We start from the raw sequence: 46,776 nt of genomic DNA, 5'->3' as shown, positions 1-46,776 counted from the left end.
TGTCATTACTACCATCGACGCGGCGATCATTAGTATCACTGTTCGTTTCAATACTTTTTTCATTACATTTATCTCCATATCAATAGATTATCAATTCAGTCTCCAGTTTACACACTCATTTAAACACAATATTTTTCTCTAATAAATCTCGCTATATGCCAAATGCTTATTCCTATTCCCCAAGCTATACAAATTAGTAGAATCGAGTAGGCTGACTCCTACTCGATTTCGCACACGAACATTCCGCATTTCATGCTCCATGTTCTTACGACCGGCAAATGAATTTGTATGCAAGCATCCATTCGCTTGCCGGTCTTGTGCTGCAAAAAGAGCCTAACCCCATTTGGATTAGGCTCTCTGATAATATTCAGTTAATGTTTATTCAAATGTAATCAATGTTCCGGCCTTGCCTCTAAGGGCATCAGCTACCGATGAAAGTGATGTTATAAGAACGGAGCCTTCGTGGTTGGCATTGAGGAACTCGATTGCTGCTTCAATCTTGGGAAGCATATCTACCTCGCCGAATTCTCCGGCTTCTATGTATTTCTGTGCATCGGCCACGGTCATCTTCTCGATAGGTGCCTGGTCCTCTTTTCCGAAGTTCTTGTATACACAAGGAACAGAGGTGAGGATGATGAGTCTGTCGGACTTAAGATCTGCGGCAAGCTTGCCTGCGATCGCGTCCTTCTCGATTACTGCAGAGGCGCCCTTCAGATTATGTCCCTGCTGGATTACGGGGATTCCGCCACCGCCGCAGGCGATAACTTCCTGGCCGGCATCTACAAGGGCCTTGATGGCGTCAATCTCAACTATGTCGATGGGCTTGGGAGCGGCAATGATTCTTCTGTATCCGTTGCCGGGTTCTTCCTTGACGAAGTTGCCCTTCTTGATCTCTACATCAGCGTCCTCTTTGGACATGTTACGTCCGATGGCCTTGGTGGGTTCATAAAAAGCTTCGTCGTAAGGGTCAACAGTAACCTGTGTAAGAATGGTGCTGACAGGCTTGGAAATACCGCGGCTTGTAAGCTCAGCCTTGAGAGAATTCTGAATATCGTAGCCTACATATCCCTGGCTCATGGCGCTGCAAACGCACATGGGAGCTGCCGTGTAATCGATATATATTCTGTGAAGCTCAGTCATGGCCTTGTGGATCATGCTGACCTGTGGGCCGTTACTATGAGTGATAACCAGCTGATATCCTGCCTCAACCAGATCTGCCAACGCCTTGGCTGTGATCTTGGTGGCATCCTTCTGCTCATTGGTGGTTACGCCAAGTGCTTCGTGTCCAAGAGAAACTACCGCCTTAATATTTTCCATTTCGCCCTCCGAATTCAAAAAAGATAAGGTAATTGTACCCCATTTCGCCCTGTATTAAAACATAATTCGTAAAAAAGCCCAACTGGCATTCACTGCCAATTGGGCTAATATCATTTTTAAAGCATTGTTGCCTGCTCTGTATTGAACTTGGGAAGCTTGGGCTGGGCTGCCTCTCCTCGGATCTCGATAAGGGGAGAAGCCTTGCCTTCAATATATTCACGGGTTATGGTCACACGGCCGATATTCTCGTCCTTGGGAATCTCATACATGATATCCAGCATGAATTCCTCGATGATGGCACGAAGGGCACGGGCTCCGGTATCTTTTTCCATGGCCTTCTCTGCGATGGCTTCAAGGGCGCCGTCGTCAAACTGAAGGTCGACCTCGTCGAGAGCCAGGAGCTTCTGGTACTGTTTGAGAATAGCGTTCTTGGGCTCCTTGAGGATCTTGATCAGCATCTCCTTGGTAAGGGCCTGCAGTGTGCAGATAATGGGAAGACGACCAAGGAACTCGGGGATCATACCGAACTTCTTAAGGTCGTCAACGGTAACGTTGGTAAGAAGATTAGGGTCATCCTCGTATTTATCCTTCAGGTCTGCATCAAAACCGATGGAAGTCTGCTTGTTAAGCCTCTGGGTGATGATCTCCTCCAGATCCGGAAATGCTCCGCCGCAGATAAAGAGGATATTTCTTGTATTAACTGTCGCAAGAGGAACCATGGCGTTCTTGCTGCCTGCGCCTACGGGAACCTCAACGTTGGAACCCTCCAGGAGCTTCAGCATTCCCTGCTGAACGGACTCGCCGCTAACGTCTCTGGAAGTGGTGTTCTTTTTCTTGGCAATCTTGTCTATCTCGTCGATGAAGATGATACCGTGCTCGGTCTTCTCCACATCGTTGCCTGCTGCAGCCAAGAGCTTACTTACAACGCTCTCGATATCGTCGCCAATATAGCCTGCCTCTGTAAGTGAGGTAGCATCTGCAATAGCCAGCGGTACATCAAGGAGCTTAGCCAGCGTCTTAACCAGATAGGTCTTACCGCTACCTGTGGGTCCCAGCAGGAGAATATTGGACTTCTCGATCTCGATATCATCCATAGTATCTGTGGCAACTCTCTTGTAATGGTTGTAAACCGCAACGGACATGACCTTCTTGGCCTGATCCTGACCGATTACGAACTCATCAAGCTTAGCCTTGATCTTGTGAGGCGCAGGGATATTTTTAATGTCAAAAGCGGGCTTGGCTGCGGTCTCACTCTTTTTCTTGATCTTCTGAGAATTGGGAATGCCTCCGCCCATGTTAAAGCCACCGGGGATACCCATATCAAAAAAGCCCATTCCGGGGAATCCACCGCTGTTCTTGTTGAGCTCATTCATGAGATTGGGGTTGTTCAGCATGTTCTGATAATCAAACTGGCTGACAGTATCCATGGTCTTGTGCATGCAGTCATCGCAAATGCAGATATTATTGGGAAGATGGAACATCTTGCCCGCCTTGCTCTCTGGCCTTCTGCAGACAAAGCACACATCCTCATATTCGTTTTCCTTCGGTCCATAAGTATTATCACTTCTGGTGCCACTTCCGCCATTCTGACCATTGCCGGAACCATTACCACCGTTTCCTGAATTATCCGCACTATTTCTCAGAACATCCTTCTTGCTATCATATTCAACTGTGTAGGGAGTCTCCTCAATATCCACTCTCTCATCATCAGTCACTTCTCTGAAGTCAAAATCGTCATTTCTCTTATCTGTCATCTATATCTCCAATCTAAATCCTGTATTCCTTACTCTCTCAATCCATTCAAATTGCCGAAACTTACGCAATTTAAACACATTATAATATCCGCCCTACCGCTAATCAAGTGAACTTTCTCTAAAATCCCCCTCCCCTCACATGATTGCCGCCTACTTCCTCCCTCATATGATTGATGTATTATGCATCTAAGATTCAATGGCTTTAGGCACAAATCCGGTGCTGCTGCTTTATATATAGTAATAGTTTTGGCCTTACAAAGACAGGGGGAGCGGGTAAGGTGTCGGGGACGATGGCTTGCAGGAATGAAAATTACTTCTTATAATGTTGAGGAGGATTTAGGAGCGCCTCAGACAGACAATCATGTGAGTGTTCCGAACAGCGTGAGATGAGCATGATTGGCTGGATGAGGTGCCCTAAATCCCCGATAGGTTATGAAGGAATTTTCATTTCTGCAAGCCATTGGCACCGGCGCATTACCTGCCCCCCCGTCATGTATCCAAACCATCACCATATAGAAAAAGGCACCGGATTGTGTTCCGGTGCCTTGAATTTAGTGGCCGCCTCTTTGTTGGTTGGAACCTGAGTTTCTATCCTCCGGCTTCCCCGGCTGCGTCTGCCCATCATAGTGATCACCCTCACCATTACTCTGGTCCTGTCCTGAACCGGATGTGCTATCCGCGCCTCCAAGTACCACATCAAAGGTCTTCTCAACATATTCGTTGCCTTCCAGCCTCATTACAGTTATGGAAACAGTACTTCCTGCTGCATAGTACTGAAGCCTGTTCTGAAGGTCCTCTCTTGATGCGACCTCCTCACCGTCAAGGGCTACAATAACATCTTTTTTCTCAATTCCTGCTGCCTCAGCGCCGCTTCCCTGCTGAACCTTGTCAATGTAGATTCCCTCAGGAATGCCATAAACTTCTGAAACATCTGCAGTAACACTTACGCAGACAACTCCGAGATAACCTCTCTGGCTCTCTGCAACCTTGAGCCTGGTCTGCTCATTCATGAGCTTCTCAATGATAGGCTGTGCTGCAGAAATAGGAATTGCATAGCCCATACCCTCGATGGTATCACCGCCAAGCTTGTTGGAGTTGATTCCGATTACCTCACCCTGAAGGTTAAGAAGAGCTCCGCCTGAGTTACCGGGGTTGATAGCTGCATCTGTCTGAATAAAGCTACGGGTTACGCCCTCTGAAATCTCAAGTTCACGGTTAAGAGCAGAAACAACACCGGTTGTAACTGACTGTCCATAACCAAGAGCATTTCCGATAGCTACAACGGGCTCGCCAAGAGCAAGTGCATCGCTGTCACCAAGGGTTGCAATCTTAATAGTTGAAAGTGTGTCTGATGAAATGGAATCAAGGGTTACCGCGATAACCGCAAGGTCCATGTCTGAAGCTGTACCTTTTACCACTGCCTCAATTGCAGTATCATCGGAAAAAATTACTTCAAGGGTGTCAGCTCCCTCAATTACGTGGTAGTTAGTAGCGATAAGAAGTTCTGTATCGTTCTGTCCCACTATGATTCCGCTACCGGAAGCCTGCTGCTCGTCCTGATAGGTATATCCGAAATAGTTGCCTGATACAGTGTAGTTGTTGTGGATAATAACAAGGGCAGGCATAACCTCTTGTACAACCTGTGTAACATCGGTAACTACCGCCATTGTCTGACCTGTAACTGTGGTTGTCTGGATGTTGTTTGAATCAGTCTTGGAAACAGTAGTCTTCTCTTTAGTCTGTTCCTGTGTATCCTCAGAAGCTACCAGGGTTGTATCTTCCTTCTCTTCAACCTGTGCCTGCTGATTGTGACCTGTGATCTTGCTATAAGTGTAATAGGCTGATCCGATGCTGACTCCGATAAGTGCGATTGCTGCGAGAGATGCTGCAACTATCTTGATCACATTGTTCTTTTTCTTAGGAGTCTGTTCTACTGTATTGGTAGTTGTAGTATTAGCGTACTGATATGTACCGTAGGTCTGACCGCTTGACATGTCACTTGAAGGAATCTGTGACTGACTTGTGCTGCGCTCGTGGCTATAGGGGCTGTATCTGTCGCCGTAGGGATCATGCACCGCATTGGCATCGGTATAGCCACCAAAAGCGGGCTTGGGTTCCTCTAATGAAGATACATTCTCTTTAGCATTTGTAGATTCGTGGTCGTTGGAAACTACTCTGCTGTAGCCGCCGTAGGTTCTTGAAGGCTGCTCGTCATAGCTGCCCATCTGGTGACCGGCGTAGCCGCCTGTCTGTGCACCGCCATAAGTAGTTGTCTGCTGTCCGCCATATGCCCCACCTGCATATGTCTGACGGTTCTGTCCGTAGTCATAACCCCTGTAGTCAGGAGTACTATAGGATCCGGTACTGTACGGATTGTTGCTGCTTGCAGAAGAATTGGAGCGTCCAAGTTCCTCTGTTGAAGAAGTTTTGTCGTTTCCCACACCATTGTTTTTCAGTTCATTGTCGTTCTGTTCATACATGGTATATCACCTCTTCCTTTCGATTATGATTTTTAGTATAGAGGCAGTTTGTGAAGGAATTGTGTTTATTTTCTTATACAATTATTAATAAATTGAATGATAATGGGGCTAATTATGAGGACGGGCAGAATCGGCAGGGGCCGGGGAGATGGCTTGCGGCAATAATAATTTCGTCAGAACCCCATGGGTATTTATGGCACCCCATCCAGCCAGCTATGCTCATTTCACCCTTCCTCGAAAATTTACTTATCGAAATACTCTACCACTTCATCAAGGCTGGCAAGGACCGTCTCCGCAAGGTGCTTCATCTCTTCGTTGGCGGGGAGAAGATCCGGCACCATGATGGGGCGGAGTCCTCCGGCGGCGGCTGATCTTATTCCGTTGTAGGAATCCTCGATAGCGTAGGCATTTTCGGGCTTCACACCAACCTTTTCACAGGCAAGAAGGAAAATCTCAGGATGAGGCTTACTGTGGGTGACCATGTCTCCGGTGACGATCTCATCAAAATAATCGATAATACCTGCATCTCTAAGCTCATTAACTACGGTCTGCTTTCTGGTTGAGGATGCAAGAGCGATTTTTTTTCCCTGATCACGAAGATACTCAAGAAGCGCCTTCACTCCGCTCTTCATGGGGAGTTTGCCGCCATCATATTTTTCGTGAAACATTACGGAAGCTTCCTTAGCAAAGGTATCATAAGGAAAATCCTCGCCATAAGCTTCCAGCATTATTTCCCTTGTTCTCTGATTGGTGGTTCCGGTGCAGGCAAGAAAGTGTTCTTCAAGATTTTCAATGTTATACTTCCGGGCCAGCTCCAGCCAGCAGTACATGGTTGCTCTCTCGGAATCGAAGATAACTCCGTCCATATCAAAGATTACCGCATCAAATTTTTTCATGCTTCCCCCTCATTTCGCAAAATTTTTTTCTATACTTTCTTAATATGCCAATTACTTAATAATCTTCCTCCAGGACCTGGATTTCCATGTAGTCAAAGGAGATCTGCTCGATAAAAGCGTCCTTGGTGAAGCGGCATTTGTTGTGAAGTTGGAAATCTTTGACGATATTGTCAAGCCAGATGGGCTTGGAAAGGTCCAGCTCGTAGCAGGCCTTTTCGATGGAATTCATTACTTTGTGGGTTCGGGTATCTAGGGTGTCATCGCAGATGACGGTGTCTTTGATGAGGTGGTTATCATCGATGAGTTTTACCCAAAGTCTAAACATTTTTTCATTTCTCCCGGATAGTATAGTATTTGACTAATTATAGCAGAAAATAAATAAAGGAGGCTAATAAAGAATGTGAGTGCTACTGCATCATAGTAAAAATGAAATAACGGCTGCGCCGTAATGAAATGCACTGCGTGCATGAAATTCCCTGCAGGGAATTTCATTCCGCGAAGCGGTATTTCATTCATCTACGATGATTTTCATTCAAAGTGTTTCAGCACTCCACTTGCACTGAGCCCACTAATAAAGCTCTCCCTGGAATGATTAATAATCAGCTCCTCAGGGAAGTGCAAGGTCTCCAATGCCTTCAGTGCCCTGTCAAATCTTCCGATATCGTATGAAACATGGGCATCCGTATTGACGCAGATCTTAACTCCCAGCTCTGCGCAGCGCTCGGCGATCCTGACGCAGTGCTCCTGATGGTCTCCGGGCCACATGAAGCTGTGTTCATTGATCTCGATAGCCTTGTGGAGCTCTTTTACCCGCTTCAGGACTGTATCCATATCGAAGGCGACACCTGCGCGGCCGATATGGCCTATGAAATAAACCTTTGGGTTCTCCAATATCTTGAGATACATCTCTGTGGTCTTGGCGATTCCTGCACCTTCCGCAAAGCGCTTGGCGTGGACGCTGGCGATGACGAAGTCCATCTTTTTGAAGACCAGCTCCTGCAGTGTGGGCTCGCCCTTATAGGGATCTCCGATTATAGACTCAGGGCAGATGATGTCGTGACCGAACAGGTGACCCTCAAGGTCCACCACATCTGCTTCGCAGCCACGAAGAAGGGTGACCTTGTGCCACTCTCTGGGCCACTGATCCACGCCGAAGAAGTACTGATAATTCTTGATGTTTTTGTAGTCGGCATACAGCATGTCGCTGAAATGGTCTGTGCTGGCAAGGAGCTTGAGTCCCGCCTTCTTGGCCGCCTTGACATTCTCCTCTATGGTTGAGTAAGCATGCCTTGAATAAAAAGTATGAGTATGGGTATCACATTCGATTCGATACATATTAACCTCTTCCGGAAGTATTTTTTTATTAAACACAAAAAATGATATGAGGACCTATGTCCCCATATCATTTATATCGTCCAAAAATTTAGTTTAGTTAACCCTTAGTCTTCGTAGCCGTTAGGATTCTGGCTCTGCCATCTCCAGGAATCTTCGCACATTTCCCTGATGCCGTTCTGTGCGGTCCAGCCAAGTTCAGCCTTAGCCTTGTCTGCATTGGAGTAGCAGGTTGCGATATCACCGGGACGTCTGTCCTTGATCACGTAAGGAACCTTAACTCCTGTGGCTTCCTCGAAGTTCTTGACGATATCAAGAACGCTGTAGCCTACGCCTGTTCCAAGGTTGTAGATGTTAAGTCCGCTGCCGGGCTCAAGCTTCTTAAGAGCCTTGACATGGCCCTGTGCCAGGTCAACAACGTGGATGTAATCACGAACGCCGGTTCCGTCCGGAGTATCATAATCGTTACCGAAAACAGACAGCTCAGGGAGCTTGCCTACAGCAACCTGTGTGATGAAAGGCATCAGGTTGTTGGGGATTCCGTTGGGATTCTCGCCGATGGTGCCTGACTTATGGGCTCCGATAGGATTGAAGTATCTAAGGAGAACCACGTTCCACTCGGGATCAGCCTTCTGAATATCTGTAAGCACCTGCTCAAGCATGGACTTGGTCCAGCCATAAGGGTTGGTGCAGGTTCCCTTGGGGCATTCCTCAGTGATCGGGATAAATGCAGGATTGCCGTATACTGTAGCAGATGAAGAGAAGATGATGTTCTTGCAGCCATGCTTTCTCATAACATCAACCAGTGTAAGGGTTCCTGTGATATTGTTATCGTAGTACTCCCAGGGCTTGGCAACAGATTCGCCAACTGCCTTAAGTCCTGCAAAGTGAATAACGCTGTCGATCTTCTCATTGGAAAAAATCTTCTCGAGACCCTCTCTGTCTCTTATATCAGTCTCGTAGAAAGGAACTTTTTTGCCGGTGAGAGCTTCTACTCTTCCGAGTACCTTCCTGCTTGCGTTGACAAGGTTGTCCATAACAACAACGTCGTAGCCTGCGTTCTGAAGTTCAACAACTGTATGGGATCCGATGTAGCCTGCGCCACCTGTTACTAGAATTGCCATAATCAACCTCTTTTCTTCTGTAAAAAAATCTTGTCTTTTGTTTACTATGGTTTCATTTTAGAGCCGTATTCCGCTTATTACAACTGTCTTATGTTACAAAGAGCAGTCAAAATGTTATACACAAGCAATGCAGTAACTTACAGCTCGATTCCGTTAAGTTTGCAAAGTTCTCTTGCGGACTCAACTGAGTCGATGCCTGTCTTGTTCTTAATAGGAGCGAACTCGTGCTCTCTTACTACCTCATAGGGAAGGCAGGTCTTGAGCTCGTGGATCATATCAAGAACCAGCTGCTCGAACTTGCAGCCGTTGGGAGCCTCGGGCTTAACAAGCTGTGCGTTCTCATCGATATAAGGAATCTTCTTCTCAACAACGTGAAGAGGAAGTGTGTTCTTGGAAATCTCGTTAAGTGCCTTCTCGTTAAAGAGATAGTTAAGGATAACGCCGAAGTTGTAAGCAGGATCGCCGTTCTCATCCTTGGCATCAGCCATCTCCTGTGACAGCTCGTAGTACTCAACGATTGAAGGTCTGCCGTCCTCAAGACACATAACACCTACCTTCTCATCGGGAGCGTTCTTTCTTACAACCTTGGCACCGCAGTCAACGCCTGTGCTTACGGTAGCTCCTACGAAGCAAGGATCTGCGATTCTCTGAAGTACGTTGTCAACAGCGAAGATATCGATCCATTCAATGCCCTCCTTGAGGATCAGGTCGCGAAGGCCTGCCTTGAGCATTGATGAATACCAGCCGGCATTACCGTTGGGAGAGGTAGAGATTCTACCCTTGCCCTCCATGTATACCTTTCCTTCGTAATCTGATGCAGGAGCCATATCCTGCTTGAAGAAGGTAATCTTCTCCTCGGGATATCCGAAGAAGTTGTGCTCCTTGAGGAAGTTAATGGTAGCATCATTGTTCTTTTCACTGGTCATGATGAAAAGGCGGATGTAGGTTCCGTCAGCTGCCTTAACTGTATCAAGAAGGTTCTCAATGATTCTCTGGAAAATATAAACGGGCTTGGTAAGACCGATATCATACATTCCCTTAGGGTTGTCTGAGCCAAGTCTTGTACCCATTCCACCTGCGAGAAGACATGCTGCAACCTTGCCGGCCTTGATGGTCTCGATACCAACCTTTGCAAACTCCTCTTTTCTCTTCTCAATCTCATCTACCTGCATAGCTGCAAGAGGCTCAAATACTCCTCTCTCTCCGCCTTTACCCAGGTTCTTGCAGTTCTCAAGAACTGCGAAATCTGTCTCATCGATCTGCTGAAGAAGGTCTGCCTTTTCAGCCTCTGTGAGTTCGTCGTAATATTTAAGGACATGCTCCTGTCCAAACTGTTCAAGTTTTGCTTTTGCTTCCCCGTAATTCATAACTCTTTCCTTTCGATATAAATTCGTTGCTTTTTCAACCGATTTATTCTATCACAAATAGACTATAAGTCAAAGAGAACCGTTTAAGTTGATGACATCCATCACAAAAAAAGAGTCAGGTACTATAGCTATCTACAGTAACCTGACTCAGGTTCTATGTTATTTCTGTCCGGGTGTCCATCCGGCGGGATCTATGAGTACACCATTTTTATCGAAGGTGCAATTTACATTATCAAGAAGAGCCGATACACCGGCCAGCATGCGGCCGTTGTTGGCATCGTAGTAGTGCCAGCCGTCGGGCTGCTGTACCCAGCCTACAACCTGATGACCATCGGCGGGATCGAGATAGTAAACACCCTCGGGAAGTCCCAGCTGTCCGAGAGCCATTCTTCCGTCTGCAGCGAAGTAGTAAGACTTGCCGTCGATTGCATTCCAGCCGGTAACCATTTTGCCGTCAGGTCCGAAGTAGTATCTTGCGGCCACTTCGCCTGACCAGCCTGTGCTCATAACGCCGTCTGCTCCGAAGAGGTAGTTGGCGCCGTCAACAGCCTGCAGGCCAACCTTGGCGGTATGTGTGGCAGGATCAAAATAGAATCTCTGTCCCTGCTCGTTGGAGTACCAGCCTGCGATGGCAATTCCGTCGGGGCCAAACATGTATTTTCCGGTCTCAAGGGCCACCATTCCGGTAACCATGACACCTTTTTCATTGAAGTAGTAGAGCTTGTCGCCAATCTGTGTAAGGCCTGCGTGCATCACGTAGTTCTCGTCAAAATAGTGAATGCCGTCTTCAAGTGTAACAAAGCCTCTCTGGCAGACACCGTCAGCGTTTGCATAGTACACGGGGCCGCCCACATTGAGAAGTCCGGTGCATCTTACACCATTTTCATTAAAGTAGTAACGGGCGCCGTCGATATCGGCAAATCCGGTCTTGGCCCTTCCGCCCTCAGCGGGGTCAAGGTAAAAGATTCCGCTCTCATCCTGGAACCATCCGGTCTGAACCCAGCCGTTGGCTTCGGTGTGGTATCTGCCCTGGGCAAGATTGAGCCAGCCGTACATCTTGCGGAAATTGCTGTAGTAATAGGTATGTCCGCCCCAGCTGTTGAAGCCCTCGGGAATAATCCTTGAGAAATAATCGGAATACAGGTGGTTAACGTCTACCCTTCCTGCGATTCCTGCAAAAGAGCCGTGGCTGGAAGACTGCCACATTGCATAGTCTCCGCCGTACTCACAGGCACTGCCGTACTGAGCAACCCATTTTGCAGAAGAAACATTGGGCATTCTGCCCTGGAACCAGTTCTTGCTTGCGTATACCATGGGTTCGTAGCCGTTGGCATTGATAATGCCGCAGAAGGTATCTGCGATTGCCTGAAGCTGCGCCGCATTAAGGCTCTTCTGGCAGGAGTCCTCAATGTCTATGGCAATGGGGAAAGAAACGCTGTAGGGCGCTATCCATGCCAGGACCTGATTGGCCTCAGCTGCTGCCTGCTCAGGAGTTGTGGCATAGGAATAGATATAGACTCCGGTCCTGACGCCCGCTGCGTTTGCTCCATTGATATTGTTGACGAACTGCTCATCCAGTCCTTTTTTGGTGGTTCCGACTCTGATCATGGCGAAACGAACGCCTGAATTTCTGACCTGCTGCCAGTTGATGCCTCCCTGATACTTGGAAACATCGATTCCTAAGGCAACTTCCGGTCCTACTGCCTGTGACTTAACAGAAGCAACCGGTGATAAAGACATAAGTGCAACGATGGACATGATAAGTCCTGCACTAACAAGACTCTTCTTAATTCTTCCCAACATAAAAACTCCCCCGTATAATGTTTGTTAAACTTTTCTTAACAAATATTATACGGGAGGGGACGGTTGTGAGTCAATGGGGACGGTTGTGAGTCAATTGGGGACGGTTCTCTGTGACTCGCTTCGTGAGTCACAGAGAACCGTCCCCATTGACTCACAACCGTCCCTTAGCCTTAGTTAACCAGGTTTCTAGGATTTCCGTTTATCCACGCCTGCGCATTCTTCTTAACTTCCTCAAGGCACCTGGTCCTTGCCTCAGTGCTGGCCCAGGCAAGATGAGGAGTCACTATGAGTTTGCCGCTGTCCTGAATCTGAAGAAGCGGTGAATCCTTGGCCATAGGCTCAGGATTAAGTACATCCAGACCTGCTGCCCTGATCTTACCCTGCAAAAGAGCATCTGCCAGGTCCTGTTCGCTGACCACCGCACCTCTTGCTACATTGATAAGGATCGCAGTGGGCTTCATTTTGTCAAAAGCCTCTTTATTAAAGAGGTTCCTGGTTCTGTCGCTCAAAGGACAGTGAAGAGATATGACGTCAGAGCGCTTAAGGAGCTCATCGAAGCTCACCTGCTCATAGTCTGTGCAGTCACTGCTACCTGATGATGCGTAGAAAATAACCTTAGCGCCATAGGCGGTTGCGATCTGGGCAACCTTTTTTCCTATATTGCCCATTCCCACGATGCCGTAGGTCTTACCGTCCAGTTCTTCGAAGGGAATGTCGAGGCAACAGAAATGGCTCTGGGCCGCATAGTCACCTCTTTTAACAAACTCATCGTAGTGACGAAGTTTCTCCATCAGGTAAAAGAGCATAGCGAAGGTATGCTGAGCAACGGATGCCGTGGAGTAGTTCACCACGTTGGCAACCTTAACTCCATGTCTGTCGCAGGCAGGGATATTGGCATTGTCAAAGCCTGTGGCAAATTCGCAGATAAGCTCAAGGTCAGGGGCGTCATCCAGGAGTTTGTCGGTGATCTGACTCTTGTTGATCATCAGGATCTTGGCTCCTGCCATCCTCTCTTTTGCATTGTCCTCGGTTATCTTATCCTCGTAATAAACCACTTCGCCCAGCTCATCGTAGATGCTGTAATCCATGTCCTGTCCAATACTGTCGGTATCCGCTACTACTATTCTCATATCAAACCTCTCGTTTTTTATATGTATGATACCACATTATGATCTTTTCTTCTTTCTGCGGATCATAAATCCTGCTCCGCCTGCAGCTGCTACACATGCAAGAGCTGCAACTACGACGCCAACGGTCTTGTAAGGGAACTCATCATTGGTGAGTTCGCCGCCAATTCCGGTTGTAGATATATCTGAACCGGTTTCGTCCTGCTCAGAAGATCCGGTAGAAGCTTCGTCCGCTTCTTCTACTCCGGGCTTACCACCCTGACTATAGCTGGGTTTGTTGCCGGTTGTGGATGAAGTCTTATTCGATGTTGACACCCTTACATCCTTGAACACAACGGTCTGCTTGTTGCCCGCAACGTCCTTGGCAATAAGTGTGATGTTCTGAAGTTCGTTACTCTCATTAATAGTTATTGTCTCAACGTTATCATCTGCAGCCAGCTCTTTGCCGGTAAAGTTACCAATCTCTTTGCCGTTACTGTATACAGTGAAGCTTACAAGTCCCATATTATCGGTTACGTCAACGTTGAAGCTGTGACTCTTTTCCCTGTAAACGCCCTTGTCTTCGATGTCGGCAACAACGATACTGGGTGCTGTTCTGTCAACGGCGAACTCAATCTCAGCATCTCTGCTCTTGTTGTCCATCTCGTTGGTAGCTCTGTCCTTGGTGTAAAGAGTTACAGAATATACGCCGTCTTTGGCAAAATTGGTCTTGTTAACATTGTAGGTAAAGGTCTTCCAGGTTGTATCATCGCCCTGTCTGCTAACCAGGTAATCAGACTCGCTGTTAAGCTGTCTGATAGCGCCGTCTCTGGTCACTGAGATGTTACGCTCAACAAGGTCATCGACGTTGATCTCGGTGACAACAACGTCCTGAGGGTCATTTACGTAATACTTGTTGTTCATCGCCTTGGTTCCTTCGCCAAGTACGAAGACAGAACCAAAACGGTTAACTGAGAATACAAGTGTCTGGATTGCTTCATTTCCGGCAAGATCCATTACTTTGGCTTCAAGAGTATAGAGGTCATCATTTGCCTTGACTCTGGAGAAATCAGCGCAAGAGATTACAAGTCCGTCCAAAGACTCGGAGACACTACTATTAATATCCATCTCGCCGTTATTGGAACCGGTGAGCCTTATCTCTGATACCTGCTTGTCCATATTGAGGTCGTAGCAGTTGATAACAGGAGCTACTTTGCCGTTATTGGCAGAGAAATTCTCAACTTCTGCAAAAGAGATCACAGGATTGGTTCTGTCAATTACGTAGGTTCCGAAGTCTATATCAAGGGTCTTTTCCCAGTCATATCTCTTATAGCAGATTCTGAAGGAATATCTTCCGTCTTCGTCCATGATTGCTTTGGCAATTGTCTTATTACCCTCGGTCGCAAACTCAAGTCTGGGAGTCTTGGTAGGAAGACCGGCTTCATTGTTTTCGATATATACGTACTTATCTACATTTCTTTTGTCAAAAACAACGCTCTCAATTACTGCTTCGTTATAATAAAAGCCGTTTCTGGCATCGCTCTTTTTAATAGTGTTCTTAGTGGCATTAGGAATATCAGATGCGATTACGAACCTATCACCTTGGGCTTCGGATGTATCAATTGACCAGCCCACACTATCTTTTGCCCCATTTGAACTTACAGAAACACTGTATTCACCACTTCCGGAGAAGTTAAGTCTTGCTGAATAAGTAGCATCTCCATATTTATAATCACTGATAGTATATGTGTAATCCTGCGCACCATTTCCGTTATCAGCTTTCCTGGTTGCTGTAACCATGCATCTGATAGCGTTATCAAGATCTTCTGTAGTAAAAAATACACCGCCACTTATCATAACATCCATATATACTTCAGAGCCAAATGGATATGTCTTTACACCATTATCAACATACGGATCAGGCATGCAGCTTCCAAGACTCAGCTGGGGAGCTCCCGGCATATATATAACAGTAATTGGCTCATCAAACGCTTCACTTTTGTTATTGGCGTAATCTGAAGCGATTACCCTCTTAATTGTATATTTACCCGGACACTGAAATTCTATTGTGGCATGAGCCTCGCGTTTTCCTTCGCCATTAACAAAAATTTCTCCATCTACAGAAAGAGGTCTGGTATATGTGGGGCCGTTATCATTCATACTATCATCATCTGTACCAATTAGTGAAAGCCCTTCGTATGAGAACTCGTATCCTTCAATATCCTTAAGATAATCATCAGTCACACAAACATCTAAATATTTATCTGAACCAACGATACCAATGGCAGATGTTACTTTCCCGGAAAATTCATCTGTGTCGTTATCTTCTTGTTTCTCTCTCGTTGCAACTGTTACACTAGCTTTCGGTGCAACATTATCAATATATACATCACTTGTTATTGAAGAAATATCCGATCCGACACTCATTTTTCCGGCAGGGCCATTTGCTACTATAGTGCAATGCAGACTAGCAGTCTTTGCACCGGATAGAAATACTGCGGTCTTTGCATTTTCATCTTTGGATGTGATTGTATAGTAGCGTTTTTGAGGAGTCATTGGCATAAAATTATTACGATTGTCATTGTCTCCATCCATCATAACTTTGCCATGCATATCCTCAATACGACTCGGTGTAAGAGCAACAACAGAGCCATTATCATGCGTCACGCTAATACTAAGTCCGTCACCTTCATACACATTTTCCACACAGTAAACAAGCGTAAAGCCGTCAACATCAGGATTAACATAGTAGACTTTATCAGATGTCTTCTCATCAGAAGAATCCTTTTTCTCTACAGGATATGGCGCAAAGTCTTCGTAACCACCATCAGAAGAGCCTTTAAGCAATTTCATGTTATAAGGTTTATTATTATGATAATCTTTGCGCTGAAGAACATAATTACGACAAACACTAAATAGAACGTTTTTCTTCTCGGTAACAACAAAAATATCTGACGCTTCTATTTCTCCCTCAGCTTCACAAGTATAATAATTTGAATTACCGGCAGTAGTAACCGGTTTAATTTTGGGATCATCACTACCGCTGGCATCCCCGAGAAAACTTACCCCCCTCAGTTCATAATTTCTATCATGGCTCCAATCTGTAGGGAAATATACAATGGTAGATTTAACTTCATCACCCTCATATTTGTAAATTACTGACAACTCAGAGCTGCTATACCCACGCATTACAATATCTTCAAACTCAGCCTCATCCTCTGCATCATTATCACTAACATCCCCTGCAGAGTTCTCAGATACCTCATCATCCTTCCAGTCATCCTCATCAGAAGCACTTGAGGATGCAGCAGCGGACTCCTCGGATGACGCACTGCTTGCAGCATCAGCGGAGTCCTCGGAGGATGCATCTGTGGAACTGTCTGATGCGCCTTCCCCATCAGTTGAGGTTGCATCTGTAGAGCTGTCTAATCCTGCGCCCTCAGAGCTTGCGCCTGTTGATGCGCCTTCTCCGGAGCCGGAATTATCACCTTCTACAGGAGTAGCACCTGTTGATGATGCGTCTTCTTCATCTGATGTATCATCGCCTTCAGAGTCACCACCTTCAGAGTCTCCACCTTCGGAATCTCCACCTTCGGAATCTCCTCCCTCGGAGTCTCCGCCCTCGTAGTCTCCTCCTTCAGAGCCTTCTCCCTCGGAGTTGTTATCCCCATTCTCACTGTCTTCACTGCTTTCGGGAGCACTATCCTGCTCTTCGACTTCAGGCTTTTCCTCATTCTCAGCTTCAGCCATTGCAGCTACAGTCTCATCGGCTGATGCATGAATAGATGCGAAATTACACCCCATAATAGCGGGAACCAATAGCGCAACAAGAAGTCGTCTGCCCAGCATAGACTTTACTTTCTCAAAATTCATAATTCCTCCTAATGCACTACCCCATTGAGGCCCCTCAACCAGAATGAGATTAGTAAAAAATAAATAAATTTTGTGTAACTTTTTTGTAAACCAGGAGCCGATTATATATTATTTATTTCAGTAAAAGCAATGAATTTTGTGTGAAAAATATATTCGTAATTTAGTTAAAATCGACATTCAATTCTATTTTTTATCGATTATATTTGCTCTTTTTTTGACTAATTTTCTTTGATTCCATAGTTATCAGATAAAATCTCTATTTGTATAAATGTTTAAAAATACACAAAAAAAAGAGGCATCTGCCTCTTTTTATCAATTGTATGAAATATTTTGTATTCTTACGCTATCAGCCTCCCTGGGACCTGGCCATCTCTATAGCTTTTTTGGCCTGCTCAACGTTACTTTTGGTTTCGACGATCAGCGATTGTACATGGTCGCTCTGTCCTTCCAGGGACTCAATGTCGTTCTTGATGTGGAAGCTGACTGTCTCAAGTTCCTGCTCCATGGTGTCGTAGCTGACACCTGCCATGGCAAACTTGCTGTAATGGGCAAAAACCTGGGATGCTATCTCGTTATAGATCATTAGCGCCGTGGTTGGATTGTCTATCTCGGCAATATTACCGTCAGCAATCTCAACAAGGTTCTCCCAGTACACATTGTAGGGCATTCCCGGATCACCGGTCTTGTCATCTCCGCCAATGGAGTTGTAGTATTCAGCGATGGTGCAAAGTCTCTGGGCTCTGGCCTTCTGTGACTCCTCAAGATAGTCTGAAGCAAAGGCCGCCTTCAGCCATTTCAGCGAGAGCTGCTTGTTGCCATCATCCTCATAGCAGTAATAATATGCCATACCAAGCTTATAAGCGAACTCATCATAAGCCTCGCGGTTAGCCATAAATGCCTTCTCTATCGTAGTTCCGTCGCAGCTTGAAATAAGGAGCTTACGAAGGTTCTCATCCTCTGAAGCGGTAAAACAGTCATCTGCAAGAATCCTGTTATCAAGCATCTCCGTAAACGCTCTGGGATTGGTGGGCTGCAGTCTGATCGCCTCTGCAAACTTGCCTGTTGCAGCTAAATCATCCTCTTCTCCAAGCGCATCAAGAAGCAGATCCTCGTAGCTGGTAGTCGCAGTCACAGTTGCTGCATTGTGGAAATAATATGACATGGAGCCGCAGATAACAGCCCCTGCCGTCAAAAGAGCAACCAGCGCCACGCTCATTTTGGCCGTCTTCTTGTAGTCTCTGTCCAACTGCTTGTAATGCTGAAGATCGTACATCAGCTCAGCACAGGACTGATATCTGTCCGCAGGATTATTCTGAACGCACTTGGCAATGATCTTCTCAAGTCCCGCAGAAAGAGAAGGGTTCCAGTACCTGATGGGATAGAACTCGTAGGGCGGCTCGTTGGAGGTATGCCCTGTCAAAAGATTGTACATAGTAGCGCCAAGGCAGTATACATCTGTCCTCGGATCAGTCTGTCCCATTCCGCCAAACTGCTCGGGAGCCGCATAGCCTCTGGTTCCAAGATACTGCGTATCTCCTGTGCGGTTCATCTTGTATTCCCTTGCAGTTCCGAAGTCGATAAGGCAGACACGTCCGTTGGGGCGCAGCATTATATTTGCAGGCTTCAGATCCCTATAAATGATTGCCGGAGTTCTGCTGTGAAGGTATTCAAACACATCGCAGAGCTGTATTCCCCACTCGATAACATATTCCTGGGGCTGCGGACCCATGGTCGCCAGCGCCTTGTCCAGCGTATTACCCTCTATGTAATCCATAACGATAAGGAACCTGCCCTCATCATCGATAACGTCTACAATACTGGGTAAATATGGGTGCGAGAGGTTCTTCAAAAGATTGGTCTCAGTAATTAGACTCTGACGCACCACCTGATAGTTGGCAACAGCGTCCTTACGGACCTCCTTGATAGCCCAGGGCTTATTGGCCTTCTCGTTCATAACAAGATAGACGGTACTCATACCGCCCTGTCCTATGACGCTAAGGACCTTGTATTTTCCATCAACTAAACTTCCGATCTGTAACATTGTTTTATTTCTATTAGTTCTCCACTGTAATACTTTTTCACGATATTATCCCGACAATAATAACATCAATACGTCAGATTAACTACCACATTCTGCAAAAAACACAGAATGTTCAGAATTGCTTCGAACCAAATCAAATTACCTTTATAGTTACTTTTACACTTAGTCCGCTTCCATCCATTGCTTTAATGGTTACAGTCGTAGTTCCTTTTTTCTTCCCGTGAATATGAACATAGTCCTTTTCATTAACAGTTAATGTTGCAATATCTTCATTTTTATTGACTATGTACAACTTATTCTGACGATTCTCGCTAAGTAGCATACATGTGTAAGGATAATCTTTTCCTACCAGTACCTCGTATGTATTACCACGGCTAAGCTTCATATATGTGTTACAATCCACACGCTTCACCAATTTGGTTTCACTATGCAGATTTGAGCCGTCTGTTGTATAAGCAGTAACTTTAATACCATAGTTGTTACACTCACAGTCAAAACGTAGATCCACCGCCTGTTTATCATATTTTTTCTGAGAAACTGCTGTAATCTTTCCGTTTGAAAAGGTAAAGAGATATTTCTTCTTTAAGATTTTCGCCATTGTGGCATCGCTAATTACTCCAACACTTGTCTGCCCCTTGTCTTTGTATCCAACAATCTCATACTCCCACCTTATCTTGCTGTTACTTGGTTTGCCGTATTTATTTCCTATCACTGGAGTAAACTTGAGCGATCCTCCTGACGCAAGCTTGTCATCCTGCCTGTCTATCGGAACCGAAAGGGATAGGTCAGACACCGGAATTACCATTTTAATCTTAGCTGTGGCCTTCTTGCCTGAACCGTCATTGGCAAAAGCTGTAACAGTAACATTACCTGCAGCAAGCGCTGTAAGTGTGGCCTTATTTCCTTTGATACTAAGGTTTGCTATTTTGTCATTTGACACCTTCCAGGATACTGTCTCATCGTTATCTGTTGAAGCTTCAAAAGATACACTGTCCTTCAAATCTCCAACTGCATGCGTTGCTATGGTCGTAGTAGATGGCGTAGAAAGAGTCACCTTCGTTGCCCTTTCTCTTACTGTTATTTCCTTCTCCGTATACACACCACTACAATCCTTGGCAGTTGCAATTATTACTACTTTTGTCTCCTTTGCAACATCTTTGGTAACTGATACTTTACCACTGGAAGGGTTTACTGATACTCCGGGGATATCCTTTTTTAGTGACCATGTCACTTTCTTATTGCTTGCTTTTTTCGGATAGGCGATTGTTTTGTAACTTGCATTTTTCCCTGCTGCAATATATGTCTGACCTGTTATTTCAAGATCTGTCACTCCCTGCTTTACAGTTATGACTACCTTCGCTGTTTTCTTGGATCCGTCTCCTGCAGTACAAATGATTGTAGCCTTACCCACACCTACTGCCTTGATGGTCGCATTCAGACCACTCGCAGAAACTGCTACTACTTTTTCATTGCTGCTCTTCCAGGTAGGTGTAACTTTTATTTCACTACCGTCTTTACTTCGTTGGATCGCATTAAGCTTCATACTTGTATAGGCAGTATTAAGGGTAACGACTCCCGACTTGATGATCTCATTTTTGCCATATTTAATGCCGTATATCTTTGATTTATCCGAGGATTTGTCGATATTGGAATGCAGCTCTATTGAATTTATCTTTTTTTCGGATCCTGCTTGTACATCCATTTCGCTCAAAGCATAGCTGTCACCGGTTACATCATTTCCCGATATATCTTCTGCAGAATCATTAGCGAATATATCTTCCTGAGTCAGATCGTTTCCTGAAATATCTTCAGTTTCCTCATAAGTCAGTTCTTCCTGCTCATCATATACTTCGTCATCTCCGATGACGTATTCCTCTGATTCCGGATCATTCCATTCTTCATCTTCACAGATCTGTTCATCATTATTTTCATAACTTGAATCCACCGCATAATTTTCCGAACCAAGTTCTTCACTATCCGGTTCATTAGTCTCATCGATGATGATTTCATCATCTTCTGCTACAGAGATATTCTCTTGGGTTCCATCAGATGCTTCTTCTGATGCATCCTCGCTGATGTCCTCAATCTCCCAATAATCCTGACTATCTGTAAGATCATAACCGGTGCATTCTCCTGCGGCCGCAGCTCCAACTGACTGTGTCAGAAAAGCTGTTGCCAAAACAAATGCTGCTATCGTATTCTTAAGTTTTCTCAGGCTCATACTTCCCCCTTAATACAGGTACAAATATACAGGTTACTATAACAAAATGCGCATCGGCGAAACACTGCCGATGCGCATCTCACACTATGATACTAACGTTTATTACTTACTAACTTTTCTTCTGCGGATCATTATTCCCGCTGCTGCGGCTGCCAGGACGCAGGTTACTCCTCCTGCTGCTGCGGCTGCCTTTTTGTAAGGAAACTCTTTCTTAACAGGCTCCTCTGCAACTACAGGTGCTACGACCTCTTCAGTAGTTTCAGGCATAACTGCTTCTTCCGGCTCTTTGGTTACTCCAAGAGTCTCAGGAATATCAATCTGCTCTGCTACCTCTTCTATTTCTTCTGTCTCCTCAAGCTCTTCTTCAACGAGCTTGTCGGCATCCTTGGCTGAAACAACCACGTTTTTGTAGACAACAGTCTGCTTGTTACCGGCTACGTCTACAGCGATAAGGGTAATGTTCTGAGCTTTCTTACTCTCTTTAAGAGTGATGGTCTCTACATTGCCATCAGCCTTAAGCTGCTCTCCGGTAAACTTCCCGATTTCCTTGCCGTTGTTGTATACAGTAAGGTCAACTACTCCCATGTTATCTGTTACATCTACGTTGAAGTCATGGGTCTTTGTTTTGTATACACCCTTATCTTCGATATCGGCGGCAACAATACTGGGAGCTGTCTTATCTACAGCGAACTCAATCTCGGCATTTCTGCTCTTGTTGTCCATCTCATTGGTAGCTCTGTCTTTGGTGTACAGAGTTACGGAGTATACACCATCTTTGTCAAAATTGGCTCTTCCTACGTTGTAGGTATATGTCTTCCAGCTGGTGTCACTGCCCTGCTTGTTTACTCTGTAGTCAGTTTCATTGTTGAGCTTCTTGATAGTTCCGTCTCTTGTAAGTGAGACATCTCTGGTAACAAGATCGTCAACGTTAATCTCAGTGATCGTTACATCCTGAGGATCATTGGTGTAATACTTCTCATTCATGGCCTTGGTGCCATTACCAAGAACGAATACCGAGCCATATCGGTTAACAGAGAATACCAGTTTCTCTGTGCTCCTTCTTCCGGCAAGATCTTCAACGGTTGCTTCAAGTACATACAGATCATCAACGTCCTTATTACGTTCAAAATCAGGACATACAGCCTTGACGAAGCCCTTTCCGTCAGAAATTGTATGGCTGATAGGCACTTCACCGCGATTAGCACCTGTGAGCTTGAGATCTACTATAGTCTTGCTCTTATCAAAGTTCTCATCGCTGCAGTTGATCACCGGTGCTACTGCTCCGTTATTGGCTGAATAATTCTCTACCCCTTCAAAAGTAACCTTGGGATTCTGTAAATCAATTACATAGGTAAAAAAATTCTCCTCAATGACATCGCTGCCTCTTTTATATCTGATAACAAATGCATATCTGCCTTCTTCCGCCATAATAGCACGAACAACGGTATTGCCCTTAGAATTCTTCTCGCATTTGATGGTCGGAAGCTTGGTAGCTCCTGCTGGAGCATAATAATCCACATCAATGTACTTCTCCTGCACATACTGATCAAACTCAACTCTCTCAGTTACTGCTGAAGTATAGTAAATTGTATTCTTGGGTGACGGGTTATTTGTTGTTAACCTGGTCATCTTGGGCACTGAAGACTTAATGACAAAAGTAATTGAACTCTCATTTACAATAAGATTTCTCTTTCCGGCATCCAGATTGTCCAGTTTGCCCTCAATTGATACTGTGTATGTTCCGGGCTCAGAAAAAGAGAGCTTGGCAGTATGTCCATCTGTGGTATATCCGGTGTAGCTTGGAGAATTGTCATTACTGTCACTGACTTCACCATCATCACCATTTTGACGAGTAACAGAAAGAACATGTTTAATACTGTCTGTAACGCCTTTTCCTCCCGGATATAATCCATCCTTAATTGTGAATAACACGTTGACGGAACTGTTTGTTTCGAATGTAGGTATCCCATTATCATCTTCTACATACGAGTCTGAATCCAGTCCATTCATCTCAAGAATAGGATCTTTCGGATCATATATGAACTTTGGACTTGTATAACTGTCACTTTCATTATTTGCCAGATCACTGGCTGTTATGCCATCAATCCAATAAATACCCGGTTCGGAAACAGAAATAGGATGTGTCAAAGTAGTGTCTTTATTTGTCTTGCAATCTACTATCGGCAGATTGGAAGCGGAATAATCACCTGCGTTGGTTTCACCCTTGATAGAGTACGATGTAATATCATGCAGGTTATCATCTGTCGCGCGCAAAAGAACACTATTATCATTAATGGAGTGATTTTCATCAATAGGTTCTTCATTTCCACAAAAACCTATATCCTCAATAGCAGCTACTTCAGGAGACTGTCCGTCAACATATATATCTCTATCATCAATATCGGTTGATTCTTCAGCTCCCGGCGCAGTATTTTCAAGTTTGATTCTGCACTTAAGTTCAGTCTCATTAGGAGTTGACAGCATTGTTGCCACATTGGGGTCTTCCTGCGGCTTAGGAAAAACACTGAATACATATTTACGGGGCTGGAATGGCAACAAACCCTCCACTTCATCTCTGTTAACTAATTCTGTATCCAGATAAGTTTCTCCATCGGTAGCACACTTAAGGGCAAATGTACCATTTAGATTAGTCACACCTGTTACAACATATTTAAGATCATCATACTTTTTGATATCCTTGGGATTAACAAAATATACTCCCTGGCTATTGGAGGAATATCCATCAATCTCTGTTTTAAGAGGATGCAAGTCACCGGTATTCACTCCACTTTTTGCATAGACAATATAGTCCTTGCCATGTTCACGATCATAATCAATTACAGGGGCCTGATTCTCTGCAACACGTTTATATGGCTGTGCATGGAACTGAATATTGGTTACCTTAGAATTCCAATATTTAGAATAATTGAAATGATAGTAACCATATTCTTCAAGTTGAGGCTTATTAAGCCATATTTCTTCAGATCTGTAGCTACCAATATTAACTTTGATTTCGGTAAGCACCCAACCTACATCTGCAATGACATCTGTATAATAAATATCTGTAGACGTAAGATCATTATCTTTATTATAGTTATAGATAAAATAGACCTCTGCCTCATTAAAGACAACAGTATCATCCATAAACTCCGCAGTCTCGGCATCATTACCGCTTACATCTTTTGCCTCCCCGGATGCATCCTCACTGGATGCACTGCTTGCAGCATCCGCAGCATCTGCTGAAGATGCACCTGAAGAAGCATCTGCTGCAGCATCTGTAGAAGCGCCAGATGATGCACTTGAAGAAGCATCAGACGAATTACCTGAAGTAGCATCAGATGAACTTGCAGTGCCTGCGTTGTCGGAGCTTGCACCGGTTGATGCACTTCCGGAAGCCTCACCGCCTGCATCTTCTGAAGTAGTCGCACCGGCAGAAGACGCATCCTCAGCATCTCCTGATCCGTCTGAACCGCCGTCACTATCCTCACCGGAGGATTCTCCGGAATTATCATTACCATCACCGGAGTTATCGTCGGATTCTCCACCCTGATTACCCTGGTTATCGTCCGCTGCGGGCTGATTATCATTATTGTTCTGATCTTCTTTGGAATCTTCGCCTGAATCCGCAGTAGTTTCCCCGCTTTCAACTACGGCCTCGTCAGCTAATGCCTGAACGGCAGTAAAATGACATCCCAGAATTGTAGGAACCAACAATACAGTAAGGAGCTTCCTTCCCCAAAAAGCCCTGACCTTATCAAATTTCATACATCCTCCTGTTTAGAAACAAAATAAAAATTTTATTACACAATTATAAAAAAAACATAAACACATGACCGATTATAAGTTACTGAATAACTAATTGCAACAATATTACAGAAGTTTCTGAAAATTATCCGCTGTTTCAGCTATCCGAATTATCTCACCAAGCGAGTATTCTTTATCCTTTTCATCCCACACATTTAACAAAAATCGCAGAATGATTGTCACCGGCGCCCTTTCTGGTAACTTCTTTCTGGATGGAAGATATCAGTTTCTCGATTCCTTTGTTGCTGCCGGTAAAGAAGACTTTACCGGGGAGCTTTTTGATAGTTTTGGGAGTAAGCTCTTTGTATACACCGTCGCTACACAGGAAAAATTCATCTTTCTTGCCAAGCTTGCCGGTGATTCTGTTGAACTTGAGGCTGTCACTGACTCCAACGGCCTTGGTAAGTTTGCCGTTGGGGGCAGCGTCGTCCCTTGTGATCTGATACATATGGATTTTTTTCTTCTTGTACAGTCTGCTGTCTCCGGCTGAGAAAACAGCATATCTGTCCTTGAATATGACAAGACATACCACGGTACTGCCGCAGGGGCCTTTCGAATTGTATTTCTCGAAGATCACCTTGTTGGCTTCGGTGAGTATTTCTTCTATTTCGTCAAAAAGCTCTGAGGCTTTGTCATACTCTTTATCTTTGTTCTCTCTCTGCCAGAGTCTGATTCCACCGATGATCTCTCTGGAGGCCAGTTCTCCGTGCATATGGCCGCCCATACCGTCAGCGACGCAAAATATTGCCAGATCACCTTCTGTCAATGCCAGAACGCTGTCCTGGTTTATTCCGTCACGTGAGCCTCTGTCGGTGTAGTTCGCTGATAATAACTTCATAATTTATCGACCTTCCGAAATTGTTATGGTGTATGAATGCCTTCCTATAGTTACTACAGAGTTGCTGACAATAAGCTGGGGTATTGTAGGTTTGAGCAATACGCCGTTAATTGCACTTCGATTCTTAACATCCTTAAGGTCTGTATAATAAAAAGTTCCATTCTTGACCGATACTACCGAATGATGTCTGTGGACTGAGTTGTCATCGCCGATGATGATATAGTTGTCCTCCATACGGCCGATGGTAACTTCATCGATGAGCTCACATCTAAAGCTCCTGTCCTCATCTTCTGTATCTGTCATAAGGAACATATATTTCTTTCTTCCGTCCGAAACTGAGGGCGTAAGCTGCTCTGTTCCGTTGTTCTGGCTTCCTGTGCCATATCCGAATAGTTCTGTCTCACCTGCGCCTGCTGCAAGATTGATTGTAGGCATCATGACATTCTCAGGCTGTTTCTTATTCTTGAATGCCAGATTATATATAAGAAGCCACATAAGACCTGCCAGTACGATTACCGCACCAACCAGCGCAGCAATTACTTTAGGCTCTTTGAGTCTGTCCCAAATTGTTGGATCCGGCTCTATAACAGGTTCTTCCGGTCTTGGTGGTTCCGGCGGATCCACAATCACAGGTTCAAGTGAAAAAGGTGTCTGCACCATGAATTCAACAGAGCTGCCACTTGCCAGGGTAAGTCTGCTGTTCTTGCGTTCTCCATCCTTGGCTTCTTCAGGGATTGTTGCGGTCACTACAGTAATGGCACTGTCTGCGGCTACAATAGCAGGAACTTCTCCAATGCTGTCTTTGTCTATAACGAGATAGTCTCCGGCTGTTCTTCTTGACAGTGCAAACATGTTCTCTAACAGCTTGGCATTTGACTTGGTCTTAACGCCAAAGGAATAAATAGGGTAGTTTCTGGATGACATATGATCAACCAGCTCGCTCTCCGTATATCCTATCTCTGTGTTATCCACACCATCCGCAAACACCAGGATTCTGACATAGCCATCATAGCTGTTGGCTTCCAGTTCGCTGATGATGTCATAGAGAACGTTGTAGAGATTGGTATCCTGATCATTGAATTTGATAGAATCAACAGTATTGATCAATGATTTATAATCGTTTATAAAATCTCCGTTGAGATATGTTACGGTCTTCTCTACCGTACCGATTCTGAAATATTCATTTTCTCCATGGGCATCAATTATCTGCTTGATCGTATCAAGAATAGGCTGCCTCAATGACTGAGTCATGGACATGGAGTTATCCAATAATATGAGAGTCCTGACTGGACTGGAATCTTCACCTATACCGCAGGATCTGATATCTTCACAGGCTGTTTTGCCAATCTGATAAGTACTTGTTCCGTCAAGGGCTCCGTTTCTGATATACGCCCTGACTATATTTTCGCGTACAAAAGACTGCATAAGTCTAGCGGGCTCCTGAGACACTGCCCCTTCCTCGGTCTGTACCTCTTCCCCGGTCTGTACATCGCCTTCAGCCCTTGCCTTGATCACTGCAGGTCCACCTGCGAGAGATAAAACAATACATGCAGCAAGTGCAAGATTAATCCATTTCTTAAAGCATTTCATATAATAAAAACTCCCATCATTTCCTAAATACACCAAAAACAGTGCCGTTAAAAGCACTGTTTTCGGGTAGAATATCTATTTTGATATCAATTAAAGCATTGTGATGTCTGCAGGTAAAGACTGAGCTAATGCGATGTTGTCGTTCTCACCGTTCTCGTACTCTGTAGCGATCTGCTGAAGATCTGTGCTGTATGTCTGGCAGATGTTGTAAAGTCTGTCGATATCGTCTCTAAGACCCTCGAACTTATTTACAAAGCTCTCACGAGCCTCGCCCTTCCAAATGTTTGCTGTGCCAAGAACAAGCTCGATCATCTCGGTTGCTACATTCTTTACCTGATCAGCATGATCCTGGAAAATCTGTGACTCTGCTCTTAAGTCCTGTATGTCTGATACTCTTAAATTATTTAATGCCATGATTAATATTCCTCCTAAATTATATTAAGTATGTCTCATTAGTGAGCTGCGATGTTGACGTTGGTCTCTTCTGCTCTCTCATATCTCTCAAGGATATTGTTAAGAACCTTCAGATAATCCATGATTCCCTGATAGAAGTCCTCGAAGCAGTGCTGCTCCTTGTTGAAAGTCTCCTGGAATCTCTCGCTTGCTTCACCTTCCCACTTCTGTGTGAGCTTCTTAGCTTCCTGAACGATGTCCTGAGAAGTCTCCTGATATCTGCCGTTAAGCTGCTGTAATGAATCGATAACCTCTCTAATTGCCTGTGAACTAGCTACATAAATTTCTCCCATTTTGTTTTCCTCCTTTAATGACTAGCTATTCTGATAGCTGCCAGTTCTGCTTGCATAATTCTGGCTGCTATTGCTTCAATTACGTCTGCCACTTTCTTGACATTAGCGGCTGTTGTGTTGATCTTTACTTTCTCGTTGCCGGCCTTACCGGTATAGTTGTCCGAATTCTCGCCGGTCCAGTCTGCGCCAATCTTGGTAACTGCACCCTGAACCTCGTCGTCTGCTACGTTGTCTAAATTTGAAGCAATCTGGCGAAGTCGGCTTGACTGTTCCTTGGCCTTCTGGAAATCCATGTAAATTTGTGCTTCCGTTTTCATTCCGGTTCTCCTCGCTAAATAATAATCACTTCATTACAATGTCGGTTGCCAATGTATTTGCCATCTCAACTGACCCTTCTTCAGCCTCTTCATAGATACCGGCCATCTTGAGAATTCTTGTTGGGTATGTACGAAGTCGCTCAATCAACTTGTTAATTTCACTTACCTGATCTTCGAAGTTCTTCCTCTGGGTATTACCGGCATCTCCCTCCCAATAAGAAGAGGTTCCTGTAACTTCCTCATACAGGAGATTAACCTGTTTAACCATATCATCAATATCTGTATTGATGTCTGAGGATTTGGTCTTCAGCGATTCAGGAGTAACTCCAAGTGCTAATGTAAATGCCATGTTTTAGTCCTCCAATTATAAATCGTTTATTATTCCCGATACCTTCTGCTCACATGATGTATATTCGGAATGAGCAAATTTCAATTCGTTATATACTCTGAGCACGTCATCGAGCATTGTCTGCGTCTTCTGCTGATCATTGCTGAAGGTGTTCTTCAGTTCCTCATGAGCTTCGCCTTCCCACATGGTATTAAGTTCATTCATGTGAATAACCATCTGGTCGAAAGCCTGTGATAACTGTGTATATCCGGAATTGTAATCCTGAATATCACCATCAAACTGTGGCAGGTTGTTAGCTATTACGTCCATTCGTCTACCCTTTCCGATTAGTAAAACAAGCCTGATAATTCTTCAAGTGTTTCATAATCTATTTTATTTGAAGCTGCTGGTGACCATCCGTCTCCGGAAAAGTCCTGAAGCGAAGATCCGCCTCCGAAGGCCCAGCTCTGACCCTCCTGATTGTTCAAAATGTTCTCTTCGGCCTTCCTGTACTCGTTAACAATCTGAATACCTGCTTCATAGAACCGGCCAAGCTGATTCGACTCTTCAAGTATCTGATTGCTCAATTGCTCAAGTGCCGATAGAACCTCATTCATTTCGCTAAGATCCGAAAGATTACTTCTTACATCATCAAGTTCATTTCTTAGCCTTTTTAAAGTTTGCTCACCGGAAGAAAATGAAGCCACCGCCGAGCGAACGTTCTCGGTATTTATGTAGAACATTTTTTATCTCCCTCTGTCTGAAATACACTTTACCACGTTTGAAAAAAAAATGTTGATTTTCTGACGAATGACACTTGAAATCGGACGAATGACACTTTTTTTATGTTTTTTATATCAAAATGAGGTATTTTCCACTCCGAATACTACATTCTGAGAGTGAATTTTTGACCGGTAATTTTTGATAAGTTTCTTTGTTATAGAGTCTTAATTTACTCTGGTCTCCAACAAAAACCATCTTCTCTTTCTGCTCGATCATGTCGGTTATCTCGGTTATGACCGCATCTATTTTGACATTCTCGTTAAGGCTGAAGTTATAGACCTTATCAAGAGCAGGTACAAAGACGTCAACTACTATCATTGTTATTCCTCCATCAAAAAGTTGGTGAAAAGGTCCGGGGCATAGACATAATCTTCTGCCTGTTCCTTAATTACGGTAAGAGCGAAGGGATCTCCTTCCCTTACCACAACTCTGATCTCACTCGTTGGTGCGCCTCGAAGGTATCTGTCAACCACAGTTACCACATCGGGGATTTCCAACACATCTTCTATAGGTAATTCTCTGGATATCGATCCCGTGGTAGATACGGATCCCAGCTGTTCCTCATCAGGCATTGCGTCATAGTAAGTAACATCATTAAGAAGTTCTCTTACATCCGCAAGCTCGAGTCTTGCTCTCTTGGGATTGGCGACGTCAAGATTCATCAGAACGCCTCTGCCCTTAAGCGCATACAGAAACTGCTGAGGCATCCCGATATTTCCTATATGAAATATCTTCTCCGCTCCCGCGATAATATCTGCGATCTCCCTGACCTCATCAGAAAGGGTCAACGCTCCGTTTTTGTCCGGAACAATAAAACCTTCTCCGATCATTTTGGCCATGGCCTCCTTAAGCTGTCTGTCATCCGCATCTATATCAGACATAGCATCGGGAACCAGAAGCCCCTCTACTTTTCTTTGATAAAAAATGATAAGGAGCTGCTCAAGGGACATATATATGGCTTTGCTTCCTATATTACTCATTTCTTGAATTTCCCCCTGACTGCGGCGTTGTAGCTTCTGGACACGGGAATGAAGATATCGTCCTTGAGATACAGCGTCTTTTCTGTTGTTGCATAGCGTTCAACGTAATCCATGTTAACGATGATTCCTCTGTGGCATCTGACAAAGTTATCGGGAAGCGTTGCCTCCAGGTGCTCTAAGGTGTCATAGTAGCCGTATTCCTCGTTCTTGAGACGAAGGAACACTTTCTTGGCCTTGGACTCAAAATACACAACCTTGGAGATCGGAACCTTAAGGTCTCCGAACTTGGTCTCAACCATGAGCATCTGCTCATCATCAGCCACCGTAGGTTTAAGGGAAGCGGACAGAAAATCAGAAATATTCCTCTCCATGTCATCGTCTGATGAAGGCCGCAGAATCAGAGCCGACGGCATTATGCCCGGTCTGATATACTTGGCGGGAGAAACAGTGATGTCCACCACCAGAAGGAGCGGAATGTTACCAAACTTCTTTCTGATTATGTCCACGCAGCTGCCGTCCTCACCAAACTCAGCGACAACAACATCGCAAAGATCCAGCGTTTCCATACCCCCCTTAAGCTTCTCCACGCTTGAGAAGGCCGCAATTCTAAGCTCGTCCTCCGCAAGCATGGAAACTGCATCAGAAACGAAATCTTCTATCTTATTCAATTCTTCTTCATTGCTGTCAAATAAAATGGCAGATATCATTTCAAGTTACCTTTTACCATAGGAAGTACTACTTCCAGTGTTGTATCACCATTGTCAGATGCAAGCATACCTCTTCCGGCAGGCTTAGCAGTGTCAACAGTCTTTCTATCCTGATTCTCATAGCTCATGCCGGCAACTGCCGTTGAGTGAGCATTTCCACCAAAGTGGATACCCTTCTTGTCAGCCGCAAACAGCTTGAACAGCTTGTAAGAAGGTGCAACTCCGAGATTCTCCTTATCAGCAGTTGAGAACCAGTACAGGTTGTGGAGATAACCCTTGGACATTATCATCTCCATGTTGATGTTAAGGTTATTAGGCACACCTTGTTCCGTAGGCTTGATTACTCTTGTAACGAATTCCGGCAGGTTGTTTATGAGTACGAAAATCTGGCCGAACTGCTGCATCTTCTCGAATATCTCTTTTTCTTCCAGGTTCTGGCCCACAAGTTCTGACTTGAACTTGTTTCTCACAGAAATATCCTGAACCAGAAGCTTGGACAAGAAGCCTGCGAAATCCATCTCTGTATGGATTGCCTCTACGCCGAGATCCTGCGCAAACTTGGCAAGTGTTCTGTCGAAGTCGACAATAACAACTCTGGCGCCTTTGGTTGCGGCTGCACAAGCGATAACCTTGAGGGTGTTGGTCTTTCCTTTTTTCTTGGAACCTGTAATAAGGTAGGAATAAACCTCTGAGTAATCGATACCGTATATTGCTGCGGTCTTAGCGTCATAACCGATAGGAAGAAGTTTGTTGGAAGCAAACATATGCTTAACATCATGCAGCTTTCTGAACTCCTCCCAAACAGGCTCCTCCGGAATCTCCGGAATTGGCCTTGGATAGTATCTGTCCTCTCCGCCGTCCTCCCAGGCCTGCTTCATCTTGCCTGAAAGTGCGTTAAATACCTTACTGCATTCCGCATCATTCCTGCTCTTAAGGGGAAGAGCTGTCTGGTACTCAAGAACTCTTTCGCCAATCTTGGCAATGCCACGTCCGGGAATACCGGCTTCGGGTCTCATTCTCAAATGAGCGGTTCTCATATAGGTCGTATAATCGAATACGTTATTAAGCTCAAGACAAACAGTAGTCTTGAAGTTCTGAGCCATATTGTTGGGAATCTCACCACTACCACAGCCTGCTGCGGAAACAATGATGAAGATACCAAGTGTAGCACCCTCTTTGACCAGCTGCTGAAGTATTCCGTTATATCTGTCGGCAGCTCTGTTTACAAGAGATGCGAAGTTATCGATGATGATGAACATAGCAGGCATGCTGTCTGCTTCTGTCTCAGCCACATAGTGCTCGTAACCGGTTTCGCCCAGGCGCTGCTTTCTCTCTGCAAGGATCTGTCCCATCATGATGAAGAACTTCTCAAGCTTCTCATTGGAGTCATTCTCAGTAACGATACCTCCGATGTGAGGAGCAGCTGCAAAAGGTGTAAACTTACGCACTGAAAACTCAAGTGCATAGATAGTAACCTCTGCCGGTGAATAACGTGTAATGAGCTCGTATACAAAGGTCTGAAGGAAGGAACTCTTACCTGTAGCAGGAGCACCGATAACCATAAGGCTTCCTGCCTTGGGGAAGCTAAGGGTGTAGAGATCCTGACGCTGGTTCTCGGGATCGTCGTACAAGCCAAGGCCCACGGTGATATCTCTTTTGCCTTCGTGATCAGGCCATGCAGTTCCGCCAAAGATAGTCTCCGAATTTCTTGGCAATGTATCCTGAGGAAGCTCGTCCAATCCCATAAGTGTGGGCAAAAGAGGAAGGAACAGGCTGAAGTCGTGGTTGTAATTGTTGAGCTTGGCCAGCATCTTGAGGTAGCCGACAACTGCTTCCAGCTGTGTTCTCTCGGGCTTCTGAGGAAGCTTTTTCTTGGCGTTGGTGAGCTGAGCCTCAATATCAAGGATCTTCTCAGTGTCAAAGCCCTGCATTCCTATATATTCAAAGAGTGTGATAAGGTTCTCTCTGTTATGCTCTGTATCCGGATAGTCATATTTAAGAGAAAGGAGCTTCTCAAGGACAAGTCCTGCTATATGCTCTTTTTCCTCTCTTCCGGCATTTTTGAGCTTCTCGGAATCATCTCCGTATACTTCCTTGGTTACTTCAAGGAGCTTGCCGATCCATTCCATCTTCTTTTCCTTCTGACGAATGGTTCTGGCATGATTACCCTCGATGAAAGAAGTACCGTTGACATCCAGCATGGTAGCGATATCTGTGCTGACATCCTCTTCATCGTCATAATAAACCGCTCCTGAGAAACCTGACTGGAACAGTTCGTAGAGCTCGTCGTTACCAACCTGCAGGTAACATCTACCTGACTGGGTAAGGTAAGCAGCATCGGGCTTGTGGAGCATGTCCATTGAGTCCTGTCTACTCTGAACTCGCAGACAGAGCTTGAATCTGGAGTTGGCCCAGATGTCATCGCTGACGCTTCCGGCAGGCTTCTGGGTAGCCATGATAAGGTGGATACCAAGGGAACGTCCTACACGGGATACGGAGACGATTTCCTGAATAAACTCAGGCTCTTCCTTCTTCATCTCCGCGAACTCGTCGATAACGATAATGAGGTGGGGAAGCGGAACAGTTGCTTCATTATTCTTGTACAGCTTGGTGTAGTCTCTGATATCTTTAACACCGTAGGTTGCAAAAAGTGCCTCTCGTCTGTCCTTCTCACTCTGGATTGACAGAAGGGCTCTCTGGATCTGGTTACCTGAAAGGTTGGAGATCTGACCAATCATGTGGGGCAGCTCTTCAAAAAGGTTCGCCATACCACCGCCCTTATAGTCGATGATGAAGAAGCTGACATCGTCCGGGCTGTAGTTGATCGCCAGGGACAGGATGTAGGTCTGAAGTGTCTCAGACTTACCGGAACCTGTAGTACCGGCTACCAGTCCGTGGGGACCGTGGTATTTCTCATGAATATCGAGGTAACAGGGAGCGCCGCCGGCCTTCTGGCCTACGAGAGCCTTCATGGACTCATAGGTACGGTTCTTCTTCCATCTTGTTATAACATCAAGGTCATCAAGCTTTTTGATGCCGTACATTTCAAAGAAGGTTATGGAGTTGGGCACATCACCGCCGGTCTCCATTTCCTGCACTTCAACGCAGGCGATTCTCTCCGCAAAGTCATGAGCCTCCTGAGGTGAGAGCTGGTCAAAGTTGATGACGGTTCCCATCTCGAGATCCTCTGAAGTGCGGTACACACCTGTAAATACGCTGTCGTTCTCAATAATATATTCACAGCTGTTGGGAAGCTGCTCGTAGTTCTCAACCATATAAATGGTGGAGAAGCCGTATTCCGGCTTGGGTGACAGCAGATACTGGGTAAGAAGTTCTCCTTCAAGGAACTCAGGTGCTGCCACGATCACTACATAATAGGGCTTGGGAATATCTCCCTCATCCTGTCCGGGAGTACCCTGGTTCTCAATTCTCTGACGGATTACTTTGTTAAGTTCAAAGAATACTTCACTTACTGTTTCTTTATTGGATGCAATGAATCTGAATTTCTTGGATTCGTTCCATACATGGGGAAGCCATTTTACGAAGTCCCACTCCTTGCTGAGGGAAGTCTTCTTCTCGTTATAAACAAGGGCTATCTTGACATCTGTGTAGGAGTCGTTGGCTGCAATCTGGGTTATCAGGTTACGTACAACCTGAACACCTCCCGCCATGGTTCTGCCTCCGATAACACCGATGAGTTTCTCCTCAAGAAGGTCAACGCAGATGGGAACATCCTTCAAAGTGGTATAGGTCTGCTTGAGGTTCGTGGGAATCAGAGTCAGGTTGTTCTCACTCATGGTGAATTTCTCATCGGGTACGTCTATCTGTACCTGGAAAGGCATATCACCGATACCGAGTCTGTGGGACAAAAAGTCGGGCTGACTCATGTTTCTGCTCCACAGAAGCGGATTGTTGGCGCCGAACATGGCGGCTGTCTGGGCGGGAACGTATCTGTCTCTTAATATTTCTGTATTTCTGACATACTTAGACTTTATAAGTTCTTCTTTATCTTTAAGATATTCGCCGTATTTCTCGTTACGTTTTTTCTCGTATTCCTCGTATTCCTTACGGGCTCTCTTCATACCGCTGATACCACGGATCGCACCGATGGTCGCTGAGGTAGTGGCGGTTACCATTCCCATGTACATGAAGATACCCCTGTTAACACCTGAGAGCTTGGAAGCCACCACCATGAAGGTACATCCAACCATCATAGGAAGCGCCATTACAAGGGCGTTACCGAGGGCTCCGAGGATTCCGGTCTTACGCACCTCATCCTTGGGCTGGGGCGGTTCATCGATCTTGACGGGTTCACTGTCTATCTGGCTAAGTCTTCTGGGAGCTCTGTTAAAAACTGTAAAGAGTCTCTTCTTATTAACTCTGAGAAGCGGAATATCATCATCCTTGGCAGGAACCAGAATTCTCTCGTCAACCTTGACTCCGCTCTCAAATACGTTGATCGCGAATTTGTTTCCCAGGAAAACGATTCGAAGGCCGAAAATATCTATGCAGTCGCCAAAGGCAAGTCTGTCACTGCCGATCAGTCGCCTGTTATTAAGGAAGGTACCGTTGGCACTTTCGTTATCAGACAGAATGACATCGCCGTTATTAACGAAAATAGCGGCGTGAATTGCAGAAACCTGACAGGTATTCATGTAGTCATAGCTTAAAGTAGTGTTCTCATTACGACCAATTGTTATGGTCTGTCCCTCGCAGGGAACATAATAATGATTGTAGGACGCAAAATAGTCCTCTACGTTGTTGGCGATCACAGTGATAATGTGCGCACCTTCAACGAGAAGCTTGAACTCATTCTTCTTGCTGTTTGTATCATTCTGAAGTGGATTACGGTAGCAATCGACAGTAGGATCAAGACATTCAAGATCGTATTTCTCAGATCGTCTGAAATACCACTTGTTATCCCTGATCTCCATCTTAAGCTCGATGTCTGTGCTGATACTGAAAAGATTTTCAGATATAAGTACCGTATGATCTGCATCATTAATTGCAGGTAAAAGAAAACGCTTGAAAGCGTTCTGACTGTATATTGTTAAAACTGTCCCCATTTTACTTTTCTCTTCCCAACAAAAAAATTGTCCCGCGTTAGTTTATAAAAATTTTATAAAAAAACACGGAACAATAATACCATTAAAATAGCAAAATATACTACTTTAAAATTTCGAATTTTTTGTTAACACTTCTTCGAATACCGAAGGGTCTAGATTTCTTATATGATTCCCGGGTTTAATAGACACATACGAATTCATTATTAATGTAGAGATATATGTTTCCCTCAAGATCAAGGAAGCCTAACTTGCCATTTATCTTGAAAAGAGTATCCACATCATCGGCAACTTTTTCTGTGGAACCTTCTGTGTCGTAGACGCTGTACAATGTATTGTATTCTGTAAAATAGAGCTTGTTGTCCTCAATGTTCCATGCAAAATACAGGCCTGTGTTCTCATCGTCATATACGTAATCGGGTATTACATTTTCAAGCTCCCCATCCTTAAGATAATAGATATCGTCCCGGATCTTGAGCCACACATTCTTAAGGTCATAGCTGGCAAAAAAGGTCTCAACATCATCTTCCTCGTAGAAGGCCTCATCCTCAATGCCGTCATCACTGACCTTGGATTTATACAACACTCCGTCGCAGCAGTACATGAGCTCACGATTCACGTCGTCAAATACTATGTTGTCGACGTCATTGTAGTTATGATCCAAAAAGGCTGCGCTTCGCCCATCGCTACTTATGATAAATACAACTCCCTCCTTGGAGATAAAATACAGATCCTTAAGTGAAGCCACATCGAGAATACTTGCCCTGAACTGGCCGTAGCTCTGGTGAAGTGCGCTGGTGTGCATGTTTGTCACAAGGCCTCCCTCATATACCTGCGCTGCCTCTTCCATCTCACCATCGCAGAAGTATGCACCTTCGCTGCAAGAGATGAGAATCTCATCGGCGGATCCGTTTATGAAGTAATTGTTGAATTCCTCCGATGACAGAACCTTTACAGACTTACCATCCTTATATCTGTAGATCTCATTTTGCTCTTCATTGGTGTAAAAAAGGTTGCCGGAATTATCTACGCTGCAGGCACGAAGATTACCTTTTTGTATCTGCTTCTCTTCCATATCAGAGCCGGCAATACACAGCACACTGTTCTTGGAATCAACAATTCTGGTATAAGCAACAATGTTGCCATCCGGAGAAATGACAGGAGAATTAACCTGTACATTTTCGGCAACGCTATCACTGAATCCTGTGGCGGTATCGAAGAGAAACAGGGTTCCGACTTCAAGCTCCTCTGACTCACCCTCCTTTTTCTCAGGGATGACATAGAACATTGTGCCTCCGTCAAAGGCAAGCTCTGCGCAGGTCGTACCCTGAGCAAATTCGATGACATCCGTGTTGGCGTTGACATAGTAGAACTGCCCGTCTTCGGTAAGGACCATGGTCTCCTTCAGATCCCTGCTGCTATTGCCGCTGTGGTCTATTCCAAGGAGCTTGTCGTTACTGTCTCCCTCCTGATTGACAAACAGGCCCTGCACATCAACTATCCACTTCTCATCATTGAAATAATCGTACCTGCCGGTATATTCGGGTGCATCCACATGGACATATTCTATTTCCGGCGTATCGATATCTTCTTCCGGGAGATCCTCTTCGACTTCGTATTCTTCTTCCATATCCTCCCAGTCATCAAGCTGATGCTGATATTGCTCAAAAGCCTTATCCACAGTCTCCTTGGTAAGAGTAACTGCCTTGTGTATATAGTACGCGTAATATCCAAGGATTATACAAACAGCTAGTATAATGAACGCGATATTCATGAGCTTCTTTTTGCGGGACATGGGGGCCGGCCCTTGGCTTGCAGCTCTCCCGGCTTCGGTTTTGGTTATGATCACAACGGGTGCTCCGCAGTTACCGCAGAATTTATCACCCGGATTTAATTCGGTTCCACACTTGTTACAGAACATTCTGCCAAATCCTCTCTGATATATAATAATCAATATTAACACGACATCAGGGCCATAAAAAGTATAAAAAACCACCGGAAGCAATTTCTGCAACCGGTGGTAGGTAGTATTATTGATGATCCTGCCCATGATCGGAGGAGCCGATCCTGACAAGAGCTCTGTAGAGCTTGGCCTCTGCCCTTACGCGGGCCTCCTTGTCCAGCATCTGATCCTTCAGTCTCTCTTCGGCTCTCGCCTTAGCCGCTTTGGCACGGGCAATGTCGATATCCTCAGACCACTCCCAGGTGGTGGGGAATACCTTGACTTCACCCTTCATAACTGAAAGCATTCCGCCGATACAGGCTGCTTTTCTCTCTGTGCCGTCTGCCATGGTAACTCTGGCTGTGCCCATTCCGATGGCGGTACAGTAGTCTGTATGACGGGCAAGAATCTCCACATCACCATCTATTGTACGCAGAAGTATTTTCTCAACTTCTCCATCAAAATCCAAGCCGTCCATGGAGACTACCTGTAAATGAAAATTCGGCATATTATTCCTCCGGCTTACTTTTTAGCCTTCTCAAATACTTCGTCAATGGTTCCAACAAGAAGGAATGCTGACTCAGGGAGATCATCGCACTCGCCGTCAAGGATCATCTTGAAGCCGCGGATTGTCTCCTTAAGAGGCACATACTTTCCGGGAAGACCTGTGAACTGCTCAGCAACTGAGAAGCTCTGTGACAGGAAGTTCTGAACCTTACGAGCTCTGTAAACGGTGAGCTTATCCTCTTCAGACAGTTCGTCCATACCCATGATGGCGATGATATCCTGAAGTTCACGATATCTCTGAAGAACCTGCTGCACGCCCTTAGCTACTTCGTAATGCTCTTTTCCTACGATATCGGGAGAAAGGATACGGCTGGTTGAATCAAGAGGATCAACCGCAGGATAAATACCCTTTGATGCGATATCTCTGGAAAGAACGGTGGTAGCATCCAGGTGAGTGAAGGTTGTAGCAGGAGCAGGGTCTGTAAGGTCATCGGCAGGTACGTATACGGCCTGAACCGATGTGATAGAGCCCTTCTTGGTTGATGTGATACGCTCCTGAAGAGCACCCATTTCAGTAGCCAGTGTAGGCTGATAACCTACGGCTGAAGGCATACGTCCAAGAAGCGCTGAAACCTCTGAACCTGCCTGTGTGAAACGGAAAATGTTATCGATGAAAAGAAGCACGTCCTGATTCTTAACATCACGGAAATACTCAGCCATTGTAAGTCCGGAAAGACCTACTCTCATTCTGGCCCCGGGGGGCTCGTTCATCTGACCGTAAACAAGGGCTGTCTTATCAATAACTCCACTCTCTTTCATTTCTCCGTAAAGGTCGTTTCCTTCACGGGTACGCTCACCTACACCGGTAAATACTGAAATACCGCCGTGAGCCTTAGCTACGTTGTTGATAAGCTCCATGATAAGTACGGTCTTACCTACGCCGGCACCGCCGAACAGACCGATCTTACCACCCTTAGCATAAGGACAGATAAGGTCAACAACCTTGATACCTGTCTCAAAGATCTCTGTAGCAGGAACCTGATCCTCATAAGAAGGTGCGGGACGATGGATAGGCCATCTCTCCTTGGCTCCCGGGTCAGGTCCGTTATCAACAGGATCACCCAAAAGATTGAAAATTCTTCCCAAGCACTCGTCACCAACCGGTACAGTGATAGGACTTCCGGTATCCACAGCGTCTGCGCCACGCACAAGTCCATCAGTTGAGCTCATGGCAACGCATCTTACTACGTCATCGCCGACCTGCTGTGCAACCTCTGCGATCAGCTTGCGGTCATCGATCTTGATCTCTATGGCATTGTGAAGATCCGGAAGTTCACCCTCTTTGTATCGGATGTCAAGTACAGGGCCTGTAACCTGTATTACCTTTCCAATATGATTTTCACTCATTGTTAAACTCCTTAATATTGTTATGTTATCAAGCATTTTACAAGGAAGTTCTGCTCTCACTACGTTCGACAGAACAATCTTCGTACCTGGGCTCAATAATACTTCGCCCGGTTCTTAGTTTTCTGCTCCGGCGACAATCTCCGTAATCTCTTGCGTAATGCTTGCCTGACGAGCTCTGTTATAGTACAGACTCAAGGTCTCGATCATCTCTTCTGCGTTGTCGGTAGCGGCTTCCATAGCTGTTCTACGAGCAGCCAGCTCACTTGCATAAGAAATATTGATACTGGTATAAAGTATTCCCGCCAGATATTCCGGAACAATAGCATTGAACACTGTTTCACTGTCTGGTTCATACAAGATAAGGTCTCTCGGCTTGCCATCGCTGACTCTCTCTCCTGTGGACAGGTCTGAGAGCGGTAAAAGCGATGTAGCTGTAGGAACCTGTGACAACATGGACACGAAGTTTGTATAACACAAGAATACATGTCCAAATCCGCCACCACCGTATGATCCGCAGATCAGCTTAGATACCTGAAAGCAGTCTGAAATAGTCATCTTGGCAACTTCGGCATATTCCTCTGTAAGGATCGGCACATTTCTGTGTTTGAAGAATTCTACAGATTTTTTACCGATAGGAAGTACCGTAACATTAGTCTTATCCTTGATTTCCTGCTCTACAAACTTAAACAGGTTGGAGTTATAACCGCCTGCAAGCCCTCTGTCTCCGGCAATTACAACGTACAGCCATCTGTCGTTATCTTCACTGACCTGAGTGAAGATCGACTGAAACTCTGTGTTTTCGGTGGCTATATCTGTAAGTGTTGCAAGCATTGACTCAAGATAAGGCTTGGAGTTATCAGCTTTTTCCTTTGCCTTACGAAGCTTGGAAGCAGCAACCAGCTGCATGGCCTTCGTAATCTGCATAGTGCTCTGAACGCTCTTGATTCGGAGTTTAACAGCTTTCATTGATCCAGCCATTATTCACCCTCCTTATCTGCTCTTTAAGAACTTATCAGTGTATGCATTCAAAGCTTCTTTTAACTTGTTCTCAGTCTCTGCCTCAAGCTTTCCGGTCTCACGAATATCGCGCATTGCTGAAATTCCGGAAGGATCCTTATCAAGGAAGTCATAAAGACCTGCCTCATACTCCGCAACATCCGCTGTTTCAACCTTCATCAGAATGTTATTAACAACAGCATAAAGAATGGCAACCTGCTTTTCTACAGGAACAGGCTGATTCTTGTTCTGCTTGAGAACTTCCACAATACGTTCGCCCTGTGCAAGACGGTTCTTGGTGTCTTCGTCAAGGTCTGAACCGAACTGAGCAAAGCTTGCCAGCTCACGGTACTGTGAATATACAAGCTTAAGGGTTCCGGCAACCTTCTTCATAGCCTTGATCTGAGCGTTACCACCAACTCGGGATACGGAGATACCGGGGTTAACCGCCGGCATGATTCCTGAGTGGAAGAGCTCCGTCTCAAGGAATATCTGTCCGTCTGTAATGGAAATAACGTTAGTCGGGATGTAGGCTGATACGTCACCGGCCTGTGTCTCGATGATAGGAAGGGCTGTAAGTGAACCTCCTCCGTTCTCATCTGAAAGCTTAGCTGCTCTCTCCAAAAGTCTTGAATGCAGGTAGAAAACGTCACCGGGGTACGCTTCACGTCCCGGGGGTCTTCTGATAAGAAGTGAGAGTGCACGGTAAGCTACAGCGTGCTTAGAAAGGTCATCATAGATGCAAAGCACGTGTTTACCTTTATTCATGAAGTACTCACCCATAGCACAACCTGTGTATGGTGAAATGTACTGCAAAGGCGATGGTTCTGAAGCGGTAGCAGCAACTACGATGGTGTAGTCCATAGCTCCGCCCTTCTTAAGATCCTCAACCAGTGATGTAACTGTTGAACGTTTCTGTCCGATAGCTACATAGATGCAGATAACATCTTTACCCTTCTGGTTAAGAATTGTGTCAACCGCAATGGTTGTCTTACCTGTCTGTCTGTCACCGATGATCAGCTCACGCTGTCCTCTTCCGATAGGGATCATGGAGTCGATAGCCTTGATACCTGTCTGCAGAGGTTCCTTAACGGGCTGTCTTGCGATGATACCGGGAGCAGGTGACTCAACCGGTCTGTATTCTGATGATTCGATGGGGCCCTGTCCATCGATAGGCTGTCCAATAGCGTTAACAACGCGGCCGATCATCTTCTCACCTACAGGAACAGATACGACTCTTCCTGTACGCTTAACGGTCTGTCCTTCGCTGATACCTACATCCTCGCCGAACAAAACCGCAGATACTACTGTTTCCTCGAGGTTCTGAGCCATTCCGAATGTACCGTTCTCGAACTCCAAAAGCTCACCGGACATACAGTTCAAAAGGCCGCTTACTCTGGCGATACCATCACCAACGGTAAGAACTGTACCGGTCTCATTCTGGATAATTGCATTCTGATAATTCTTTATCTGGCTTCGAATGACCTCGGATATTTTTTCTGGTTTTAGTTCCATATTTTCCTCCGACGCAAAATTTTTTAGATCACAACATCGTCGACTTTTCTGCGAAGTTCGGATAACCTTCCTTTGACAGTTCCGTCAAAGAGCTGTCCCTCAAGATCCACTCTGACACCGCCCAGGATATCAGGATCTGTCTTCTGCTTCAGCAGAATTTTCTTGCCGCTGATCTTTTCAAGCTTCTCTTTAAGCTGCGATAGCTGCGCATCACTTAGTGAAACCGCCGATGTTACCAGGGCTTCCGCTATCCCGTGGGCCTCATTATAAGATTTTCTGAATCTCTTATAACACGCTGAGTACTCACGAAGCAGTCCTTTTTCTATGAGGATCTTGATAAAGTTCAGATGATAAGCGGAAAGACTCCCGTTAAAGGCCTGATCCACAAGGGAAAGTCTCTCATTCTTCGGGACTGAAGGCTCCGACAGGAGCGCGATGTAATCGGGGTTCTCTCTGAAAATTCCCCTTACCTGCTCCATTTCGCCCAGTATTTTCTCCGATAGGTTTTCTTCCGCTGCCAGATCATACAGGCTCTGCCCATAAAGATCTCCAGCTTTACTCATAATTAACCTCTTTCTAAAATTTATGCTCCGACCTTATTCAAAAAGTCGTCAATAAGCTTTTTATGATCGGCTTCGTTGATCTCTTTTTCAACTACCTTGCCTGCAATATCCATTGCGAGGGAACCGATCTCATCCTTGGCCTCATTGATAGCCTTCTTCTTCTCCTGCTCAATATCAGCTGCTGCCCTTGCCTTAATGCCTGCAACCTCTTCCTGTGCTTCCCTTACCATTGTGTCAGCCTTGTTCTGGGCTTCTCTCTGGGCATCGGAAACGATCTGAGCTGCTTCGGCATGAGCATTTGTAAGGCTGCTCTCATACTGTTCCTTCAGGGAATCGGCTTTTGTCTGGGCATCTCTTGCCTCACGGATCGCTCTATCGGCCAGTTCCTGTCTCTTTGCCAATATGTCATTGATTGGCTTGAAGAGGAACTTTTTGATCAGATATACCTGAATGAACAGGTTACAGATCTGAATGATAAAGGTCCAGGGTACCAGCGTTACCAGATCCTGATCGTCTGAAACGGATTTGGTATAACCTGTGTAAAACAGGACTGCTACAAACAAGGCAAGAAGCGCTATAAATAGCCATACCGATTTTCCGGCGTTTTTCTTCTCGTTCATAGAAGTAGCACCTCCAAAATAATCAAATTACCATTGTGTTCTCTTTAGCAAAAAAGATTACTGCAAATAGTTCATGAACATTCCGGGTGCAACGAAGATAAGAAGAAGTCCGGTAACGAAACCGTAAATACCGGTTGTCTCTGCAACCGCACAACCAAGAAGCATGGTACCTGTTACATCGCCCTTACACTCGGGCTGACGTCCGATAGCTTCAAGAGCCTTGGAAACGGCAGTTCCTTCACCAATACCGGGGCCGATACCTGCGATAAGTGCACATCCTGCACCTATGCCACAACCTGCAAGTGCAATACCTCTAGCCAGTAACTGAAAATCACCCATAATTTTGCCTCCTAAATGACTTTTTATGTTTTTTGTTTTTTATTTAATTTTTTGTTATTAGACTTCCTTGTTTAACCCTCCTCTGCTGCGTTGGCGATATACATTACCGTCAGCATACAGAAGATGAAAGCCTGCATACATCCTGAGAACCAGTCAAAATAGACACCGGTTACAGCAGGAAGTCCCAATCCAAGGATCGGTATGTTTGAAAGGAATGCGCCCACAGCTCCGGGGATAAGCTTAAGGAGTGCTGCAGATGCAAGTCCCAGTGCCCAGTAGATAAGTCCGTCAATAACTACACCGGAAAGGATATTTCCGAAATGACGGCAAGCCATACTAACGGGCGTTGCCAACTCTGACAGAATGTTGAATGGAGTCATAACCGCGATAGGCGTTGTGAATCCCTTCAGATATCCGCCAAATCCGTTGGTCTTGATCTTGGTGGCAGTGATCATTACGAATACCACTACCGCCCAGGCTGCTTCTGTTGACAGATCTGCTGTCGGACTTCGCAGTCCTATAAGGCTTATAAGATTTGATACAACGCTCGTCGCAAAGAGAGCAGATACGAAAGGTATCAGATTATCAAACTTATTACCTCCTGTGTTGTTGCGGACAAAATTGTTGCCCGTCTCAACCAGCATTTCCGCAAAAGCCTGCCTTTTCGAAATGTTTTCGACCTTCAGGTTCCGGGTTAGGAAGATACATAACCCCGTGATGATTATCATCACGATCCAACTGACTATCAGTGTCTGGGTGATCTTAATGTCTCCCAGAATAGGGATGCCAGTCTTGATGGTCTGGTAGATCTTGGCGTAATCAACTTCGAAACCATTGTTCATGCTTTCGCCTTCAACCTCCTTTCCCCGCAGAAAAAATCCCGCGTAGTTTGATGTACCAACTAGGAATAATTAGTGGAACAATGCCCGCTGCGGCATTGAATACAGGCAATACAAATGCCAGTATTCCCCACAGGATATGCATAAGTATGCGATTCCTGTAGCTTGCGCCCATAACCTGTCTTGCGAGCTTCTCATCCTCCATGGATGTGACTTTTTGCACAGTTATAGCCATCCACAGGAAGTTGACCACAGCTACGATAAAGCCGCCGATACCTCCAAGAATGACTTTATAATCAAATGGTACGCTGTATCCGAAGGGCAGATCCTTCGGAAGCACCATGTGCAAAACAAAAAATATAACAAACATTATGAGTACGCCGATGCCTGTGCCCAGCGCAATATTCCCCGTTTCTTTCTTTACAGCCGGCTGTAATTCCATACTTATTTATTTTCTCCCCGAATTTATTATTTGATGACGACTACCTAAGCCTTATCCTTCGTAAGATCAAATGTGTTTGTTGAAATACACTTCATCTTTGCCGCGCCTTTGCTTATTCTTCTCTTCCCGCTTGGTCACGGAAAGATAAACCTTGTAAGCAGTCATCCAGGATGATCCCAGGCCCATGATAAAGCCCGGTATATAAACCCACCCTCCGACATTTAGCCTGGTGGTAATGAGATAACAGATAAAAAGACATATAAGAAGAGGCATTATCAGTGATAAGCCAAGCTGGCCTACCATTACGAACTGACCTGCTAGTTTAGACATCCTTTTCATATCCATGGTTAGTCCTGTCTGCCTCCTTTCCGCCGATGTTCGGCCTTATTTATCAAAATACCGTGAAACAAAGCCATAATATGCGCATACTAATGATAGTATAACAAATTAATAATACACTTTTTGCGGTGATTTAACAAGAAAAGTTAGACAATTTGTGGCTTTTACGGTATTGTACACAAAAAAAACCGAAATCCGCGCACACTCTGTGAGTTTGGAGATTTCAGCCCTTGTTTTTATAAAAGTTTTATCAAAATTTCGGTTATATTGCCTTATTTATGCTTCCTCAAATAACGTACCATGAAAATCGAGAACGCTATTGCACAGATGAATACTATAGCCCAGATAAAAACAAATCCAAATCCAAAAACCAGGACCATTTCAAACATCGTACAAAAACCATCCCATCCATAATAGGTAGGTCCATCGTGGAAACTAGGTTTAGCCCCTTCAAAATATGCCTTTATACATAGCTGAAGCAGCTTTATTATAGTACCTCTGCGAGAAAACCCCTTCCGTCAGGTTGGGGATGAATCGCTTAGCTTTTTTGCTTTTTGTATTTCCCAGACTTCATGTATTTTCTCTTGTGTTCTTCAGTCCGCTGCTCTTCAATGTACTTTTTGACAGTTTCCATGGAAACTGAGCCTGTGGTTGCACAGAAATAGCTGGCGCTCCAGAAAGGCGAATCGCCCCACAGATATTTCTCTAACTGAATGCGATCCTTTGTTGTATCCGTCCATAATAAAACTCCTAAAAGCGCCCCTTAAAAGAACATTTGTTTTGATATATGCCTGGAT

General features: G+C 45.1%; 37 protein-coding genes and 1 pseudogene. All 38 read right to left on the bottom strand.

Annotated elements, in window-relative coordinates:
- Nucleotides 1–378: 378 nt before the first annotated feature.
- Nucleotides 379–1,317, bottom strand: a complete 939-nt coding sequence (arcC, locus tag G588_RS0113440) for a carbamate kinase (protein WP_022779257.1) — start codon at nucleotides 1,315–1,317, stop codon at nucleotides 379–381.
- Nucleotides 1,318–1,433: 116 nt separating this feature from the next.
- Nucleotides 1,434–3,071 carry an ATP-dependent Clp protease ATP-binding subunit ClpX gene (gene clpX, locus G588_RS0113435; RefSeq protein ID WP_022779256.1) on the bottom strand — a complete coding sequence of 546 codons (1,638 nt, stop codon included), beginning with the start codon at nucleotides 3,069–3,071 and terminating at the stop codon, nucleotides 1,434–1,436.
- 551 nt (nucleotides 3,072–3,622) lie between these two features.
- Complete coding sequence (locus G588_RS23110) at nucleotides 3,623–5,551, bottom strand: S1C family serine protease (protein WP_022779255.1); 1,929 nt, start codon at nucleotides 5,549–5,551, stop codon at nucleotides 3,623–3,625.
- Nucleotides 5,552–5,793: 242 nt separating this feature from the next.
- Nucleotides 5,794–6,447 carry an HAD family hydrolase gene (locus G588_RS0113425; RefSeq protein ID WP_022779254.1) on the bottom strand — a complete coding sequence of 218 codons (654 nt, stop codon included), beginning with the start codon at nucleotides 6,445–6,447 and terminating at the stop codon, nucleotides 5,794–5,796.
- A gap of 55 nt (nucleotides 6,448–6,502) precedes the next feature.
- Nucleotides 6,503–6,772, bottom strand: coding sequence for a hypothetical protein (locus tag G588_RS0113420; RefSeq protein ID WP_022779253.1), 270 nt, complete (start codon nucleotides 6,770–6,772; stop codon nucleotides 6,503–6,505).
- A 203-nt stretch (nucleotides 6,773–6,975) separates the two neighbouring features.
- Nucleotides 6,976–7,782: a phosphatase gene (locus G588_RS0113410; RefSeq protein ID WP_022779251.1), complete on the bottom strand. Its 807-nt coding sequence runs from the start codon at nucleotides 7,780–7,782 to the stop codon at nucleotides 6,976–6,978.
- A gap of 104 nt (nucleotides 7,783–7,886) precedes the next feature.
- On the bottom strand, nucleotides 7,887–8,903 hold the full coding sequence (galE, locus tag G588_RS0113405; protein ID WP_022779250.1) for a UDP-glucose 4-epimerase GalE: 1,017 nt from the start codon (nucleotides 8,901–8,903) through the stop codon (nucleotides 7,887–7,889).
- 137 nt (nucleotides 8,904–9,040) lie between these two features.
- Nucleotides 9,041–10,270, bottom strand: a complete 1,230-nt coding sequence (locus tag G588_RS0113400; protein ID WP_022779249.1) for a UTP--glucose-1-phosphate uridylyltransferase — start codon at nucleotides 10,268–10,270, stop codon at nucleotides 9,041–9,043.
- A 159-nt stretch (nucleotides 10,271–10,429) separates the two neighbouring features.
- A complete protein-coding gene (locus tag G588_RS0113395; protein WP_022779248.1) occupies nucleotides 10,430–12,073 on the bottom strand; it encodes a GH25 family lysozyme in 1,644 nt (547 codons plus the stop codon).
- A 170-nt stretch (nucleotides 12,074–12,243) separates the two neighbouring features.
- Nucleotides 12,244–13,203 carry a D-2-hydroxyacid dehydrogenase gene (locus G588_RS0113390; RefSeq protein ID WP_022779247.1) on the bottom strand — a complete coding sequence of 320 codons (960 nt, stop codon included), beginning with the start codon at nucleotides 13,201–13,203 and terminating at the stop codon, nucleotides 12,244–12,246.
- 36 nt (nucleotides 13,204–13,239) lie between these two features.
- On the bottom strand, nucleotides 13,240–17,052 hold the full coding sequence (locus G588_RS0113385) for a hypothetical protein (protein ID WP_022779246.1): 3,813 nt from the start codon (nucleotides 17,050–17,052) through the stop codon (nucleotides 13,240–13,242).
- Between the two features lie 346 nt (nucleotides 17,053–17,398).
- On the bottom strand, nucleotides 17,399–19,093 hold the full coding sequence (locus tag G588_RS0113380) for a serine/threonine protein kinase (protein ID WP_022779245.1): 1,695 nt from the start codon (nucleotides 19,091–19,093) through the stop codon (nucleotides 17,399–17,401).
- Between the two features lie 133 nt (nucleotides 19,094–19,226).
- Nucleotides 19,227–21,314, bottom strand: a complete 2,088-nt coding sequence (locus tag G588_RS0113375; RefSeq protein ID WP_022779244.1) for an Ig-like domain-containing protein — start codon at nucleotides 21,312–21,314, stop codon at nucleotides 19,227–19,229.
- Between the two features lie 102 nt (nucleotides 21,315–21,416).
- Nucleotides 21,417–25,079, bottom strand: coding sequence for a hypothetical protein (locus G588_RS0113370; RefSeq protein WP_022779243.1), 3,663 nt, complete (start codon nucleotides 25,077–25,079; stop codon nucleotides 21,417–21,419).
- A gap of 181 nt (nucleotides 25,080–25,260) precedes the next feature.
- Complete coding sequence (locus G588_RS0113365; RefSeq protein ID WP_022779242.1) at nucleotides 25,261–25,956, bottom strand: PP2C family protein-serine/threonine phosphatase; 696 nt, start codon at nucleotides 25,954–25,956, stop codon at nucleotides 25,261–25,263.
- A 3-nt stretch (nucleotides 25,957–25,959) separates the two neighbouring features.
- Nucleotides 25,960–27,546, bottom strand: a complete 1,587-nt coding sequence (locus G588_RS0113360; RefSeq protein WP_022779241.1) for a VWA domain-containing protein — start codon at nucleotides 27,544–27,546, stop codon at nucleotides 25,960–25,962.
- Nucleotides 27,547–27,636: 90 nt separating this feature from the next.
- Nucleotides 27,637–27,960, bottom strand: coding sequence for a WXG100 family type VII secretion target (locus G588_RS0113355; RefSeq protein ID WP_022779240.1), 324 nt, complete (start codon nucleotides 27,958–27,960; stop codon nucleotides 27,637–27,639).
- A 38-nt stretch (nucleotides 27,961–27,998) separates the two neighbouring features.
- Entirely contained in the window at nucleotides 27,999–28,292 is a 294-nt protein-coding gene (locus G588_RS0113350; RefSeq protein ID WP_022779239.1) for a WXG100 family type VII secretion target, read from the bottom strand.
- A gap of 14 nt (nucleotides 28,293–28,306) precedes the next feature.
- Nucleotides 28,307–28,609, bottom strand: coding sequence for a hypothetical protein (locus tag G588_RS0113345; protein ID WP_022779238.1), 303 nt, complete (start codon nucleotides 28,607–28,609; stop codon nucleotides 28,307–28,309).
- Nucleotides 28,610–28,634: 25 nt separating this feature from the next.
- Nucleotides 28,635–28,958, bottom strand: a complete 324-nt coding sequence (locus G588_RS0113340; RefSeq protein ID WP_022779237.1) for a WXG100 family type VII secretion target — start codon at nucleotides 28,956–28,958, stop codon at nucleotides 28,635–28,637.
- A gap of 15 nt (nucleotides 28,959–28,973) precedes the next feature.
- Nucleotides 28,974–29,267: a hypothetical protein gene (locus G588_RS0113335; RefSeq protein WP_022779236.1), complete on the bottom strand. Its 294-nt coding sequence runs from the start codon at nucleotides 29,265–29,267 to the stop codon at nucleotides 28,974–28,976.
- 17 nt (nucleotides 29,268–29,284) lie between these two features.
- Nucleotides 29,285–29,680 carry a hypothetical protein gene (locus tag G588_RS0113330; RefSeq protein WP_022779235.1) on the bottom strand — a complete coding sequence of 132 codons (396 nt, stop codon included), beginning with the start codon at nucleotides 29,678–29,680 and terminating at the stop codon, nucleotides 29,285–29,287.
- 109 nt (nucleotides 29,681–29,789) lie between these two features.
- On the bottom strand, nucleotides 29,790–30,038 hold the full coding sequence (locus G588_RS0113325) for a hypothetical protein (RefSeq protein ID WP_022779234.1): 249 nt from the start codon (nucleotides 30,036–30,038) through the stop codon (nucleotides 29,790–29,792).
- A 2-nt stretch (nucleotides 30,039–30,040) separates the two neighbouring features.
- On the bottom strand, nucleotides 30,041–30,700 hold the full coding sequence (locus G588_RS0113320) for a hypothetical protein (RefSeq protein WP_022779233.1): 660 nt from the start codon (nucleotides 30,698–30,700) through the stop codon (nucleotides 30,041–30,043).
- Complete coding sequence (locus G588_RS21680; protein ID WP_196804985.1) at nucleotides 30,697–31,368, bottom strand: LytR/AlgR family response regulator transcription factor; 672 nt, start codon at nucleotides 31,366–31,368, stop codon at nucleotides 30,697–30,699. The genes G588_RS0113320 and G588_RS21680 overlap by 4 nt, the downstream gene beginning before the upstream one ends.
- Before the next feature lie 35 nt (nucleotides 31,369–31,403).
- Nucleotides 31,404–36,473, bottom strand: a complete 5,070-nt coding sequence (essC, locus tag G588_RS0113310; RefSeq protein ID WP_022779231.1) for a type VII secretion protein EssC — start codon at nucleotides 36,471–36,473, stop codon at nucleotides 31,404–31,406.
- A 178-nt stretch (nucleotides 36,474–36,651) separates the two neighbouring features.
- Nucleotides 36,652–38,391 carry a zinc ribbon domain-containing protein gene (locus G588_RS0113305; protein WP_022779230.1) on the bottom strand — a complete coding sequence of 580 codons (1,740 nt, stop codon included), beginning with the start codon at nucleotides 38,389–38,391 and terminating at the stop codon, nucleotides 36,652–36,654.
- A 109-nt stretch (nucleotides 38,392–38,500) separates the two neighbouring features.
- Nucleotides 38,501–38,920, bottom strand: coding sequence for an ATP synthase F1 subunit epsilon (gene atpC / locus G588_RS0113300; protein WP_022779229.1), 420 nt, complete (start codon nucleotides 38,918–38,920; stop codon nucleotides 38,501–38,503).
- Between the two features lie 14 nt (nucleotides 38,921–38,934).
- On the bottom strand, nucleotides 38,935–40,326 hold the full coding sequence (gene atpD, locus G588_RS0113295; RefSeq protein ID WP_022779228.1) for a F0F1 ATP synthase subunit beta: 1,392 nt from the start codon (nucleotides 40,324–40,326) through the stop codon (nucleotides 38,935–38,937).
- Nucleotides 40,327–40,440: 114 nt separating this feature from the next.
- Nucleotides 40,441–41,304, bottom strand: a complete 864-nt coding sequence (gene atpG / locus G588_RS0113290; protein WP_022779227.1) for an ATP synthase F1 subunit gamma — start codon at nucleotides 41,302–41,304, stop codon at nucleotides 40,441–40,443.
- A 12-nt stretch (nucleotides 41,305–41,316) separates the two neighbouring features.
- A complete protein-coding gene (gene atpA, locus G588_RS0113285; RefSeq protein ID WP_022779226.1) occupies nucleotides 41,317–42,837 on the bottom strand; it encodes a F0F1 ATP synthase subunit alpha in 1,521 nt (506 codons plus the stop codon).
- Nucleotides 42,838–42,860: 23 nt separating this feature from the next.
- Nucleotides 42,861–43,400, bottom strand: a complete 540-nt coding sequence (gene atpH / locus G588_RS0113280) for an ATP synthase F1 subunit delta (RefSeq protein ID WP_022779225.1) — start codon at nucleotides 43,398–43,400, stop codon at nucleotides 42,861–42,863.
- Nucleotides 43,401–43,420: 20 nt separating this feature from the next.
- On the bottom strand, nucleotides 43,421–44,020 hold the full coding sequence (atpF, locus tag G588_RS0113275; RefSeq protein ID WP_022779224.1) for a F0F1 ATP synthase subunit B: 600 nt from the start codon (nucleotides 44,018–44,020) through the stop codon (nucleotides 43,421–43,423).
- Between the two features lie 57 nt (nucleotides 44,021–44,077).
- The gene (gene atpE, locus G588_RS0113270; protein WP_022779223.1) at nucleotides 44,078–44,359 is read right to left on the bottom strand and encodes an ATP synthase F0 subunit C; all 282 of its coding nucleotides are present in this window, start codon (nucleotides 44,357–44,359) and stop codon (nucleotides 44,078–44,080) included.
- Between the two features lie 71 nt (nucleotides 44,360–44,430).
- Nucleotides 44,431–45,201 (bottom strand): F0F1 ATP synthase subunit A, encoded by a 771-nt coding sequence (locus tag G588_RS0113265; protein ID WP_022779222.1) that lies wholly within the window; start codon nucleotides 45,199–45,201, stop codon nucleotides 44,431–44,433.
- Nucleotides 45,202–45,211: 10 nt separating this feature from the next.
- Nucleotides 45,212–45,640, bottom strand: a complete 429-nt coding sequence (locus G588_RS0113260; RefSeq protein ID WP_022779221.1) for an ATP synthase subunit I — start codon at nucleotides 45,638–45,640, stop codon at nucleotides 45,212–45,214.
- Between the two features lie 66 nt (nucleotides 45,641–45,706).
- Nucleotides 45,707–45,970 (bottom strand): AtpZ/AtpI family protein, encoded by a 264-nt coding sequence (locus tag G588_RS0113255; RefSeq protein WP_242830370.1) that lies wholly within the window; start codon nucleotides 45,968–45,970, stop codon nucleotides 45,707–45,709.
- Nucleotides 45,971–46,517: 547 nt separating this feature from the next.
- Nucleotides 46,518–46,685: pseudogene (locus G588_RS22120) on the bottom strand (transposase); the annotation flags it as partial.
- Between the last annotated feature and the right edge of the window lie 91 nt (nucleotides 46,686–46,776).

Source organism: Butyrivibrio sp. AE3009 (genome assembly GCF_000420845.1).
GTDB lineage: Bacteria > Bacillota > Clostridia > Lachnospirales > Lachnospiraceae > Butyrivibrio.
Note: the sequence above shows the minus strand (reverse complement) of the source record. Positions and strands in the feature narration are given on the sequence as shown.

Coding starts and splice junctions, on each gene's coding strand:
- arcC (WP_022779257.1), bottom strand. CDS start 1,317: ATGGAAAATATTAAGGCGGTAGTTTCTCTTGGACACGAAGCACTTGGC.
- atpC (WP_022779229.1), bottom strand. CDS start 38,920: ATGCCGAATTTTCATTTACAGGTAGTCTCCATGGACGGCTTGGATTTT.
- G588_RS0113340 (WP_022779237.1), bottom strand. CDS start 28,958: ATGGCATTTACATTAGCACTTGGAGTTACTCCTGAATCGCTGAAGACC.
- G588_RS0113255 (WP_242830370.1), bottom strand. CDS start 45,970: ATGTCTAAACTAGCAGGTCAGTTCGTAATGGTAGGCCAGCTTGGCTTA.
- G588_RS0113410 (WP_022779251.1), bottom strand. CDS start 7,782: ATGTATCGAATCGAATGTGATACCCATACTCATACTTTTTATTCAAGG.
- G588_RS0113320 (WP_022779233.1), bottom strand. CDS start 30,700: ATGAGTAATATAGGAAGCAAAGCCATATATATGTCCCTTGAGCAGCTC.
- G588_RS0113355 (WP_022779240.1), bottom strand. CDS start 27,960: ATGGCATTAAATAATTTAAGAGTATCAGACATACAGGACTTAAGAGCA.
- G588_RS0113380 (WP_022779245.1), bottom strand. CDS start 19,093: ATGTTACAGATCGGAAGTTTAGTTGATGGAAAATACAAGGTCCTTAGC.
- G588_RS0113345 (WP_022779238.1), bottom strand. CDS start 28,609: ATGAAAACGGAAGCACAAATTTACATGGATTTCCAGAAGGCCAAGGAA.
- atpA (WP_022779226.1), bottom strand. CDS start 42,837: ATGGAACTAAAACCAGAAAAAATATCCGAGGTCATTCGAAGCCAGATA.
- atpH (WP_022779225.1), bottom strand. CDS start 43,400: ATGAGTAAAGCTGGAGATCTTTATGGGCAGAGCCTGTATGATCTGGCA.
- atpD (WP_022779228.1), bottom strand. CDS start 40,326: ATGAGTGAAAATCATATTGGAAAGGTAATACAGGTTACAGGCCCTGTA.
- G588_RS0113395 (WP_022779248.1), bottom strand. CDS start 12,073: ATGTTGGGAAGAATTAAGAAGAGTCTTGTTAGTGCAGGACTTATCATG.
- G588_RS0113385 (WP_022779246.1), bottom strand. CDS start 17,052: ATGAATTTTGAGAAAGTAAAGTCTATGCTGGGCAGACGACTTCTTGTT.
- G588_RS0113400 (WP_022779249.1), bottom strand. CDS start 10,270: ATGAATTACGGGGAAGCAAAAGCAAAACTTGAACAGTTTGGACAGGAG.
- G588_RS0113375 (WP_022779244.1), bottom strand. CDS start 21,314: ATGAGCCTGAGAAAACTTAAGAATACGATAGCAGCATTTGTTTTGGCA.
- G588_RS0113335 (WP_022779236.1), bottom strand. CDS start 29,267: ATGGACGTAATAGCTAACAACCTGCCACAGTTTGATGGTGATATTCAG.
- essC (WP_022779231.1), bottom strand. CDS start 36,473: ATGGGGACAGTTTTAACAATATACAGTCAGAACGCTTTCAAGCGTTTT.
- G588_RS0113370 (WP_022779243.1), bottom strand. CDS start 25,079: ATGAAATTTGATAAGGTCAGGGCTTTTTGGGGAAGGAAGCTCCTTACT.
- G588_RS0113360 (WP_022779241.1), bottom strand. CDS start 27,546: ATGAAATGCTTTAAGAAATGGATTAATCTTGCACTTGCTGCATGTATT.
- galE (WP_022779250.1), bottom strand. CDS start 8,903: ATGGCAATTCTAGTAACAGGTGGCGCAGGCTACATCGGATCCCATACA.
- atpE (WP_022779223.1), bottom strand. CDS start 44,359: ATGGGTGATTTTCAGTTACTGGCTAGAGGTATTGCACTTGCAGGTTGT.
- atpF (WP_022779224.1), bottom strand. CDS start 44,020: ATGAACGAGAAGAAAAACGCCGGAAAATCGGTATGGCTATTTATAGCG.
- atpG (WP_022779227.1), bottom strand. CDS start 41,304: ATGGCTGGATCAATGAAAGCTGTTAAACTCCGAATCAAGAGCGTTCAG.
- G588_RS23110 (WP_022779255.1), bottom strand. CDS start 5,551: ATGTATGAACAGAACGACAATGAACTGAAAAACAATGGTGTGGGAAAC.
- G588_RS0113365 (WP_022779242.1), bottom strand. CDS start 25,956: ATGAAGTTATTATCAGCGAACTACACCGACAGAGGCTCACGTGACGGA.
- G588_RS0113350 (WP_022779239.1), bottom strand. CDS start 28,292: ATGGGAGAAATTTATGTAGCTAGTTCACAGGCAATTAGAGAGGTTATC.
- G588_RS0113265 (WP_022779222.1), bottom strand. CDS start 45,201: ATGAACAATGGTTTCGAAGTTGATTACGCCAAGATCTACCAGACCATC.
- G588_RS0113330 (WP_022779235.1), bottom strand. CDS start 29,680: ATGTTCTACATAAATACCGAGAACGTTCGCTCGGCGGTGGCTTCATTT.
- G588_RS0113390 (WP_022779247.1), bottom strand. CDS start 13,203: ATGAGAATAGTAGTAGCGGATACCGACAGTATTGGACAGGACATGGAT.
- clpX (WP_022779256.1), bottom strand. CDS start 3,071: ATGACAGATAAGAGAAATGACGATTTTGACTTCAGAGAAGTGACTGAT.
- G588_RS0113425 (WP_022779254.1), bottom strand. CDS start 6,447: ATGAAAAAATTTGATGCGGTAATCTTTGATATGGACGGAGTTATCTTC.
- G588_RS0113260 (WP_022779221.1), bottom strand. CDS start 45,640: ATGGAATTACAGCCGGCTGTAAAGAAAGAAACGGGGAATATTGCGCTG.
- G588_RS0113420 (WP_022779253.1), bottom strand. CDS start 6,772: ATGTTTAGACTTTGGGTAAAACTCATCGATGATAACCACCTCATCAAA.
- G588_RS0113305 (WP_022779230.1), bottom strand. CDS start 38,391: ATGTTCTGTAACAAGTGTGGAACCGAATTAAATCCGGGTGATAAATTC.
- G588_RS0113325 (WP_022779234.1), bottom strand. CDS start 30,038: ATGATAGTAGTTGACGTCTTTGTACCTGCTCTTGATAAGGTCTATAAC.